This window comes from Phycisphaerae bacterium (assembly GCA_024102815.1).
In the GTDB taxonomy this organism is placed as follows: Bacteria; Planctomycetota; Phycisphaerae; order UBA1845; family UBA1845; genus JAGFJJ01.
The window spans coordinates 1-45,589 of the sequence record JAGFJJ010000047.1; the positions used below are offsets into that span (position 1 = coordinate 1).

The 45,589-nt window shown below is 60.7% G+C and carries 33 protein-coding genes; 16 read left to right on the forward strand and 17 right to left on the reverse strand.

Going from position 1 to position 45,589, the window contains the following annotated elements:
* Nucleotides 1–949 precede the first annotated feature (949 nt).
* From J5J06_10940 to J5J06_10975, 8 genes are all read right to left on the reverse strand, one after another.
* Nucleotides 950–1,657, reverse strand: coding sequence for a sulfite exporter TauE/SafE family protein (locus tag J5J06_10940; protein MCO6437594.1), 708 nt, complete (start codon nt 1,655–1,657; stop codon nt 950–952).
* 2 nt (nt 1,658–1,659) lie between these two features.
* A complete protein-coding gene (locus J5J06_10945; protein MCO6437595.1) occupies nt 1,660–2,223 on the reverse strand; it encodes a hypothetical protein in 564 nt (187 codons plus the stop codon).
* A 34-nt stretch (nt 2,224–2,257) separates the two neighbouring features.
* Nucleotides 2,258–2,491 (reverse strand): TM0996/MTH895 family glutaredoxin-like protein, encoded by a 234-nt coding sequence (locus J5J06_10950; protein ID MCO6437596.1) that lies wholly within the window; start codon nt 2,489–2,491, stop codon nt 2,258–2,260.
* 14 nt (nt 2,492–2,505) lie between these two features.
* The gene (locus J5J06_10955; protein ID MCO6437597.1) at nt 2,506–3,657 is read right to left on the reverse strand and encodes a permease; all 1,152 of its coding nucleotides are present in this window, start codon (nt 3,655–3,657) and stop codon (nt 2,506–2,508) included.
* Between the two features lie 95 nt (nt 3,658–3,752).
* Nucleotides 3,753–4,085, reverse strand: a complete 333-nt coding sequence (locus J5J06_10960; GenBank protein MCO6437598.1) for a winged helix-turn-helix transcriptional regulator — start codon at nt 4,083–4,085, stop codon at nt 3,753–3,755.
* 124 nt (nt 4,086–4,209) lie between these two features.
* Nucleotides 4,210–4,638 (reverse strand): hypothetical protein, encoded by a 429-nt coding sequence (locus tag J5J06_10965; GenBank protein ID MCO6437599.1) that lies wholly within the window; start codon nt 4,636–4,638, stop codon nt 4,210–4,212.
* A gap of 32 nt (nt 4,639–4,670) precedes the next feature.
* Entirely contained in the window at nt 4,671–7,814 is a 3,144-nt protein-coding gene (locus tag J5J06_10970; GenBank protein MCO6437600.1) for a hypothetical protein, read from the reverse strand.
* A 24-nt stretch (nt 7,815–7,838) separates the two neighbouring features.
* On the reverse strand, nt 7,839–9,989 hold the full coding sequence (locus J5J06_10975) for a hypothetical protein (GenBank protein MCO6437601.1): 2,151 nt from the start codon (nt 9,987–9,989) through the stop codon (nt 7,839–7,841).
* Nucleotides 9,990–10,239: 250 nt separating this feature from the next.
* Between J5J06_10975 and J5J06_10980 the strand changes: the two genes are divergently transcribed.
* Nucleotides 10,240–10,863, forward strand: coding sequence for a sigma-70 family RNA polymerase sigma factor (locus J5J06_10980; GenBank protein ID MCO6437602.1), 624 nt, complete (start codon nt 10,240–10,242; stop codon nt 10,861–10,863).
* A gap of 4 nt (nt 10,864–10,867) precedes the next feature.
* On the forward strand, nt 10,868–13,372 hold the full coding sequence (locus tag J5J06_10985; GenBank protein MCO6437603.1) for a serine/threonine protein kinase: 2,505 nt from the start codon (nt 10,868–10,870) through the stop codon (nt 13,370–13,372).
* Between the two features lie 505 nt (nt 13,373–13,877).
* Here the strand turns inward: J5J06_10985 and J5J06_10990 are convergent.
* The 3 genes from J5J06_10990 to J5J06_11000 all read right to left on the reverse strand — a co-directional run bounded on the left by J5J06_10990 (nt 13,878) and on the right by J5J06_11000 (nt 17,799).
* On the reverse strand, nt 13,878–14,927 hold the full coding sequence (locus tag J5J06_10990) for a hypothetical protein (protein MCO6437604.1): 1,050 nt from the start codon (nt 14,925–14,927) through the stop codon (nt 13,878–13,880).
* 27 nt (nt 14,928–14,954) lie between these two features.
* Complete coding sequence (locus J5J06_10995; GenBank protein MCO6437605.1) at nt 14,955–17,276, reverse strand: hypothetical protein; 2,322 nt, start codon at nt 17,274–17,276, stop codon at nt 14,955–14,957.
* Between the two features lie 106 nt (nt 17,277–17,382).
* The gene (locus tag J5J06_11000) at nt 17,383–17,799 is read right to left on the reverse strand and encodes a hypothetical protein (GenBank protein ID MCO6437606.1); all 417 of its coding nucleotides are present in this window, start codon (nt 17,797–17,799) and stop codon (nt 17,383–17,385) included.
* A 94-nt stretch (nt 17,800–17,893) separates the two neighbouring features.
* On the opposite strand from J5J06_11000, the gene J5J06_11005 reads away from it, so the two are divergent.
* The 4 genes from J5J06_11005 to J5J06_11020 all read left to right on the forward strand — a co-directional run bounded on the left by J5J06_11005 (nt 17,894) and on the right by J5J06_11020 (nt 24,814).
* Nucleotides 17,894–18,514, forward strand: a complete 621-nt coding sequence (locus tag J5J06_11005) for a sigma-70 family RNA polymerase sigma factor (protein ID MCO6437607.1) — start codon at nt 17,894–17,896, stop codon at nt 18,512–18,514.
* Nucleotides 18,515–18,517: 3 nt separating this feature from the next.
* The gene (locus tag J5J06_11010; GenBank protein MCO6437608.1) at nt 18,518–21,622 is read left to right on the forward strand and encodes a serine/threonine protein kinase; all 3,105 of its coding nucleotides are present in this window, start codon (nt 18,518–18,520) and stop codon (nt 21,620–21,622) included.
* 127 nt (nt 21,623–21,749) lie between these two features.
* A complete protein-coding gene (locus J5J06_11015; protein ID MCO6437609.1) occupies nt 21,750–22,025 on the forward strand; it encodes a transposase in 276 nt (91 codons plus the stop codon).
* 152 nt (nt 22,026–22,177) lie between these two features.
* On the forward strand, nt 22,178–24,814 hold the full coding sequence (locus tag J5J06_11020; protein MCO6437610.1) for a hypothetical protein: 2,637 nt from the start codon (nt 22,178–22,180) through the stop codon (nt 24,812–24,814).
* Between the two features lie 231 nt (nt 24,815–25,045).
* Here the strand turns inward: J5J06_11020 and J5J06_11025 are convergent, their stop codons facing one another.
* Nucleotides 25,046–26,317: a DUF2062 domain-containing protein gene (locus J5J06_11025; GenBank protein ID MCO6437611.1), complete on the reverse strand. Its 1,272-nt coding sequence runs from the start codon at nt 26,315–26,317 to the stop codon at nt 25,046–25,048.
* Nucleotides 26,318–26,335: 18 nt separating this feature from the next.
* Nucleotides 26,336–27,505, reverse strand: a complete 1,170-nt coding sequence (locus J5J06_11030; GenBank protein ID MCO6437612.1) for an ABC transporter permease — start codon at nt 27,503–27,505, stop codon at nt 26,336–26,338.
* Nucleotides 27,506–27,760: 255 nt separating this feature from the next.
* Here J5J06_11030 and J5J06_11035 point away from each other — a divergent pair, with 255 nt between their 5' ends.
* From J5J06_11035 to J5J06_11080, 10 genes are all read left to right on the forward strand, one after another.
* On the forward strand, nt 27,761–28,159 hold the full coding sequence (locus J5J06_11035; GenBank protein ID MCO6437613.1) for a hypothetical protein: 399 nt from the start codon (nt 27,761–27,763) through the stop codon (nt 28,157–28,159).
* Nucleotides 28,160–28,167: 8 nt separating this feature from the next.
* Complete coding sequence (locus J5J06_11040; protein MCO6437614.1) at nt 28,168–28,626, forward strand: beta-hydroxyacyl-ACP dehydratase; 459 nt, start codon at nt 28,168–28,170, stop codon at nt 28,624–28,626.
* Nucleotides 28,623–29,381: an outer membrane lipoprotein carrier protein LolA gene (locus J5J06_11045; protein MCO6437615.1), complete on the forward strand. Its 759-nt coding sequence runs from the start codon at nt 28,623–28,625 to the stop codon at nt 29,379–29,381. The genes J5J06_11040 and J5J06_11045 overlap by 4 nt, the downstream gene beginning before the upstream one ends.
* On the forward strand, nt 29,378–30,367 hold the full coding sequence (locus J5J06_11050) for a lysophospholipid acyltransferase family protein (GenBank protein ID MCO6437616.1): 990 nt from the start codon (nt 29,378–29,380) through the stop codon (nt 30,365–30,367). The genes J5J06_11045 and J5J06_11050 overlap by 4 nt, the downstream gene beginning before the upstream one ends.
* 9 nt (nt 30,368–30,376) lie before the next feature.
* Nucleotides 30,377–32,743: a beta-ketoacyl-[acyl-carrier-protein] synthase family protein gene (locus J5J06_11055; protein ID MCO6437617.1), complete on the forward strand. Its 2,367-nt coding sequence runs from the start codon at nt 30,377–30,379 to the stop codon at nt 32,741–32,743.
* Nucleotides 32,744–32,795: 52 nt separating this feature from the next.
* Nucleotides 32,796–33,788, forward strand: coding sequence for a hypothetical protein (locus tag J5J06_11060; GenBank protein ID MCO6437618.1), 993 nt, complete (start codon nt 32,796–32,798; stop codon nt 33,786–33,788).
* Between the two features lie 47 nt (nt 33,789–33,835).
* A complete protein-coding gene (locus tag J5J06_11065; GenBank protein MCO6437619.1) occupies nt 33,836–35,182 on the forward strand; it encodes a tryptophan 7-halogenase in 1,347 nt (448 codons plus the stop codon).
* A 61-nt stretch (nt 35,183–35,243) separates the two neighbouring features.
* Nucleotides 35,244–36,734 carry an acyl--CoA ligase gene (locus tag J5J06_11070; GenBank protein MCO6437620.1) on the forward strand — a complete coding sequence of 497 codons (1,491 nt, stop codon included), beginning with the start codon at nt 35,244–35,246 and terminating at the stop codon, nt 36,732–36,734.
* Nucleotides 36,731–37,483 (forward strand): hypothetical protein, encoded by a 753-nt coding sequence (locus J5J06_11075; GenBank protein MCO6437621.1) that lies wholly within the window; start codon nt 36,731–36,733, stop codon nt 37,481–37,483. The genes J5J06_11070 and J5J06_11075 overlap by 4 nt, the downstream gene beginning before the upstream one ends.
* Nucleotides 37,480–40,131 carry an MMPL family transporter gene (locus J5J06_11080; protein ID MCO6437622.1) on the forward strand — a complete coding sequence of 884 codons (2,652 nt, stop codon included), beginning with the start codon at nt 37,480–37,482 and terminating at the stop codon, nt 40,129–40,131. Before J5J06_11075 ends, J5J06_11080 begins: the two co-directional genes overlap by 4 nt.
* Nucleotides 40,132–40,597: 466 nt before the next feature.
* Here the strand turns inward: J5J06_11080 and cadA are convergent, their stop codons facing one another.
* From cadA to J5J06_11100, 4 genes are all read right to left on the reverse strand, one after another.
* Complete coding sequence (gene cadA / locus J5J06_11085) at nt 40,598–42,556, reverse strand: cadmium-translocating P-type ATPase (protein ID MCO6437623.1); 1,959 nt, start codon at nt 42,554–42,556, stop codon at nt 40,598–40,600.
* Between the two features lie 170 nt (nt 42,557–42,726).
* Entirely contained in the window at nt 42,727–43,116 is a 390-nt protein-coding gene (locus J5J06_11090; protein MCO6437624.1) for a DUF302 domain-containing protein, read from the reverse strand.
* Between the two features lie 105 nt (nt 43,117–43,221).
* Entirely contained in the window at nt 43,222–44,121 is a 900-nt protein-coding gene (locus J5J06_11095; protein MCO6437625.1) for a YHS domain-containing protein, read from the reverse strand.
* Between the two features lie 307 nt (nt 44,122–44,428).
* Nucleotides 44,429–45,121 carry a hypothetical protein gene (locus J5J06_11100; GenBank protein ID MCO6437626.1) on the reverse strand — a complete coding sequence of 231 codons (693 nt, stop codon included), beginning with the start codon at nt 45,119–45,121 and terminating at the stop codon, nt 44,429–44,431.
* Between the last annotated feature and the right edge of the window lie 468 nt (nt 45,122–45,589).

The following is a 45,589-nucleotide window of genomic DNA, read 5'->3' on the forward strand; positions in this document are numbered from 1 at the left end:
CATCCGTAACCGACAATCGAAATCAGCACGGGGGAAAGGGGGCGGTGTGTCCCCGGCCCGCTCGCACGCCCGACCACAACGAATCAGCCCGTCTCATTCGACAACTCATGAAATATGGCGGCTAGCGAGATCGAGGATCAGATCCACTACACGCGGTTTGGTCCTAACCTGCCCATTCTGGGCGACCGCAGGCGAGTCGTCCATCTTCTCGTAGGTTCTGACCATGCCTCACTCTATCCGTGCTGCGTGATGCATTCTGCGACACGGTGACGACACCGTGGATCGGGATCCCCTTCCAGTTGAGTGAGTCGTTTGTGCCGCCGCATTGGTTGCGCCGCCTCCGCACGTGAGCGGGATCGCCTAAGGACAGATACACGCGGCCGCGTTGGCGAGTCTACGCTGCATCGTGGAACCCGGAGATACGCCGGCGAGTGCAGGGAAATAGGCTCCCTTGTCAAGCCACGCTTGCGCAGGGGCGGTCGCGGGATGTACCGAGTACTACTCCGCCGATTGGCGGGGCAGTACGAAACAGGACAAACCTCCGGACTTCGTCATGTGTCGATCGCTCCGTTTGCCCAGTGCGCGAGAGCGCTTCGAAGAGGGTTACGTTCGGCGAGGTTTTCCCGCCATCGCCAAAAAACGGTGGCGGTTGTCTTTAAGGATCGGGTCGGCCGGAGCTCAACAGCCGTTGCACTCGGTTTGTTCATCGGTGCACATCGGATTTCGCGGCTCAGCTCCGGTCTTCGAAGTCGCATCAAGAAGACTGGGAATCACGGAATAGCCGTAACTCTTCCCCGACTGCCGTTGAACTACGAATTTGTCCGTGACCGATCAGAACTCGCCTCGGCAGACTTTGCGGCCCACCAGCCGCCGATCCTCGTAGGATCGGCCAGCGCCTTGTTGGGCACTTTGTCGAGGCGGCGGCCCGCTGCCCGTCGCCGGGTTGGCGTCATCCCAGGCTGGTCGGCACGACTTTGAAGATGAACGCGAGAGAAAAGTAGACACCCACGAGCAGGAAGATGACGCCCGTGAGTCGGCGGGCCCAGCGCTCGAACGCGCTGATGCGGTTGAAGGCCTTCGCCATCGCATTGGCACTGGTCACGATGAGGATAGCGAAAAGGAGGACCGGCAACGCCGTGCTGATCCCGAACACGGCCGGCAGCATCAGGCTCGACTCATATTTGACCGCCAAGGGAATCAGGCCGGCAAAGTAGAGCGTCGCCGAGGCCGGACAGAAAGAAAGCGCGAAGACAATTCCTAACAGCAGTCCCCCCCAAACACCCCAGTCCGCCACCCTCTGCCCGACCCGTTGGCCAAGATCGGAGCCGCGCGCCGGGAGCGCGATCAAGTCCAGCAGTACCATCCCGAGCAGGATCAGTATTGGACCAAGCAGCTTGTTCATGTATTTCTGGAGCGTGATCGAAACCGTAGGGGCCGACAGTAAGCTACCGACAAGGATCGTCGCGATCGCCACGTACACGAGGCTTCGGCCGAGCGTGTAAAGCATCCCTGTCAGGAACGCTGCTCGCGGGCTATCCACGCGTCGACTAATGAACGAAATCGCTGCGACATTCGTGGCGAGCGGGCAGGGGCTTATGGCCGTGAGAATACCCGTCCAAGCCGCCGCTACGATCGCCGCCCACAAATCAGCCGACACAGCTACGACTCCAGGTACTTGCGGGTCTGATCCGCGACATATTGCTTGAACTGGGCCTCATCGTCGTGCACGTATTGCCAGACTTTCTCCATGTTGGTCCAGGCGCGCTGTTGGCCGTCATGCAGGTCTACGAGAACCAGGGAGCTCGCGACGAGGTGAAAATCCTCCACGAAATGGGTGTTCGGAGGTTCCTCCATGTTGATGACGCGCCATTCGAGGTCACCATTATTCAACGCTGTTGCAAACTTCTCGCGCAGTGCTTCTTCCGACAGCCGCTCGATCTTGTTGCAGGTCATGCAACGCTGGGTGTTGTGGAAATAGTAGGCAATCACCTTGTGGCTTGATTCAATCCGGGGCGCGCTTTGCGCCATTTGATTTTCAGGGTTCGCTGGTGCCGGCTGACCGCCCCCGGGCGCCCGCTCTCGTGATTCGACACCCAATGCAGGCTTTTCTGCGACCACGGCCGCAGGAGTATCGTCGTTTCCGGTTTCATCGATTACCAGATACGCCACACTGACGGCGACGAAGGCCAGGAGGAACACGGTACCGATTGTCTTCACTTTCATCGTTCTTCTCCTGCCGCGGTACGGCCAGGTTCATTTATGCGGTGAGGAGCCTCTCAAGTTCCGATTCGCTGGGGACTTTACCGGTGACCCTGACTTGGCCGTTAATCGCGAGCGCCGGCGTCATCATCACGCCGTAGTCCGTGATCTTGCGGATGTCCTTTACATGCTCGAGCGTGTATTCGAGTCCGAGCCTATCGGCGACTCTCCTGGTAGTGCTTTCGAGCAGGTTGCATTTGGAACAACCCGTGCCGAGAACTTCGATCTTCATTGGCGATACTCCTTCTATGCGGCGATGGAACCATACGTCATGCCGGCGACGGTCGACAGAATGACGACGAGGGCCACGTAGACGAGCGTCTTCCGCGTCCCCATCACCGAACGAATCACAAGCATGCTGGGCAGTGAAAGTGCCGGCCCGGCCAGTAGGAGTGCCAAGGCCGGTCCCTTGCCCATGCCGGCGCCCAGTAGTCCCTGGAGAATCGGCACTTCGGTGAGCGTCGCAAAGTACATCAACGCACCTGCAAGCGAGGCAAACAGGTTGGACCACACGCTGTTGCCCCCGACGAGCCCTGCGATCCATCGTTCCGGAATCAACGCCGGGTGCCCCGGTCGCCCCAGCAAGAGGCCCGCCACCAGCACGCCGACGAATAGCAGCGGAAGAATCTGCTTGGCGAATGTCCATGTGCTCGCGACCCACGATTTCAGTTCGTCCTTTGCAAACCAGGCGCCAAGCATGAAAAGGAGCCCGAGCAACAGTGCGCCCGTGATGATCCACTTGGCCGATGCAATGGCCGCACCGATGCCGGTCGGATCGAGGGCCTTCCAGTTCGCGAACACGAGGATGCCGATCATCGCGACGAAGTACAGGATTGTCTGCCACATCGGCCGTTCGTGGTCATCATTGCCCACGAAGAAACCGCCCTCAGTATCGCGGGCCGCCTCTTCCCTCCGGTAGATCACGTGCATGGTCAGGCCGATGATGACGCTGAAGATGATCGCCCCAAGCGCACGGGCCACGCCAAGTTCCCAGCCAAGCACCCGCGCCGTGAGGATGATCGCGAGGACGTTAATTGCCGGACCAGAATAAAGGAACGCCGTTGCCGGACCGAGACCCGCGCCGCGTTTGTAGATGCCGGCGAACAGCGGGAGGATGGTGCAAGAGCATGCCGCCAAGATTGTCCCCGAAACCGCCGCCACGCTGTACGCGACAACTTTGTGGGCCCGCGCGCCGAAGTACTTCATTACGGCCGCCTGCGAGACGAAGCACGCAATCGCACCGGCAATGAACAGCGCAGGTACGAGACACAGCAGCACATGGTGCCGCGCATAGTCCTGCAACATGAGCAGTGCTTCACGCGCAGAGGCACCCGCCTTTCCGGCGACAGGAAGGACTTCAAACGGCAGCATGTAGGCCGATAGGAAGACCGCAACCATCACGGCCAGGATTACAGACGTCTGTACGCGTGCGCCCAAGCCGTTCATGGTCAAAAGGCCATGGACCCGCACAAAAAAGGGGCGGATCGTCTCGCCTACACGCCGATCGCCGCCTGTTGCGTCTTCAGGTTGTCCTTCAGCACCGATTCGATACACTCCCATAAGCCCTGCAAACAGCAGATCTTCAGTCGGAAAAACGTCTTGGTCCCTTCCTTGCGGTCTGTCACGATGCCCGCGTGCTTGAGAACGGACAGGTGCTTCGACACGGTTGACTGATCCAGCCGGGTCAAATCCGTAAGCTCGCAGACACACCACTCGCGATCGGCCAGCACGTCGAGCATCATCAGGCGTGCCGGATGGGCCAGGGCCTTGGCGATCCGAGCCCGGGCTTCGTAACGCTGAACGGGATGCTTGGGCGTCCTTTTCATGGCTATATGGCAATTATACCATCAAACTTGGCCAATGCAAGCGTCATTCTCTCGACGTTGATACCTGATTTGCGAGCTGCGGAAAGGACGCTCCCGTTTGCTTGAATGACCTGTGGCGGCGTGGTCAGTTTCCGGTGCCGAAAACCAGGGAAAATTCGGCGACATCGTACAGTGCAACAGTAGAATCACCGTCAAAGTCGAACACGCGACGACAGTCCCCTTCGCTTCCGGTTGGGCCGAGGATGACATCGGGACCGCTCAAACAGCCGAACAGGTCGGCGGCGTCCGTCAGATCGATGGCGCTATCGCCGTCGGAATCTCCCGGTATGGGAGGTTGTAGCAGCGGAACCAGTCGTGCCACCGGCCCGGCGTGAACGCCAGCCGCGCCATTCATGGAGTACCCGCTCCCGAATCCACCCAGCACCTGGATTGGGGTCGACCCATTCCCGGCGCTGACACCCCCACCCGAAACGGCGCCGTAGACCGAGAGCGAGACCGATCCGGCCAGGGCGAGTCCGGCCAACGCGATAAACCGACGCGCGAATCGTTTCATAGTAAGATCCCTTGGGCAATCGTCTGGCACTCTCAATCAATGCGGACCACGCCGCCGCGCGCCGTGATGCGCCCTCTCTTGTAAAAGACGGTTGTTCCGGCGCTGTAATCGCCTGCTCGAATGGAGATGGTCGTGCCGTGTCCGGCGGCGTTGATTCCCTCTTCTATGGTGTCGAAAGGCCGGGAAAGTGTGCCTTCTTCCGGTCCGCCGTAGGCCTGGTCGACGTAGACTGTGCTGAAGGGCTGCGTACGATACATGCCGCGCCCGTGGGTCGCGGCGATAAGGTGCGTCCCCCCCTGCCAAAACAGCTCCGACACCTCCATGTTCGCCGGCCCCTCGTGTCCGACGGTTCCGTATCGCGGCGTGCGGCTCCACGTCTGCCCCTTGTCTTCCGAGGCGAACACGCCCAGGTCGGTGCCCACGTACACCCAGGTCGGGTCGGCCGGATGGAATCGTACGGTGTTGACCTGAACCGGAGGCAAAGCCGTATCGCCGGTTCCGGATCGGTCCTCCCAACTGGTTCCATCGTTCTTGGTGTACCAGACACGACCTGTGGCATATCCACCGAGGGTCACGAAGACTTCGCTTGCGTTGTTGGGATTGATGGCAATGTCTGTCACGAAGGTGTTCGGCGGTGAAACCGACCCGTTGTTCCCCACGTTGGTCCAGTTCGTGACACTCGTTGTTGTACGGGAGATCGTTCCATCAGTGTACCCCGCCCAGATGCGGCCCGAATCCGTGGGGGCGACATCGATCGCACTGCACAGTGGCGTAGCGGCAGGCGGCGTTACAGAAACCGGGCCACGAATGGCGGACCAGTTGTTCGCCGTATCTGTCGTTCGCCAGATGCTTGCCCCCCCGGCGATGAGGATCTTGGAATTGCTCGGATCCATTACAAACGGAGCGATGAAGAGCGCGTTGGCACCGGCGTCGGTCAAACCGTTGATTGCCGGACCGTAATTGTTTCCGCCGTTCGTGCTCTTCTCAATGGCCAGACGGACGTATTCGCTGTAGATGACGTTGGGGTTGCTGAAGTCGACGGCGGCGAATCCCCCGTCGCCGGTCTCCGCCTGGAACCAGCTCCCCGTTCCTCCAGCCGGTGTGTAGCGGAGCGTGTCGTTGTCCTGGGCACCGCCGACGATCACGCTTCCGTCCGGGGCAGCTGCTCCGCCGTAGAACTGGGTGATGCCCAGGTTGTTGGCCAGGTTCGTCCAGCCCAGATCGCCCAGGAACGGGCTGAGAATGTCGTCGGTGCGTTGGATGCCGCCGTCGTTGCAGACGTACACCGTCTTGTTGGACGCGCCGTCATAACCGGGATGGCTCATGATGAAATGCTGGTCAGCGTGAGCGGACAGGCCGAGGTGGTAGGTCAGCCAGTTGCTAATCTTCTCCAGAAAGATACCGTTGCTGGTGTCGGGCTCACGCCAAAGATCGATCCCTCCCACGACGATCGTGTCATTGTCGTTCGGGGCAACCCAGATCGTGTTGTCGTATTCACCCTGGCAACTGTTCGGATCATCGATGCCCAGAATGTTCGAGCACAGGTAGTTGGGCATCGTGTCCGTACCAGCCAAGGAACTGAAGGATCTTCCGCAGTCCGTAGACTTATAGATCGCCCCGCCGCCGATGTTGGCTGACGCATACACCGTGCAGCCGGAGCCCCACGCCAGTTCCATCCGGCCGCTGCGGCGCGTCCGCACAAGCTCTCCGACATTGTGCGCGTTGGTCAGGTCGGTCACAGTCAAGGTTGTGGCGTCGACCACCGAAACGACGAATGCCGACTCCGTGGACAGTCCGTCGCCGACACGAATTGCGTCTCCGAGTTCGAACGCCGCCGTGCTGCCGACCGTGATGAGGTCGGGCGCATTGTCGCCATCGGTTGCCGTGGCCTGCGCCAGTGCGTCGCGGGTTATGTCGGCCGGGATGCGAACGAGGGCACCGGCGGCGTGGTTCATTTGGAGGTCCGAAACCGTGATCGTACCACCGTCGACGACACTTCTAACAATAGCGCGCTCCGCGGCCGACGGCATGCCCACATGAATGACGTCACCGACTGCGAATCCGGCCGTGGAACTTACCAGGAGCGTGTCATTGGCCGGGGGGCTGTCCGTATCCGCCTGGAAAGCGGTGCTTACGATCGTACTAAATAGCGCGCCGTTAAAGTCGGAGAAGTTCCACGTCTCACCCAGATCATCGGAAAACATCACCGTTCCGTCGGTCAATCCGGCAACGACATCCTTGGTGCTTGAGGATGGACGAAACTCCACGTCAGTCGTGCGCTCGACGGTGACTTGCTGCCAACCTACCCCGCCGTCGTCGCTACGCCAGATTCCGCTGTTGGTCGCCGCCAGGATGATGTCACCGTCCGAGGGACTGACCGCAACGCGATTGACGTATCCCCAGGGATCGGTCGTCGGATTGGTCGTCGGAGCGGTTGCGGAAAGCTGCTTCCAGCTCAGCCCACCGTCCGTCGATTTGAAGACCCCCGCTCCGGGGACGCCGTCGGACGAGAAGCTCTCTCCAGTCCCCGCGTAGATGATCTTGGAATTGCCGGGGTCCATCGCCAACGTCGTGACCGACAGACTCGGCAAGAAGTCGTTGATGGGACTCCAGCTTGCACCTCCGTTGACGGTACGCCAGATGCCTCCGGCAACACTGCCGATCAGCATGGTTCTGGGGTCCTGCGGGTCGATGACCATCGTGCGGATGCGCCCACCGATGTTGCCCGGCCCCAACCATTCCCAGCTCCAGATGCCGGCGTCGGCAAGAGGCCCCTCACGGACGGGCAGTTCCGGCATGCGTTCTGCGGCCCGTTTCGCCTTGACCAGGGCATTCGGCGGAATCTCCCCGTTCTCGTCGAGGCGGCGCATCAAGCGTTCCCGCGCGAGCCCATCGGGATTCTGCGCTTCCTTGTTGCGGCGTTCTTCCGTCTCGCGGTCGATCTCTTCCTCGATGACGTGTTCGGAGCGAATGAGCTTCGGCGCACCTTCAGTCAATGTCGATGTCACTCCCCCGTCCATATTCCCCAAGGCGTGCAGCGAAGGCTGGGCGGGTGACGCGATGGATCCGGGCGTGCGATCCACCGTCCGGCACCCCGGGCACAGCACCGCAATCATCACGCCCACCGCCGGGATCGCGGCGCTTCCCCGCAGGATGTCTCTGTGGCTTCGGTTCATGTTGTGATCGCTCCTTCGCGGCAATTACTGCAACGAAACCAGCACGAGCACCAGACCGCGGCCTTCGTCCAGCGCGGTCATTGCCTTGCCCAGAATCGCACCCTGGGCCCGCGTCGTGTCGTCCACCCGCATCGCATGTCCGGGAGTTTCCGAAGTTGTCAGCAGATCTCCGGGCCGAATGGGCTTCGACCTCGCATCGCACAGGCAATACACCCGGCCCGTCAGGGCGATGTGGTGGCTGCCATCCGCAATCGTGCCACTCTGAGCCATGACCATGCCAGGCCGTACGCCACCCGCACCGCTGATCACCCCCGCTACGGTGCGGTCGTAGGCCTTGTTTGAGAGCTTGAGCTTGCCGGGTCGATCGGCGTCGATGACGACCACCGATCCGGGTGCGGCCTCATCCCCGACCACATCAAAGGGCTCGGCGAGGTCGGCACCGCCCGTGATCTCCAACAAGTCCGTTTGAATAGCTCCTTCCGCCTTGATGGCGTATCCGTTGCCGTTGGTTACTTTGGCGTGGATGGCCGGGGCCGCGCTGAATGCATTATTGACCTCAAAGTATCCGGCCGGTCCGGTACCGAAGCTGAAACCCGCCACGCCCTTGCCGCTACCAAACGTCGTTCCCACGAGTGCATTCGAGTCATTGCTTGAGCTCGTAATCTGGAAGAAGCCGGGGCCACCCGAGGATCCCGTACACCGCGATGAAATGCCGCTTCCGGTTCCCGAATTGACGATGCTGAATAGCGTGCCGCTGTTGCTGACCGTCTGCGAGAAGGGCAAGGTAAACCCGCCGCCCGCGGACGTCTGGATCGTGCCGTCCGGAAACTTGAAACCGCCGGTGGTGGATTCCACGAGTCCCACGGCCTGTACGGCCGGGCCAGTGCCGCTCGTCGTCACCGACAATGCCGGCTCACTGTTCGCCGGATTATCGACGGTGACCTCCGCCGCCTTACCGGTGCCGTAGTTGTAGGCCAGAAATGCCTTGCCCGGACCTGCATGGAGCGCCAGCAGGGCGGTGTCGGTGTTGGAAGCGCCGGAACAACTGAAATTCCCGGCGTTTCCGGAGCTTCCCGTGTGATTCGCGGAAATGCCGACAGAGGCGGATCCAGACTGGTTGATGGACAAGGCGATTCCGGAATCCGACTCCACATCGAGCTTCGCGTTGGGCGCGAGCTTGCCGATGCCGACGTTTCCCTCAAAGTAGTTTCGACCTCCTTCGAAATAGCCGGCGTAGCCGCTCGAGCTGTTGGTCCGACCACGAACGCCGAAGTTCGTCCCACTCGTGGATATCGCGGTTCCGTAAACGCCAAGCCCGCTCGTGCTGCTGCTCTGCCCGTACACACCGTAATTGCTCCCCGTGGTGGCGGTCGCCCACCCCACCACGCCGCGACCGGACGTACTGGCCGCGAGGAACTCGGCCCCGAATCGCAGATTGGTCGGTGACGTGTTTCTTCCTTGGATAACGGCCCGATTGGTTTCGTCGGCCTGTCCCTCCACTTGCAGACGGTGAACCGGCGTTTCAGTGCCGATACCCACTCGGCCGAAGGCGTCGACGGTGAGCCCCGTCGTGTTATCCACTTCGAGCTTGAGCGTGGGCGCGCTCGGATCAATTTCCATGCCGGTGTTCGAGTCGTGTGCGATCTCCACCGTGCTGGAAGAACTTACGAATATGGAATCGCCAAACGTCCCCCGGCCGGAAACGTCCAAAGCCCCGACCATTTCGACGTCTCCGTTCGACTGCACCACCACTGCGGGTGCGAAGGTGTATGGGCGAACGAGCTGCTCGGCCGACTGCGCCTTGGCAGCGAACGGCACCATCCCGATCCGCACGCGGGGGGTAAGCTCCGCGCCACCATTCACCGCTAGCGACAACCAGACCTCTGTCGCGTCGAACGCGGTATCGGGCACGCCAAAGCCACTCTGGGATCCGATCTCGACGGTAAACACCCCGTTGACAAGCGGCACCGCGGTGTGCGTTTCCGAGTACAGCAAGTTGCCGGCTGTGGCGTCGTCGTAGAAACGAACGTCCAAATCGACGGGCCCGGCCATGGGGTTCCCGCCACCGTCGGTGAGGTACGCTTGGTAGGGAACAAGCCGAGGCACGGCTGCGTGCGCCGAAAGGCACAGTGCGGCAATCAGAATATTGGCGACTACAGCGATCCGCATGCGCATGAGAAGCACTCCCCGAATTTCTTGTACTGCCCGGAATCGGCCCGAATGCTGACGGTCCCGCTGAGGGCGGCCATCAGCGAAATTCCGTCTCCTTCCAGGTAGGTCGCTTCAAAGGGACGAGCGCAACGCGGCAAATTTGCGAAAAGGGCTCCCGATGATTTCCGTCCGTTGCGCGGCACAAGTAAAAACGACTATGGAAGGGCATCTGGTGGGACTACGGACGGCAGGGGTGCCGCTATAATGCGCCTCCATGCTGGGTAGCGCGCAGATTACGGACGAATTGGTCGCCGCCGCCGTCGCGGACACGGCAGCGAGCGCGCGGGAGCGGATCGCACAGGCATTGTTTCCGCAGGTACGAACAATGGTCACTGCTCGCTTGGCCGCCAATCCCGACCGGGTCAATGCCGTCGAAGACATTGCGCAGCAGGCCATGCTCGCCGTCCACGCGGGACTGGATCGGCTGGAGAATCGCACCGTCGTGGGCCTGAAGGCGTTTGTCTCGCGAATCGTTGCGAACAAGGTGGTCGACCACCTTCGGCGCAAGCCCGGAGTCGGAAAAGCACCACTGAATTCGCTGGATTCCGCCGCGACAGGGTTCTCAGAGGCGATGCCGCTCTGGCAACTGCTTTCGGCCAGCGGGACATCACCGCTCAGTGCCGTGGCGCGCTCGGACGACGTACAGCGGCTGTTCGCAGCCCTGGGGCGACTCAAGGAGGAGCATCGGGAGATCATCACCCTGGCATTCTTTGACCAACTGCCGACATCGGAGATTGCCGCCGAACTTGGCATCACGCGCCCGGCCGCGTCCATGCGGGTCATTCGCGCCGTGGAAGCACTTCGGCGGGACCTCACGGGCGCCAGCGGCCAACGCTGATACGATGGACACGCAACCTCCCGACAATATCCCAGACGACCTGCCGGACCGTGTCGATCGGGCGCTGGCCGCCCTTTGGCACAACGACTCCGGGGAGTTTGACGGACTGCTGGAAGAACTCAGTTCGGCGGGAACGTCCATCGGTGCCAAACTCCAAGCGGCGGTCTCGCAAGGCGGGCCCGGTTTGTTCGACCCGTCCGAGCTGGCTGTGCCGGGATATCGCGTCATTCGCGAGATCGGCCGGGGCGGCATGGGCGTTGTCTTCGAGGCGGAACAGATGCGTACGCAGCGCCTGGTTGCATTGAAGGTCATCCGTGAGGCCCACGCACTCGACGACTACCACCGCCGCCTCTTCGAGCGCGAAGTCCGCACGCTCGCCCGCTTACGGCATCCCCACATCGCCGCTGTTTACGACGCCGGCGCGACAGAGGCAGGACACCCGTTTTTCGCAATGGAGTTGGTTCGCGGACAGACATTGACCGGCTTTGCGTCCGCCCCGGCTGGCGACGGCGGCCCGCTCTCCCTTCGGGACCGACTCCGGCTCTTCCAGCGCGTATGCCAGGCGGTCAGCTACGCTCACCAGCGCGGCGTGATTCACCGTGATCTAAAACCTTCCAACGTTCTAGTCGTGGAGGACGCGCCGTCCGGATCGAGTTTCTCCGAGGGAATCAGCGCCGAGGTCAAGGTGCTCGATTTCGGCCTGGCGCGCATCGTGGACGATGACTCCGCCCCGCTCTCGATCTCGCTCGCCACGGGGCGCATCCGCGGCACCCTGGCGTATGCGAGCCCGGAGCAGGCCCGGGGAGAAGCCGATCATGTCGATACACGCAGTGACGTATACAGCCTCGGCGTCATGCTTTATCAGCTCGTCGCCGGCCGAATGCCCTACGATCTGCGCGGCATTCCCTTGCCGGCCGCCATTCAGCGCATCTGCGAGCAGGAACCTGCGACGCTGACGGTCGCGCCCGCGTCGGAAAGTGCCCTGCGGGAGAAGCCCCTCCCCGCGCCCGCGGAGCTGCGGACGATCGTCCAAAAAACCCTCGCCAAGGAGCCCGAACGCCGGTATGCCGGCGCCGCAGCGCTGGCCGAGGACATTGAGCGGTTTCTTCTCCGCCAGCCGATACTCGCTCAGCCACCGGGACTGGCGTACATCGTTCGCAAATTCCTCGCTCGTCATAGAGTTGCGTCGGTACTCGGGGGCGTGATCCTCTTCCTCCTGGTCAGTTTCACCGGATACGCCAGCATCCAGGCATCGAGGCTCGCCCGCCAGCGGGACAAAGCCGTCGCCGCCGAGCGTCTCGCCGAGCAGCGTCTCGCCGAAACGGAAACCGCACGCGACAAGGCAAAGTTAGCGGCCCAGCAGTCGGAAGCGGTCAGCCGGTTTCTCGAGCAAATGCTCGCTTCGCCGGACCCCACACGCGCGGGGCGCGATGTCAAGGTCGTCGAGCTTCTCGACCGAGCGGCCGAAGGACTGCGAGAACCCTCAAACGTCGGTCTGGAGATCACCGCCGTCCTTCACCTGACGCTGGGCAGAAGCTACCGTACGCTCGGCGTCTTTGATCGCGCGAAGGAACAGATCGATCAAGCCGTGACGCTCTTTCGACAGGAGCTGGGGGATGAGGCGTCGGCAACGCTGCAGGCGCTGAATGAGCGCGGCGTTCTTCTCCAGGATATGGGCGAACCTATTGCCGCGGAGAAGATCTTCCGCAACGTACTTGCAGCACTCGCACGCGTTGTGTCGCCGAATGACTCCTTGGTACTTGCCGCGCGGAATAACCTCGCTCTCGTGCTCCAAGAACGAGGGGACTTTGCAGAAGCGGAGCCGTTGTTCCGGAACGTGCTGAGTGTGCGGCGCGCCACGCTGGGCGAGGAGCATGAGGACACCCTGGAGTCCGCCAATAATCTCGCCGGCGTTCTTATCCAGCAGGGCCGATGGAAACAGGCCGAACCTCTCTGCAGACAAGTGTTGGAGCGCCAACGACGCACCCTTGGGAACGAGCACCCCGATACGCTGGTCTCGCTCAACGACTTGGCTCTGCTTCTCAAGCAACAGGGGCGCATCAACGAGGCCGAACCGCTTTATCGCGAGGCGCTTGCGGGACTGACCAAGCGGCTCGGTGAGGGGCAACTGGACACCCTGATCACGGCCTTCAACCTGGCGACGGTGCTGCGCGACCTCGGCAAGCTGGACGAAGCCGCAGCCCTCGGCCGCGATCTCCTGGACCGAGCCCGCGGGGCTCTGCCTCCCGACAGTTGGTACATTGCGACGTTCCGTGGCGGCTACGGGAAGACGCTGCTGGCCCGTGGCGAGTTCGATCAGGCCGACATCGAGTTGAAGGCGTGGTACGACGGAATTCTGAAGGTCTTCGACAAGGAGCACCCTTACATCCGGAATGCTCTCCTGGCCCTGATCGAGCTCAACGAAAGGCGGGATCAGCCGGACGAAGTCGAGCGCTACCGCAAGCTCCTGGATGACGACAAAGGGAAGGCAGACCGGGATTCACATTGAGTGTGCCTGGTGTCTATTGAGTTGAATGTTCACCGACGCTGATTCCACCGAGTGTTAGGCGACCCGATTCACACGTTGAACATTCGTCTGCGGCACGCTCCGCAGGGCCGGGCTCGCGCCGATCCTGGGCGATCATGGCGAAAACCCGCGTAGATTAGCGCAGATTGTCGAGGGGTGGAGCACGGCGGGACGTTCTGATTTGCGTCGACGATGCCAAGTTTATGACGCCGAAGCAATCGGCGCCTCGCCCAACCTGTCCCGTTACCCGAAACCTCTACGGGCAAGGCATGTAGAGACTGTTTGGGGACCGGATCCGACGCTGTTTTCTGGGCTGCTATTCGCCGGTTAGCACTACGAACCTGCCACGGAAACTCAACTCTCAGAACGAACTCAGGAAATCCCGGCCCAAGTCAAGCTCCGCAGAGATGAGCACACAACCCCACGTATCCAAGGACGGGTTGATGGTCTCGCTAGGCCCCACGTGCCGTGAATCCGAGGGCGGGTACTACGGAACGAGCGTCACGATGCCCTCGCCAGCGCCGATGGTCATGGGGCGATCAAGCAAGCTCGTTCCGATCACCCAATCGCCCGGTTCGAGAATCCAGATAGTGCTTCCCTCAGGCGCCCAGGCGGAATAGGCAAGGTGCAGATATGCCCAGGGATCCTCAAAGGTGCCAGCACCGAGCATGTAGCTGCTACTGCCGACGAAGTACCAGTCACCCTCAGGGTAGAGGAACGACATGACCTTGCCATCCCAGAAGCTCATGTAGCTCCGGTTGCCGATGTCGTCCTGGAGATATGCGTTGGGGGGAAGTACCGTGATCGTCCTGCAGTTGTCGAGGTCCGAACTGCAACCGGTCGTCGTACAACGAACCTCAGGATCGGCACCGCAGCAGGAGAACGAGCACTGGCCGTAGTGCATGATGGACTTGAAGTCGTAGGGACCATACGTTCCTGCAAGCGGGTGTTTATCGAAGTTGTTCTCCTTCCCTGCGATGATTCGGTCCCATTCAATCTGTACGTACGTATCCCGATCCGCACGGGACTGTTCATGCCAGTAACCCAGCGCGTGCCCAAATTCATGCGCGATGATGAACTTCGAGCCCCAGCTCGTGATGTTGATGATCTGTTCGCCGCCGTTCATTCCCACGAAGGAGCTGTTGCTCGGTTCAGCATCGTTGGATGAGTCGCGCACATGAATGTGGTTGAATCCGTGTATTGCCGGATCGTACGGCTCAAAGGAGATTGCTGCGACCGCGGACCACTCCGCAACGGCGTCGATCGTTCGCTGCCTGTTCTCCGAGTTCACATTGGCGTCAAATTCGTAGGGTACGATTCCGCCCGGCCAGAGATTCGCGGCATAGGCAGCTCGGTTGGCTATTTCGTTGCAGAAGATGATGTCGCCCTCGATCAAATCGCACCCGACGGGCACACCGCGACTGTCCAGTGCGAGGCCCCCGTCCACCTCCTGTCCCGAAACCACGCTGGATACCAGCAGCAAGATACCACAGCAGTTAGTCACGGCGCCGAAAATAAGCTGAAACGCGGTTTCCATTGGATTCCTCCGTCACGAGCACCGTTGCTACTGCAGGCTGACCAGAACGAGAACCAGACCTTCTCCGGATTCCAAGGATGTCATTGCCTTGCCCAGCGTGGCCCCATGCGCCCGATCGAAATCGGTGACCTTCATGGCATGACCCGATACGTGGGAGGTAGTCAACGGATCGCCGGGCTCGATGGAACCATTCGACACGTCCGCCAGGACGTACACACGACCGGTGAGCGCCACGGGGTAGGCACCGTCAGCCATGCTCGCCTTCTGCCCCATGAGCATGCCAGGGTTGACACCACCCGCGCCACTGACGATACCGGCCACAGTGCGGTCGTAGGCACGACCGCAGACAACGAGCTTGCCCGAGCTACCGGGATCCACGCAAAGAACCACTCCGGGCTCGACTTTGCGCTTGCTTTCAATTACGTCGAATCGCTCGGAGAGGTCGGCCCCACCGTCAATTTGCAGCACGTCGACCGTCGTGACGCCGGTGGAATCGTTCACACGGAAGACCTGGGTGGTCGTCCCGTACTTGTAAACACGGATGTCGCCGTAGAACTTCGCGGCGTTGAGCCCACCCTTGGCAATCAGGCCATTCCAGGGGGCCTCGGCCCAAACACCGGTGCCCTCACCACCCTCGGCAACAGCGTGCACGGCCGTGCCGTAGTCACCGGTAGCATTGGCGTAGACAGCTTTGCCATTGGAGCCCACGGACTCAAACCAGCCACCCCAGTTGTCGCCCGACGATCCCGTGCTCGACGCCCGCCCTCGGATGCCGTAGCCACCGTCCATGCTCGAGCGGAAGTAGCCGCCGCCCGTACCACCGGAGGTTGCGTAGACAGCCGTTCCGTCACCGGACGCGTAGATTGCGTACCCCCCATCGGATACCGCGGAAATGGCGACGCCGGAGCCGGACGCCCGGAAAGATCCAGCTGTCGCATCACTGGACGTCGCGTTGTTGATCACCGCGCTGATGGCCGACGTCCCCGCAGGGCCGCCGGTGTTCGTAATCTTGAACGCTGCGGCCCCGTCGACGTCCACGGTTTCGTCCACAGGCAGGGTGAAATCGCCCCCACCGCCGACCGGAGCCTGCCAGGTTGCGTTTCCCAGGCTGTCAGCGGTCAGCACGTGCCCGGCGGTTGCAGAGTTGCCTACCTGGAGCTGGGTCGTATGCGTCTTCCCATTGACGTGCAGTCTCGAATCCGGGTTGGCGACACCGAGACCGACGTAGCCGGAATCGAAATTGACGCGCCCAACGGTGTGAATCAGCAGCGCGTTGTCCTGATCTTCCTGAATGTAGCAATAGTTGGCGTCGCCAAAGTTGATTTTGGATCCATAACCATTCGTACTGGTGGATTTGTAGAGTTTCAGCTTGTCCTGCCCCGGCCCGTCGATCGTCAGTTGATGCGACGGAGTGGATGTTCCGATTCCTACATTTCCGTCGTTGTAGTACACATTCGAATCGCTCGACTGCCAGGGTGATGCTGTCGTCGCCGGAAGCGCTTGCCACGTGCCCACACCGCTGGCGTCAGCGGTGAGCACATGACCGGCTGTGGCGGACGATCCGAGTTGAAATCCGTCAACCCGGCTCGTGCCGTCAACGCGTGCCGTTCCTACAACGTGCAGCGCGGCGCTCGGACTCGCCGTACCAATGCCCACGTCTCCCCCGGCGTAGTAAATGTCACCCCGGCTCCCCGGAAGCCAGAAACCGGTGTTGTTGCTGCAATCGGCGACAGTGCAAATCCGGTCGCCGTCAACGTCCTCCGTATCGACGTCGCAGCGACCGTTTTGATTGGCATCCCAGCAGGAGAGACCGTCATCACCGTCGGCACCTGGTGTGCCCTGCGGACCTTCAGGACCCCGGCAGTCGAACGCGTCGCATACACCGTCGCCATTGGCGTCCTCCACTCCTGCGTCGCAGATACCGTCACCGTCGTGATCCCAGCAGGACAGGCCGGCGCCTCCGGGAGCGTCGAACGCATAGACGGCGTAGGGCGCTGCGGTAATCTGTTGACGAGGCTGCAACGTGGCTCGCCCCACGCTTGCGTCAACGGTTATTTCCAACCAGCGAGCGCTTCCATCAAACAGATCGGATCCCGAGAAATCCAGTTCAAGGGTAAACAGCCCGTTCATGACGGTGATACCGGTGAGCGACACGGAGTCCAGCAAACGTCCGTTGGTGCCGTCGTCCCATAGACCGACTGTGAAATCTGCTGCGCCGTTATACGGCGCGCCATCAAACTTGAGTTGTCCTTGATAGGTAAGGGGCATCGCCGCAACCGGCGTTGCTGACAACACGGCTGCCAATAACGCAGGCCATGCCCAACCGTTCTTTCGTGATCCGGAATCCATCAGCCGGCTTCTCCTTTCGTGTTTGCTGGCCTTTATTGTCCGTGGCCGTGAGCCGTGTTCTGTTCAATACAAGGCTACCCACGGGACGCTAGCCGCAAGCTGGATCTCACTCTTGAAAAGCACCTTGCATCGCCGCGAAGTCTCTCAAGTCCACGTCCCGGTCGTTGTCCAAATCAAGACATACGCAATTCGAGCTCATTGATTGCGCGGGGCCGGTGACACAGTCGGAGAGCGTTCGACAATCCCCGAGGTTCAGCACGCCGTCGGCATTGCAGTCGCCCGGACCAGGGACGAACCAGAAACCGCCGGTTAGCTCGAATCGATCCCGGCACAGCGGCCCCCCGGCGTCGAATTGCCCGATGGTTCCGGAGACCGTGAGCCCACCGCCCGACGCCGTGGCGACGCCTCCCCCGTCCAGCGTGGACCACGCCAGTTGAAACTGCCGGGCATGTCCGTCGTGAACAGCGCCCCATCCCGCGAAGAGGGCTCCCGTTACGCACAGAAGAAGTTTGTTTTGCCTCATAAGTGGTTCTCCGTTGCCCGCAGACAACCTCCCCGTTTCATGTAGAACCTGGAATGCCCGAAAATGCTTGTTTCAGGCACTGAATTACGCGACAATGCGCGGAGGAACGGGCAGAATATTTGGCGAGATACCCTTGGATCCCGCGCGTTCGTCAAGTCCAACTGAAATCACGAGGCTGCTGCAACAGGCAAGCGCGGGCGACGACGACGCTGTCGGTCGGCTCATGCCGCTGGTCTACGACGAGCTCCGGCGACTCGCCGCATACCACCTCCGCCGGGAACGCAAAGATCACACCTTGCAGGCCACTGCGCTGGTTCATGAGGCTTACCTTCGGCTGATCAAACAGGATCAGGTGAACTGGGAGAATCGGACCCACTTTTTCGGGGTCGCGGCGCAGTCCATTCGTCGGATCCTCGTTGATCACGCGCGCGGCCACAATCGCCTAAAGCGCGGCGGTGACCGCCAGCGCGCTGAATTGAACGAGCACCTGGCTCATGCAGAGCGATCAAACATCGACCTCGTGGCGCTGGATGAGGCACTCACGGAGTTGGGTCTCCGCAATGAACGCGCTGCGAAGGTCGTTGAGCTGCGCTTCTTCGGCGGTCTTACCCGCGAGGAAGTAGCCGAATACATGGGTGTAGCCGTGCGTACCGTCGCCGACGACTGGCGCTATGCCCGCGCGTGGCTGGCTCAAGCACTTTCCGGGGAGGCTTGAGGCATGGCGTCTGATAAGTCAGACAGGACGCGCGAACTTTTCCTTGCCGCATGCCAAATAACTGCCGACGAGCGCGCGGAGTTTCTTCGCCGCGCATGCGAGAATGACAGCGACTTGCTCCGAGAGGTCGAGTCACTTCTTGCGTTCGACAAGACCGACGAGAGCTTCCTGCGGACGCCGATCATTGCGGCTGCGGCTGGGGTAAGTCTTCGCGAGAAACTGGAGCCCGCCGAACCCGACAGGACGAATCCGGAAACAGATTCCGCTGCCCTCAATCAGTCGAATACCTCTCGGGCCACGCCACAACACATCGGCCGTTATCGAATCGTCGGTGTGTTGGGTGAGGGAGGGATGGGAATCGTGTACCGAGCCGAGCAAGATCGTCCGCGTCGGACGGTCGCCCTCAAGATCATCAAGCCGGGTGCCGAATCGCAGGAGTTGTTAAAGCGGTTTTCGCAAGAAAGTCATGTCTTGGGATGGTTGCAGCATCCGGGAATCGCACAGATCTACGAGGCCGGCACGGCGGACACCGGCCACGGCATACAGCCGTACTTTGCGATGGAATTGATCGACGGTGAACCGTTGCTGTCGCATGTCCGAGCCGGGGCGATGGAAACCTCCGAGCGCCTGGCCATTCACGCCATGATCTGTGATGCGGTGCATCACGCGCACCAGAAGGGCGTGATTCACAGAGACTTAAAGCCCGCGAATATTCTGGTGGACCGCGCCGGCCAGCCGAAGATCCTCGATTTCGGTGTGGCGCGCGCCACCGACGCGGACGTCCGTACGACGACGTTGCAGACCGATCCGGGGAAACTGATCGGAACCATTGCCTACATGAGCCCGGAGCAGATCGCGGGGGACGCACGGTTCCTCGACACACGGTCCGACATCTATGCCCTGGGCGTCATCTTATACGAAATGCTCGCCGGACGGCTGCCGCACGACGTGTCCGCTGTCTCTGTACCCCAGGCGGCGAGGATTATCACCGATGAGGAGCCCACCTCGCTTACTGCCCTTGATCGGCGCTATCGTGGCGATCTCACTACGATCGTCTCCAAAGCACTGGAAAAGGACAAGGAGCGGCGGTACCAGTCGGCTCATGATCTTGCCAGCGACATCCGTCGTTTCCTCGCCGACGAACCCATTGCAGCGCGCCGTCCCACGGCCGCCTATCAGTTGCGTAAGTTTGCGTGTCGCAACAAGGTTCTCGTCATCGGCGTGGGCGCGACCTTTGTAGCGTTGCTCTCAGGGGTCGTCAGCGTCTCGTTCCTGGCAACGAGGCTCGCTGGCGAGCGCGATCGAGCCAGAGCGGCAGAGCGCATCGCCGACCGACAGCGTGAACAGGCTACTCGGCAGATGGAGTTGACACAGTCCATCAACCGTTTTCTCAATGAGGATCTCTTGGCCGCCGTCTCTCCCGAGCGCCTGGGAAAGGACGTGCGTATGCGGGACGTGCTCGATGCCGCCGCCAAGAACATGGAGGGCAAGTTTGTAAACGATCCTGCAATCGAAGGTGAATTGCGCACGACGCTGGGTAACACGTATAAGAAACTCGGTCTGTACGAAGAGGCAGAGATCCAACTCCGGCGCGCCTTGGAGGTGGCCCGCAGCCGACTCGGAGAAACGCATACGAGAACACTTATCGCCATGAATAACCTGGCCATACTCTACAGGCTGCAAGGGCGAATCAGTGACGCTGGCCCGTTGCTCGAAACCGTCTGGCGCATTCGTGTGGACCATCTCGGCGAGGACCACACGGACACGCTGGTATCGATGAACAATCTGGCAAATCAGTACGCGGATCAAAGGCGTTTCGGAGAGGCGGAGTCGCTTTACATCAGGACGATGGACATTCGCCGCAAACTTCTCGGAGATGACCACCCGGACACGCTCCTGGTCACGAACAATCTTGCGGCCATGTACGAGAATTGGGGCAAGTACGAGAGGGCCGAGCCCTTGTATGAAGCAGCCCTGGCGGCCCGTCGCCGCCTTTACGGCGACGAGCACCCGGACACGCTGGTGTCCATGAACAACCTCGCGGTGCTGTACTTCAATCTGCAGCGCTACGACGAAGCAGAAGCCCTCTACGCAACGGCTGTTGAACTGCGCCGACGTATTTTGGGCGAAGAGCATCCGCGCACGCTGGCCTCTCAAGCGAATCTGGCCATCCTCTGGCGCCAGACGGGTCGCACGGAAGAAGCCCGCGTACTTATGCGGCAGACACTCGACTTGCAGCTTGACGTGCTGGGCGACGAACACCCCGATACGCTCAACACGATGAACTCTTTGGCCGTCATTCATCAATCGCTTGGCCAATTCGATGAAGCGGAGCGACTATACACGCATGTCCTCGACAGGCGGCGGATGCAGCTCGGTGACAATGATCCGCTCACCCAGCTTTCCATGACTAACCTCGCCGTGCTCCTCTACAACTACACAGGTCGACCGAGCGAGGCAGAGCCGCTGCTCGTCAGACTCCTGGATATCTGCCGACGGCAGTGGGGAGAAGATCATCCGCGGACCAAGCGTGCGAAACAGCTGCTGCTCGGCGTCTACAAGGGACTGGGCGATTGGGACAAGGCCAGACCGCTTGTCGCCGAAGTGATGGCCGACTTGCGCAGCCAAGCCACGTTGCCAGATGCCTCACCCTTCGCAGCCAACGCATACGCCTGGGAACTTCTTACAAGCCCTGTTGAGGATCTGCGCGATCCTGAGACGGCGCTATATTACGCGCAACTCGCGGTCGAAGGTTCGCAGGCCGGCAATGCCGGCATCCTCGATACGCTGGCCCTCGCCCAGCACATGACCGGTGATTCCACCACAGCGATCGAGACAATCAAGCGTGCAATCGCGATTCTGCCTCCGGGACCGTCCGCTGATCGTTCGGATTTCGAAGCGAGTCTGGTCAGGTACCTCATCGCGGGAAAGCGATTCGAGGAAGCGGAGTCCCTCCTGCTCGCGCGATACGCAGACTCGGGGAGCGGGATCGAGAAAACAGACTCCGGTGATCAAGCCTCCAAGCATCAACTGATAGACCTATACGACGCCTGGCACGTCTCCGATCCATCCGGTGGGTTCGACAAGAAGGCGAACGCCCTTCGATGAATTGACCTGCTTCGTACAAAAAAACGTCGCCGGCATCGAAAGATGACGGAATGCAGGCTGACCCTTCGCCCTCAATCTAGTCCACCCGCCGCGTTACACTTCGGCGGGGGAGGAAGGAGAAATGGTCATGAGTCAGAGACGGCTCAAGCCGGAAGAGATCGTCAGCAAGCTTCGTGAGGCCGACGTGCTGATTGCCGAGGGTTGGACGGTGGCCCAGGCGTGCAAGCACATCGGCGTGACGGGGTTCACGTACTACCGGTGGCGGAAGGAGTACGGAGGGATGAAGACCGACCAGGCCAAGCGGCTGCTGGCCGAGGCCGGGATCGACAAGGCCATCCTTCGTGAGGGCGCCGGCCGCGGAGACCCTGGCGCCGCGCCACGTTGTCGCTGTAGCTCCCGATAAAACTCGGACCAACGCCGCTGGAACGACGATTCACTCATGAACTTTCGATTGCGCTTGTGGTCGGAAGCGGTCACCCGATATTCTAATTCTGCTTGAAGTCTGGGCAGGCTGCCTTGCGGTCTGTCGGAGCGAGTGCGAAAGGAGCAACTCTCGTGTCGACCGTCATTTCGCGGGGAAAATGCTGTGCCTGCACCGTCGTTCTGATCATGCTGGTTTCGGGATCAGATCATGAGGCGCTTTGTCAAGTGAACGAATCAGGGGCCGAAGCGAAGACGGCGGTCGCGCCAATGGAATGGGATGATGCGTTCATTCCAACAGACGTTGCCGATGGTCCAAGCCACGGCCTTGTCGACGTGCGCGATACGGCCACTGATGAAGAGCCCGCTGACACACGGGTTGCGCTGTGGGAGCAGTTGGCGAACCTGAGCCACGAGCAGCGAGACAATGCGGCAATCGAACTGGAGTTGGCCGGCACGGCAACCAGGGCAGACCACGAAGCGGCCGCGAGTATCGCTGCCCGTTGGAACGGCGGAGACCAAGAACTTGCGATCCTTCAATTGCGAATCTTGGAGAGATCCGGAGCATCGCTTGGGTTGGGAATCGCGTGGAAAGTGCCGCTGGCTACATCGGACAAGCTTCTGGACAACCGTATCGGCGGGACGCGCACGGAAGCTCAAACGATGAGTCTCGACTTCGACGCCCAGAACGGCCATCTTTTTGCCGTGATTCGCTGGGGATCCACTACGGGCACGAGCGCCTGGACCGTGAATTTGTCCGACGACTCGGGCGTCACCTGGTCCGAGACGTACACTTTCTCAAGCTCCACCGGAATCATTGACGTAGATTGCGCTGTGGCGGACGACTACGTGTATGTCGCCTATGTCGCCGGTAACGCCACCGACGAAGCGCGCATCCGGCGATGTCTGGTGAGCACCGGTGGCATCGACGGCGCATTCGGTTTCCACGTTGTATTCGATGCGGGCGCGAACACGATTGAGGAGGTGGCGCTCGCCTCTAATGCGGACGATTTCGACAACCGGGTCTTCTATGCAGCCATTCAGAGCAACGACGTGCTCCGCTACGCCTACGACGTCGCAAGCGACGGCACCACCTTCGAAGAGCAATCACCCCCCGCCAGTAACCCTGAATTCGGGCTCGACATGACTTGGGACAACCATCGCGGCGGCTGCGGCCAATACCTCTTCCTCTCCTACGCGGGCAACGACGGAAACATTCATGTATTGGGACGCAGCGATTCCAATTGGACCGATTGGACGGTCGAAACCGGGTCCGGCAGCTCCCGGCGCACGGCTGTTTCAGCATACGAAAACGCGACCATCTGCGCCTTCGAATATCCATATACCTACGGCACCGGTATTCGGTACCGGATCAGCTACAACTGCGGCTTGACATGGAGTTCCGGTTCAATTGCGGTTCCGGATGGCTCCAGCGTGTTCGGCTACTTTGAACCCGATATTGACGCCCGTAACGGCGATGGCCTGGCAATCATCTACCAGGCCGAGGCCGGCGAATTCGATCCGATGTACTATCGTACACGTCCCGGATTCGCTCCCGGCGCCTGGAGCGACCCGGTGATTCTCAGCGACTATGATGTGTACACGGGGAGTGAGACGACGATATCGTACCTCCCACCTTTGTCCGGCGAACTGTTCAGCCACGGCGCAATATACCTCAGCCTCGATCCGGACTTTCGGACACCCTATTTTGATCGCCCCGCTGCTTCGGGCCCGGCCTGCGGGGACACTACTCCGCCGACGGTGAGTATCGATTCGCCCGACACGCTCGCGTGTTCGTGCGATTCGGTTGAGATTACGGGCTCTGTCGACGACCCCGACGGGACGTATGGGCGCGACCGGCTTCAGATTCGCCGTCAAGGAACAACGGATTGGATTGAAGTGGACACCGGGATCGGGGCGCGCTCGGGATTGTTGTACACCTGGAACGCAACCGGCATGCCGCAGGACTATTACTACATCCGCGTCGTTGCGGAGAACGAGTGTGGTCTGACGAACAGCGACTCGACGTTTGTTTACAAGCCCACTGCCTTCGACACCCTGCAATTGGACGCTCCCGAACACGCCGGCGTGTACGGCGGTACGGTTTGTCTTGACGGTACGGCTTGGGCACAATCATGCTTCGCTCAGTACACGGTCAGTTACCGCCTCTCTGGCGATGTGGCCTGGCAGCAGGTCGATCCACTTGTCTCGGTCTACTCTTCTCCCGTAGTCAACGGTCGATTGGCCTCCTGGGACACGATCGCGCTGAATCTTGTCGACGAGGCCTATGAACTACGTGTTATCGGAGAGACTGAATGCGGCAATACGGCCGACGCTGTCATCAAGGTCATCGTCGATAACGCGCCTCCCGTCGCCCGTCTCGACGCACCGGAGAATTGCGGCGTCTTCGCACCTAGTACGGAGATAGCGATCTACGGAGAAGCCTCAGACACGAACCTCGATTCCTGGACGTTGGCCGTTATTGGTGGGCCGTATGATGACTGGCACACGTGCGCGGGCCCGACGACAACAAACGCCAACGGCCTCTTGTTCACATGGGATACTACCGGATTACCGGATTGTGTGTACACGTTCCGACTTCGAGCCTCGGATGAGTCTTGGCTGGACTGCGGTACCGCGGGTCACGTTGCGGAAGACTACAAGACGGTAGTACTCGGCGGGTTGGCAAGCCCGGATCTGGACGAAGACGGAGACGTTGATATCTTTGACTACTTGCTGTTCCAGCTGGCGTTCACGGGACCATTACCATAAAGGTCGTCGAGCTGCTGCTCCCAGACGAAACAAAGGCTGCAGAACGACCGGTTTCGCCTGAATTACGAGCTTCGCAACATTCACCCCGTAGGCCGAAAACCGGGAGAAAGAACACGCTCGGCGACTGCTTGCGGGGGTGGCAATTGGGCCCGATCGCCTCTTGTGGCCTGCCCGTCGCTGGGACGGCAATGTCTCTGGCGATCTGGGCCATATCACGAGGACAAACGTCTTCTATCGACGCTCTACCTGGAATCGCCGGAACAGAAGCAAGAGAACGAGGATCGTCAACCAATGCAGGAGTGTACCTGCAACCAAGCTTCCCAAAGGCCAAGTAAGATAATAACTGCGCAAGACCACATGAATGGGCTGCTCACCAGGGGAAATCAAGGTAAAGTCGGGCCATGCGAATCCCAATAGAATATGTCCGAACGCAATCGATAGCTTGGCGATTGCAGGTCCGACGGGGGGTAGACAAAGTGTCGCTCCGAGCAAGGCGGCCCATAAGTTGTGTCGCAAACGCCACGATCCATAGGCAGCGGCCGGGAAGGCCCCGATCCCCAGCGGAAGGCAGGCGAAGAACACGCCGTGGGAAAAGGATGCGGTTGCAATCAATTGCTCGAGCCGGCTGGATCTCACCTGGCGAGGAATCGTCAACGGGCTAAGCCAGTGCCGTAGCGCACGGAGTCCGGTTGGTGCACACCGGGAAGTTGTACAGGAGACGCCAGGTCGATCGCCTGTTCGGCAGCTTCCAACGGCAGGTGTGGGCCACGGCACAAGCCGGCGAATCGCAAGCCCCCAGTGCATGAAAAATCCCTTGAATCCCTCACGCCACGGCTTCAAGTGAGACACGTGACCGCCGTCCGAGGCGTAATGACATGCTGCGGGTACCTCGGCAATCGGAAATCCCGCCCACACGGCACGCGCGATGAGTTCCGTTTCCCAACCGAACTGGCGCGTCCAACACCGCACCGTTGCAGTCAGGCGGAGCGGATAAACACGAAGGCCGCACTGACTGTCACGAATGGCCAAACCTGTTTCCAGCCAGAGTCCCAACCCGGATGTGTACCAGCCAACCAGATTCGCCTTCGGTAGACCCGGTGTATGTACACTCCTGCTGCCGAGCACGAGTGCATCCGGCGTTGCGGCGGCGGCCTGCAGGAGTCGCGGCAAGTCCTCGGGCTGGAGCTGGCCGTCGGTGTCGATAGTAGCCGCATGCGTATAGCCGAGCCGCGCCGCTGTGGAAAAACCGGTCAACAGCGCAGATGCTTTTCCGCGATTCCGATCATGTGTCAGTACGGTGACTTCCACAGTTCGCGGGAGTCTGCGCCAGGCCGCCAGGACGTCAGCCGTTTCGTCAGTCGAACCGTCATCAACCACGAGGATGGGCAAACCAAGCGTCTCGATGCGACCGAGAATGCCCACCAGCGAACCAACGTGGTTGTATGTGGGTGCAACTACGATCGGCCGGAATTCTGAGCCGTCGCTACCAGGGTGGCCGTGCAAGCATTGATCCATTCGCCGCTAACCCTCATTCGACACCGCAAAGCACCGAGCGCCGATCGCAAAAAAGAGCAGACCAATCCCGCCCAGAACACTCCATGGCAGCAGCATGTCAGCCGTCGTGTAGCCCCGCCAAATCGCGCCCTCAAGCGCCAGAATCGACCACTTGACCGGGCTAATCACGCTGAGCTGCTGCATCCATGTCGGCATCAAGAAGTACGGCACCATGCCGCCTCCCAGCATCGCCATCGCTAATAGAACACCCCAACTGATGCCGGAGGTTGACCGCACGCTCCGTCCCAACACGGAAAGAAACATCATAATGCCCACAAACGCAGCGGCGATCAGTATGAGCGACACCGCAACGTGCCAGAAACACTCCGGTGTTACGCCGAAGGCCAGATATCCTATCGCAAGTGCGGCCACGGCAACCGTCATTGTACTCGCAAGACACGCCAGCGCCTTGCCTCCAAGAATATGCACGCGACCGATCGGCGCCATGCGCAAGCGAGCCACAAGCCCACTGTGTCGCTCAATAACAAGCGAGGTGACAAAGGTTGCACAGCATCCCATCACGCCCCAAACGATGCCCTGCGGAAATGACACTGCAAATCCGTTCTCCGGCGCGCTCCTGCTGTTCGAATCACCCGCAACGTCGATGACGACACCGACCGAGGCCTCCCCCGGTGACTCGCACGGGCCTTGACGCGGCTCACCCGCGGCAGACCGCGTGGCGATGATCTCCAATACGTGCCGTGCGAGCTCGCCCCTTACGTAGGCCGCTTCCAGTTGCTGCGTGCCGTTCACGTCTACCTCAAGACGCGGCGCTTGTCCGGCAGGATAACGCGCGCAAGCTTCCGCGAATCCTACAGGAATGAGGACATTAAGGACCACTTTGCCAGTCCGTACCAGAGTCCGCGCCTCCGAAATCTCTGCTCGGATGACGTCGAGTGTTCGCGTCCGTTGCAGGTGATGCACGAAAGTAGTCGACCACTCAGTGTTGTCCTCATCAACTACAGCAATCGGGATGGAACCGCTGATGGTCGTGCGATTGGCAAGGATGATGCCGAAAAAAATGCAATAGGCGAACGGAAAAACGAATGTGACAAACAGGCCGGTTCTGTCGCGCAGGAGCAAACGCAGGTCTTTGCCTGCCAACAGAAATACAGCGCGCCAATTTGTCACTTTCATCACCTTCAACCGGGCGACTAAACAAGAGCCCTGGTGCCTCTGCGATAGCACCGAAAGGGCACCTGCGTTAACCGAACGCGAGACGCCAATGAAGTGCTGCGGGCGAAGGAGCGCTTTCCGGTCCCTCAGAGGCAATGCGCTTCAACACGCGCGCTGCCATGGAGCCGCGGTCGTTCGGCGATCGCCAGGCTCGCCCTCGGCAGGCACCCGCACGCATTGTACTTTCCGATTCCCGCCGGTCGAAGCTTAAGATGCATGCAGGACTTGTCGCCTCCCGGCCGCACCTTCTTGACATCCATGGCGGACGTGAGGACACTCTTTTCGCCAACGCTCGGAGGTTGGTCTATCTGTGTGGTGAAGGGAAAAAAGTTGCAAGCCGGGACGCCTTCAAACAACGAGTTGACTCGGCGACTCGTCGGCATCATCCGGCGGGATCTACGAGTTGGAGCAGAATTTGAACTCGCACCTGATACGAAGCTCTTCGGAGGGGATTTGGACCTCGATTCTCTGGACGCTCTCTTGCTCCTGCAGAGCATCGAGCGCGAGCTTGGCGTAAAGGTCCACGACAACGCGGTTGACCCTGCGGTATTCACATCCGTTGAGACGCTCAGTGATTTTGTCATGGAACAATCCAGGCAGCAACCGAACGCATGAAAGGCGCAATGAGCAATTCTGCACCGGAAATCCTCGACCTTCTCCCACATCGCCCCCCCTTCTGTTTTATTACCGGCCAGCTCGACCTGGATGACGCAAGTTTTGGGAGGGCAGAATGGCGCGTCGACGGCAGTGAGCCCTTTCTCGCCGGGCACTTCCCGGGAATGCCGACCGTCCCCGGTGTCCTCATCGGCGAGGCGCTAGCACAACTCGCCGGGCTCGTGGTTGTGAAACGAGTGCACCAAACCGCGGACCGCATGAGCAACCAGCTGCACGGAAAGCTCGCCCACATCGATCTTCGATTCGACCAGTCCGTCGAACCTCCGGCCAGCATCGTTCTTTCCGTCCGGCTAAATCGGGAATTGGGCACATTGTGGCAGTTTGCCGTGACCGCCAAAGTTGGAGACGCCGTCGCGGCTCGGGGCTCCCTTGCGCTGTCGGTTCCAAACCGGAGTTCGACAGGTTGAGCCATGATTTGCATGCATTTCGGATTACGCCGGCGTGGCAAGCCCTGCAATTTGCTATTGGAATCGTCCTGTTTTGCTCACCTGCGCACGCCGATTCTCTCGCCGACTCGCTAGATGAGTCGCTGTCCCGACTCAATGAACGCGCCCTCGCCTACAACGACTTGGTCGCCGACTTCGTCGAGCAGAAATACACAGCCATGCTCCGGAAACCCATGGTTTCCAGCGGGGTGATCCGTGTTCGTGGTACCCGCAGCCGGTGGGACACTCGATCGCCGCACGAGAGCACACTCTTTACGGATGATGAGTCCATCGCCATTTATTTCCCGCAGCGTAAGACGATGGAGGTCTACGCTGTCGATCAGAGACTCCGCCCCCTCGTCATGTCGCCGATTCCGCGACTGGAAGTGATCCGTCGGTTTTTCGATCTAGAATCAGCCGCCGGCTCCAAAACCGATCCCACCGAACTCTTGCTGCGCATGAGACCCAAAGACGAATCGCTGGCGGAGTACGTGAGCGAAATTCTCGTAGCACTTGACCGAGAACTCGCCTTGGTTCGTCGAGTGGAAATCACCGATCCGGACGGCGATCGCACCGTGATCAAATTTGTAAATGTCCGCACGAACGTCGGCATCGGGCCGGGAGAGGTCGCCCGAGGCGCACCGCCGGGAACGAAGATTGTTCACCCGTTCGCGCAATCCTCGGAAGCTGACCCCGGCGGCTCCAAAAAAACGCCCCCCGGATCGAATCCCCCGTGACGGATGATTCCAACCAAACCATGCCGCTCGCTATGGGCGGCACAAGCCCTCTTCGCGGCGGTTGGATTCGCACGCGCTCCGCGAATTTCTGGCGGGAATTCATGTACTGGTGGACCGGGCGCTTCCCTCCGGCCGTCCTCCTGACGCGCCCGTTCTTCCTCTTCTTCGCCTTTCGATTCTCCAAGGCGTTGCAGGACGGTCCCGCGGCCAATGCTCGCCGGCTGCTCGGGCCCAACGCATCCGAACGCGAAGTCGAATCGCTTCGCCGCAACATCATCCGAAGCGCCTACACCAGCATCTACGAGCTCGGCTGCGCTGTGCGTTCCAACAGGGAAGCGTTGCGGTCTTGGGTCGAGGAAGTAGAGGGAAAGGAACACTACTTGGCTGCCCGTTCAGCCAGACGAGGTGCCATCGTAGTTACCGCCCACTTGGGACCATTCGAAGTGGGTGCAGCGGCGTTGATGTCGAGAAACGAGCGTATCCACGTCGTGTTCCAACGCGACGAGCGAGCAAGTTTCGAGCAACTCCGATCGCGGCTCCGAGCTCTGCTCGGCATTTCGGAATCGCCCATTGACCGCGGTTGGGCGATTTGGGGCGCGCTTCGCGATGCTCTGCTGGCCAACGAAGTCGTACTCATCCAGGGTGACCGGGTCATGCCGCAGCAGCGCGGTGTACCCGTGGCCTTTCATTCAGGACACATGCTGATGCCCACGGGCCCGCTAAAACTCGCGATGCTCACGGGCGCTCCGCTCGTCCCCGTCTTTTGCATTCGCACCAATATCAAGCGTTGCCGCGTGATCATTGACGAGCCCATTTACGTTAATCCCGATCGCCGGGCCGTGGACGGCCGGCACCCTGCCATGCAGCGCCTCGCAAATTCGATCGAGCGCCAAGTCCTGGCACATCCGGAACAATGGGCTATCTTTGAGAAGGCGTGGTGCGAAGACCGTCGAGACGAAGCGGGTACGTCTCTGAAACCTCCGTGATCCCATCTCATGCCAGACAACGTGAACTACCCGAAGATAGTCATCACTGGAACCGGACTGGTCACAAGCCTGGGTCTTGATTGTGAATCCACATGGCGAAACGTGCTGCTTGGGCGATGCGGCATTGGCGCCCTGACTGCCGTCGAATCCCGCCTCACTCCTGATAAGGGTGGCGGGCAAGTCCCGGATGAAGACGGCGATGAGACCCAGTCTCCCTCGCCACGAGAAGTCCGATGCCTTCGACGAGCTGCTCAGGAAGCACTGGGGCAGGCAGGATTGGCCACCTCGTGTCCGGTGGCTGCCCATCGCTGCGCCGTCATCCTGGGTACGACGCTCCATGGGATGCGTAACGGCGGTGCTTATCTCAGGACGGGCGATATTCGTCTCCTGCAGAGATTCTTGGCCGGCTCAACGCTGTCCCAGTCTCTCAGCCCATGGCAGCCTGGCGGCCCCATGCTGACGAACTGCTCAGCCTGTTCATCCGGCTTAGCGAGCATTCTCCTGGGTCGCACTTTATTGGCGGCGGGCGAGGCCGATATCGTCATTGCCGGCGGTTACGATCCCATCAGCGAATACGCCTATGCCGGGTTCAACGCCATGCGTCTGGTGAGTCCCACGACCCTGCGTCCCTTCGCGACGACGCGCGACGGCATGAAGGTCGGAGAGGGCTACGCTGTGATCGTGCTTGAACGGGCCGAGCGGGCCGCCTCGCGCGGCGCAACGTCCTTGGCTGAGATCAGCGGTTTCGGCGAATCATGCGATGCACATCATCTTTCAAAGCCTCATCCCGAGGGGGCAGGAGCGGTAAGCGCCCTCCGCACCGCCCTCCACAATGCCTGCCTTCGACCTCGTGAAATTGATCTGTTCATCGCCCACGCAACAGCCACGCCGGACAACGACCGATCCGAGCACGCTGCCCTTCGGGAGGTTTTCGGTGAACATCTTGGCGGGATGCCCGTGGTCGGCTTGAAAAGCCACTTGGGTCATACACTGGGCGCGTCCGGGGCTGTTGACGTCATTATCGCTACCCTGGCCATGCGCGACGGGCTCATCCCCCCCGCCGCAGCCGGAACGGCGGAAGGCAAACTCCTTCAAGGATTGCATGTCGTCGGCGGAAAGCCACTTCGCCGAACGCTGCGCCGCGTACAAACATTGTCACTAGGGTTCGGAGGCGCCAATGCCAGCGTGGTGCTTAGCTTGCCCGCGGACTCTCCAGCCGCCGCGCCCAAGCCGGTCGGCAGCGGAATCGATGGAAATTTCGACGCGGTCATCACCGGCATCGGCGCCGTGCTTCCGGGCGCCGTCGGCAACGACGAGCTGATCGAGTTGGCCAACCGGAGATCACACGAACTCGGGATCTCACGGACCATCCCACAGTCGTTTGAGCAACTCATCGAAGCGCGTCGGACACGGCGAATGAGTAAATATGCCAAGCTCTGCCTTGCGGCGACGGCAGAAGGGCTGCGGGACGCAGGCATCGAGCAGGCCGATTCTTGGTGTGAGGAGTGCGCCGCCGTTGTGGGCACGACGCACGGCCCAGCTGAGTTTTGCAAATCGTACTATCAGCAACTCATCGCCGACGGAGTTGACGCCGCAAACCCTACGCTGTTTGCGGAAGGCGTCCCCAACGTGGCCAGCGCTCATCTCAGCACCGCCTTAGGTCTGAAGGGATTCTGCCAGACGATCATCGGTTCTCGCACGGCCGGTCTCAACGCGCTGGCCATGGCCGTGCACCGCATCCGAACCAGACAGTGGGGTCGTGCGATCGTAGTGGCCGCGGAGGAGTCAACACCCATTGTCGAGAAGGCTTACCGCCCGTGGTTTGAACCGACTTTGCCCAACAACCGTCCGGCTCGTTCCCAATCTGGTGTCCCCGCAATGTCCGGCGGCGCCGTGGCTTTTGTCGTCGAATGCCGTGCAAGTGCCGTCGCCAGAGATGCCACGATCCGCGGCACCGTCCGGAAAGCCGCCAGCGCCAGCTGGCCCGGCTGCTCGGTATTCGAGGGAGTCTCCCGACTGCAAGCACTTATCGAGCGTCTCCTTCCAGTTGATTTTCTTGCCACCTCCGCAAACACCACCCAGATCGATCGCCTGGAGCGCGCGGCCATCGATCGCGCAAACTTGCGGACCTTGCCGCGACAGCCGCGCCTGGCAGGACTGTATGGCCTTATGCCCGAGATGTTTAGCGTGGGTCCGCTCGCGGCCCTGGCGGTGGCCATGCTTGCCCGGCGATTGCCCTCACTCTCCTGGTCCGCTGTCGGCCGTCCGACAGAGCCGCTATTGATTACCCCAAACGCCGTCGTGGGCGCCATTTGCACGGGCTACGAGGCGGGCGCCTCCGGCGTTACCATCTCGCTGGGCGCAGGCTCTGCCTAGCGAACAACGGACACTTACGAATCTGCCGCCAATCGACTACGATTCCAAGCGAATGTCTGCGGTTTCCCGAGCCAACCTCATACGATCCGACGTCCACCGTGCGGATGTCGAAGCCTTACCCACGTGGGTTCTGGACCGATTCGGACCGCTGTCCAATTCGGCCTCCATGGGCCGCGGCGTAGTTGCCGAAATCGACTTGAGACTGGAAGTGAGCATGCAGACGGACGGTCAATCGCTCCTTGCCAAGGCTCGCGTGCTCAACTCCCGGTCCCTTCCCGCGTTGGCATTCCAGCGTGCGGCAGTTGAAGCCTACAAAGCGATGCACGACGTTCTACGTCATGGTCGGCGCATGTGGTACCCCATAAGGTTCTGGAACGCCCTGCCTGGAATTCACGATGCTCTATCAGAGGAAATGGATCGCTATCTCGTTTTTAACGCAGGCCGGCATGCAGTCTACAGCAATTGGTACAACGGTGGTTCGAGCTTTGCGTCTTCGATCGCCACCGCCACGGCTGTTGGCTCTGCGGGCACCGATCTCGTTGTACACGTTCTCGCCACATCGGTCCCCGGTCGTCCCGTGGAGAATCCGCGCCAGATCCCGTCTTACAAGTACTCTTCCCGATATGGCCCCTTTCCTCCGTGCTTTGCGCGCGCCATGGTCGCGCCCAGAGGCTTCGGCGAAACACCAACGCTCCTTGTCGGCGGCACTTCCAGCGTGCGCGGCGAGTCGTCGCTGCACGAGTTCGACGCGCGCCGGCAGACACTCGAGACAATTGAAAATCTCGCGGCGGTTCTGGGCGAAGCCCTTCGCATGCAGGGCAGATCCGACACAGTTGGGAGAGTAGTCGACGTCTCGTCGGCATTGCGCCGGTTCGATTCCGTGCGAATCTACCACAGCCGCCCGTCGGATCTGGACGTCATCCTGGACACGATCTCGCCTCATCTTGATCATCTGGATCCGGAGCAAATTGAGGTGGTTCGCGCGGACATCTGCCGTGCAGAGCTCGTGGTGGAAATAGAAGGCACGGCGTCATTGGCGCCGTGACTCACTCGGCACGCGCTTTTGCGAAGCGGAAACCGGTATGGGGCACAATGAGTAGCGCGGAACCATTCGACGCCATCATCATCGGAGGCGGACCCGCCGGTGCAACCGCCGGGATTGCGCTCGCGCGTATGGGTCGGCGCGCACTTATCCTCGAGAAAGCTGCCTTTCCCCGCTTCCATGTGGGCGAATCGTTCTTGCCGCGCAGCTTGGTCCTTCTGAAGCAGCTGGGCCTGCTCAAACGTCTCGAGAAGCTGCCACGGGTGCGCAAATTCGGCGCCGAATTCGGCTTTGGCCACGGACGTGAAACAAGCTGCTTTACTTTCGATCACGCTCTCTTCGACGACGGCCACGAGAGCTTCAACATCGAGCGTGCCGCCTTTGACAACATGCTGCTGGAGTCCGCACGCGACGCTGGCGCCATCGTCCGGTCGTCAACGGCCGTCAAACGCATTCATCGCCTCTCTGAAAACGACGTCGTTATCGAAGCCGGAGGCGAAACAATAACCGGCCGATGTCTCATCGACGCAAGCGGCCAAGCGACATTCCTGGCCCGACACCTTGGCCTGCGCCGCCGCATCCCCAATCACAACAAGATCGCGTACTTCGGTCACTTCGAGAACGCCGAGCGCCTTCCGGGAAACGCCGAAGGCCACCCCACCGTCGCCATGTGCAGTGAAGGTTGGTTCTGGATGATCAATATCGACGAACGACGCACCAGCGTCGGAATGGTCCTCGATGCCAACGTCGCTCGGAGCCTTGACATTCCCGCCTGCGATATGCTGTTCTGGGGAATTGATCGATGCCCCCTCGTGGGCGGTCGCCTGAAGCGAGCCACTTTCCCACACTCGACGCACACCATCTCCGACTTCAGCTATTATTGCCGCCCGTTCGCCGGTCCGGGGTACTTCCTGATTGGAGACGCCGCCTTTTTTCTCGATCCCGTGTTCTCCAGCGGACTCTGCTTCGGCATGGACGCCGCACTCCATGTGGCCGACTCCGTCGACGAGCTCCTGGCCGGCGCCGAAAACCAAACCACCCGAAACCGCACAACGCCCCGCTCGCCGGAAGCCATACGGCGGGCGTACCTCCGCTTCATGAACGACACCACGACCCCGTTCCTACGCCTCGTCAACCTGTTCTACGACCACTCGTTTCGAGAGCTGTTCCAACATGGACAAGGGCCAATGCAAGTCCAGCGGGCGGCGATTTCCATCCTGGCAGGCCACGTTTTCCCAAAACCTCGATGGTCCCTCCGATGGCGCATCCGGCTCCTGGCCCAAATGGTGAGAATTCAGCGCGTTTTTCCCCTTGTAGCTCGCCGAGAGCCGTTCTCACTCCTGGCGGATGCTGCAGTTGGATCGGAACCGGTTGAGCGCTCCTGTGTCGGGGCATAGGATCCCGCTACGAATCCGCCTTGGCCGGCAGGGGAACGAACTGCGGACGAAACCTACACTTATGCCGACGACGCTCCTTCACTGCTTGTACGATCACGCCCGCAACTTTGGAGATACCATCGCGTTCCGCGAAGTTGGCGAAGGCGGGCGAACCATCCCCTACGCGGCGCTCTTTTCCGCCGTCCAGCACGCCGCCGCCCGAATTCAGGCCCAGGCGCAACCCGGCGACGTCGTCCTGGTCTGTCTGCCTAACCGCATTGAGTGCGCAGTCGCGATCCTTGCAGCGCTCCAAGCCGAAGCCATTGCGTTTCCGGTAAGCCCAACCATCTCGCCGGACGAGCTCCGGCGATCGGCGCAGGTATCCGGTGCGCGAATCATCGTGGGTACGGATTCCTCATTCGCGGCACTGCAAGCCAGTGGCTTGAAACGCATACAATGCGAAACGCCCGCCACCGAGAACGACTTGGCTGGCCCCGGGCCGAACGCAGCCGCCCCTCCACCTGACGAGCACAGCGGCCTGATGCTGCTCAGCAGCGGAACCGTGAGCGATCCCAAGATCGTCTGGCGCACCGGGCCCTCCCTCCTTTCTGTTGCGGAAAATACCGCAATTGCGGTCGGAATTCGTCGCGGTGACCACATCCTGGGTATGGTGCCAATTTGTCATTCCTACGGAGTTGAACACTGTCTCTTCGCTCCTCTTTTGGCGGCGGCCACGGTTCATCTGTGCCAGGGGTTTGACCCCCATGTCGCCATTGATCAGCTCCGCGCCGTTCCCATCACCGTTTTCCCGGCAGTACCTTCGCTGTTCGAGTTGCTTGCCGCGCGATGCGACGGTTCGATCGCTTTTCCGAGACTGCGCTGCGCGTACTCGGCGGGGGCGCCCCTGCCATCGAGTGTTTTCGACGCATGCCGGCGCAACCTCGGAATTCGGGTCGGGCAACTCTACGGATCCTCGGAAGTCGGCTCAGTCACCTTCAATGATCCACATAAACCGGGACATGACCCCACAAGCGTAGGGATACCAATGCGGGGTGTTACACTTCGCATCGTCGACACAACGAGCCAGGCCGTGGAATCGCCGCTGCCGCCAAACTCCGAAGGCGAGCTGGCAATCAATGCTCCCTCTATGCTTTGCAGCTACGTGGGAGAATCGCAGCCTCCCTTTCGCAACGGGTTTTTCCTTACCGGCGATCTGGGCAAAATCGACCAGAAGGGTGCGCTAACAATCACGGGCCGGACGAACCTCATGATCAACGTCGGTTCGCTCAAGGTAAATCCACTTGAGATCGAGCATGTACTCTCGGAATGCAGGGGCGTCGCCGCATGTGTGGTCGTCGCCGTCCCCGTGAGCGAGACAATCTCCCGTGTACGCGCCCTCATTCTTCCGCTGGACCGCCGGGATCCGCCCAAGATCGAATCGATCCGATCGTTCTTGCGAAGCCGGCTCAGCCCTCACAAAGTCCCACGGATCATCGAAATCGTGGACACGCTGCCGCGCACACCTTCCGGAAAAATCATGCGTCGGCAAGTCGTATCAGGAGCGGAATCGTGAAAACGCGTGCCAGATCAACCCGCACCCACTACGAGCGCTATCTCTGGGCGGTCGTCACAGCCGTCTCCTGCGCCGGATGCCAGTCTTCGCTCCCCCGCTACGCCTTCGACAACCCCGCCGAAGTCCTGATGGCAATGGAAGCGCGGTCTTCTCAGATAGCGTCTTTCTCTGCACGATGCAGAGTCCTGCTGGCGTCAGGCGACGGCGATGTGCAGTTGACCGGCCTGGTTATTGCAGAGCCGCCTGGCAGATTGCGATTACGGACTTGGAAGCTTTCGCGGACTGTATTTGATCTCACACTGAACGAAGACGGCGCGTACCTCTTCAGCAGTGGAGGCGAGCGACACGGGCCCGACGAATCCGAACTAACCCGGAAGCAAATCCTCGGCGCTTTGCGGTTTCTTCCCGGGTTCATGCAGCAGGGCGCTTGGCGAGCCCGCCGCGGATTGACGCCCGATACGTATGCGCTGATCAGCCAACTGCCCGATGCAAATGCGCTCGTCCAATGCGCCGTCGACGGCGCCACGCTCACCGAACAGCGCTGCGACTATCTCGACGACCGGAATCAGGCGGAGATGTCCCTGGCATTCTACGACTACCGCCTTGTTGACGGCATCGCATGGCCCGGAAGGATCACCGGCCACGGAGCGCGCGGAAGCTTTGAGATCCGATTCGATAGCGTGGAGGTCAACGTGGAGCATCCCGACGGTGCATTTGTGCCGTCTCGGAGGGCAAAGAAGTTGCCATGAGCGTCAAGTGCCCGCCCTCCCGGTTGCCGATCGAATTGCTTTGCCGGTTGGCAACCCGCAGACCCTGGATTGTCCTCATCGTGGCGACCGTCGTCGTCACCACCGCCATATCCCTTGCAACAAGGCTGAAAACGAGCGCCGCGCTGGACATCATGGTGGGTGACCGCGACCCCGCCGCCCGCGCGCTGACGCGCATTGCCGGAGCTTTCGACGGTGCTGAGCAACTCATCCTTCTCGTTTCCCTGCCCGAAGATACCCCATCACCCCAGACCGGCGTCCCGGCGGCCGGCGACGTTCGACTTCTCGAATTCGCCTCGAGGTTGAAGGCTGCGGTAGCAACTTCGGATCGGCTCTCGCAGATGTGCCGGGAGGTGGAATACAAGCCGCCTCAGGCCGCCCGCACTTACGTCGAGCGCGCCATCATCCCGGCAGGCGTCTACTACCTCCGTGACGACGAGTTCCACGCATTGCTGCAACGATTGCGGCCGCAATCGATGCGCGAGCAGCTCGACAAGCTCGAGCAAATGTTGGCCGTGCCCGGAGCCGGGGGCGCACTAATTCGATCGCTTGCGGAAGATCCCCTCGGCCTCCGGGATTTCCTGTTCAGCGCACTCCCGGCATTCATTCAGCCAGGATCCCGGTCGATCGCCGCCGACGACGGCTATTTCAGCGCGGATCGACGTCATCTGATGATCCGCCTGCGCGGTGCTCGTCCCCCGTCCGATCTCGATTTCGCGGGCTCCTTTACTGACGCCGTGTATGACGCTGCGCAGCACGCGAATGAAGACCGGCTCGACCTTGCTTGCACGGGTGCCTATGCCATCGCGGCCCGATCAAGCCGCGCCATTCGCTCCGACATGAAACGTAGCATCCTGCTGTCAGTCGTATTCCTGATGACCCTGTTCACGGTGGTTTATCGTAACCTGTGGATGTTGCCGCTGGCCCTGGCTCCTGTCGCAGCTGGCATCGCCGTAGGCTTTGCCGTGTTCACAGCGCTTGGCATGACGGCGTCACCGCTCACGGCGGTTATCGGTGCCATCCTGGCCGGGTTGGGTATCGACTACTGCATCCACATCCTCTCAATGTATCGAGGCTTTCGTGCAGGCGAAGCATCGCACGAGCAGGCGATCCGAGGGGCGCTTCGACATATGGTCCCTGCCATCGTTGTCGCCTATGGTACAACCGCAATTGCCTTCTTCGCATTCAGCCAGTCTGGCGTGCGTGCCCTCCGTGAATTTGGCTGGTTAGGCATGCTCGGATTGACCGGTGCGGTCATCGCGACCATGCTCCTGCTGCCGGCACTGATCACCCTGGCACTGGGCGCGAAGACCAACTGGCGCGCCAAACCGACATCGCGGGGCCCGCTCGTAAGCAGATGGCTGGATGTGTCCACCAATGCCAAGTCGTGCCTCCTGGGGGCGGCCGGACTCCTCGTCGTCATCTCACTGGCGGTGGCCGCCTTCGCGGACCGGAGCGATTCATTCTTCGAGGACGATCTGTCGACCATGCATCCGCAGCCCAACGAGCCGATCGAGACGCAGGCGCGCCTCGGCGAGCTTTTTGGATACTCCGAGGACACATTCACCATCTACTTTACGGCACCTTCGGCCGAATCGCTCGTTGAGATGGCGCACGACATCAGTCATCGGGTCGGACAACCGAGTGTACGGAGCGCGGGTATCACCGGCGTCTATGGGTTGGCGTCGCTGCTGCCTGATCCAGAAACCGTAGCGGCACGGCACGCCGCGCTCCAGCAGGTTAATGTCGAGCGGATCGTCGCGGACTTCGATGCGGCGCTGGCCGCAACTGATCTCAATGGGCCGGCTTTCGACGGATACCGGGCGTTCCTGCGAAATCTGCTCCGGCCCAAACGCGTTCCCCAAATAGAGGACCTGCTGCAAGTGCCGGCGCTGGCCGACACGGTTCTGCCGACAGCCACGGTGCAAGGAGAAAGTCCTGCGCGCTGGGAGTCCATCGCCGTACTCTTGACTGATGCCCCACTGGCGGAACGCTCCAGGCGCGACATCGCCATCTCCGAGATTCGCCGAGCCACTGCGGATCTTGTCGGTGCTGAGCTGACCGGCATTACCGTCCTCGGACATAACGCCGAGCGCGCCATTCGCCACGACCTGTTTGCTTTACTCACCATGGCAGCAGCGGCGGTGATCGCCTGGCTGCTCGTATATTTTCGCAGCGTCACTGCGATGCTCTTAACCCTCTTGCCGGTGGCCGTCGGCATGAGCTTCATGCTGGCATGCATGAGACTCGAGGGCATAAAGCTCAACATGGTCAACCTGATTGCGCTGCCGTTGCTCGTCGGGACCGGCGTCGATGATGGCATCTTTCTCGTTTCCATCGCCCGGCATTCGCGTCGACAACGCGAGTTACACTCGGCAAGTGTGCGAAACCTCGCGTCCGGGTGCCGAGCAGTGATCATGACGAGCCTGACAACCGTTCTCACCTTCGGCACGCTTGTGTTCACGAGCACGCCGGCCATTAGATCGCTGGGCACGATGATGGCCCTGGGGGTGACGATTGCCGTTCTTGGCGCCGTCGGCGTGTTGGCGCCGCTGCTGACAGTCCACGGGGATTCTGCAACGCAGCGCACGGGCAGACTTGCGAATAGCAACGATCTCATTAGCGAATGAAGAAATGTCAATTATGGAGTTCTGAATCCAGCTTTCGTAGTTCTTCTGGATGAGCTCTGTGCTGGTGCGGTGCTCTTCGCCACGACATTCTGCGCTTCTGCGCGTCAGTACGCGCCATTGTTTCCCGCGATCGACCAAGGCTCGAGCTTAGCCGTGTTTGACTTCCCCTTCGCTGGCTCTGCTGGAGTTACCGCAATGGCCACGGATACCATGACGCCGCGATGAATCCCACGACCCGAATGCTGTGCTAATATGACCATCGACTCCGCGATCTCGTCCGATCGACAAGTGACATCGGGCACGCAACTCGTCGAGGCCTCCCTTCCTCCGCCGCCCGCGGCCGGCTCACTTCCAATCGCGCCGGAGTGGTCAGAACTCGCGCACGAAATTCCAGAATAAAGGCGTGATCCGCACCGCGGAACTCCGCTCTGCCGCAAGGTCGGGTTGCGAGGTGACGGCGATGAGGCTACGCAATTCCCCGGTTTGGCAACCGCAGAAGACGCGCATTGATCGCAACGATGACCGTGGACAACGACATGACGACCGCCCCGACTGCCGGCGGCAGAATGATGCCGATCGGCGCAAGAACACCGGCCGCAAGTGGTATCGTGACCGCGTTGTAGCCCGTTGCCCACCAGAGGTTCTGGACCATCTTGGCGTAGGTCTTCTTCGCCAGCCGTACAATCGAGGCTACGTCACGCGGGTCTGAGCGGACGAGCACGATATCGGCCGACTCGATCGCCACGTCCGTCCCAGCGCCGATCGCAATGCCCACATCGGCCTGGGTCAGCGCGGGAGCGTCGTTCACGCCGTCACCGACCATGGCGACGGTAAGGCCGCGGCTCTGGACCTCCTTCACCTTTTCTGACTTTTGCTCCGGCAGCACTTCGGCGAAGTAGTCGTCCAGACCGAGTTCACCCGCAACCCACCTGGCAACCGGCTCCGCATCGCCGGTGAGCATCATGATCTGAACGCCCATTTCCTCCTTGAGGTTGCGCAGTGCCTCACGCGACTCCTCACGAATAATGTCTGCCAGAGCAATTGCACCGATGGGCTGACCATCAGCCAGGACGTAGACAACGGTCTTACCCTCGTCGGACAGCTCGCGTAAGCGCCCGTTGTCGACGTCGATGCCGTTCTCCTGGAGGTAGCCGGGGCTGACGGCCTTGACGTTGGAACCGGAGACGCTGGCTTGGGCACCCTTTCCCGGAATCGCTTTGAACTCCTTGGGGACCTCGAACCTGACCTCGCGTTTCTTCGCTGCCTCGACGATCCCCTGTGCGATCGGATGTTCCGATTGGCTCTCCACGCTGGCCGCGAGCTTCAGCACTTCGTTTTCATTCCTGTTGCCCAGCGCGATGACGTCACTCACGCCGAAGCGGCCCTCGGTAAGCGTCCCGGTCTTGTCAAAGATGATCGCATCGAGGTTTCGCGCTCGCTCGAACGCGGATCGATTTCGGACCAGCAGGCCGTTCTTGGCCGAGATTGCGGTCGAGACGGCTACGACCAGGGGGATCGCCAGTCCCAGCGCGTGCGGGCAGGTGATCACCATCACCGTTACGGTCCGCTCGAGCGAAAAGTCAAATTGCCGGCCGATGACAAGCCACCATACCAAGAGTGTGACAGTACCCGCCGAAATCGCGACGATCGTGAGCCAGAGGGCGGCCCGGTCGGCCAGGTTCTGCGTCTTCGACCGCGATTTCTGGGCCCTGCGGACCATGTCGATGACCTGGGAGAGATACGTCTCACCGCCGGTCTTCTGAACCTCCACGGTAATCGCGGAGTCACCGTTGATCGAGCCGCCAACGACGTCATCGCCTTCGCCCTTTTCCACCGGCTTGCTCTCACCAGTGATCATGGCCTCGTTGACCATCGTACGGCCCTCGACGATCTGGCCGTCGATGGGAATCTTCTCGCCGGGCTTGACCAGCACGCGGTCGCCGGCGCTCAACTCGTCGACCGATACATCCTCGGTGCTGCCGTCGTTCTCGACGCGGTGGGCATCGGCCGGCATCAGTTCAACGAGCTTCTGGAGCGCGTTCGACGCGCCCATGACCGAACGCATCTCGATCCAGTGACCGAGCAGCATGATGTCGATAAGCGTCGCCAGCTCCCAGAAGAATACGCGCCCCGCCAGTCCGAACACGACCACGCTGCTGTAGCCGTAGGCAACCGCAATCGCCAGCGCAATCAGCGTCATCATGCCGGGCTGCTTCTGTCGCAGCTCCTCAACGAGCCCCTTCAGGAACGGCCATCCGCCATAGAAGAATATGATTGAAGCGAAAAGCCACTGGACCCAGCTGTCGAAGGGAAAATCCCAGGATTCCGCAACTCGCAGGAAACCCTGGATCATCGGCGAAAGCAGCAACACAGGAAGCGTTAGGATCAACGAGATCCAGAATCGCCGCTTGAAGTCCGCGACCATGTGGGCGTGATGCGAGCGGTGTTCCCCGCCGCCATGGTGCTTGCCTTGCGTGCCGCCATTCTTATGGGCACCTTTGGTGTGCTCCGCATGCTCGGCATGACAATCTTGCGGCTCCCAGGAATTTCTATTGCCTGTCATGTTTCTGTGCGCTCCGTCTCGCCCAGTATCCGTCACGCCTCGCAGGCAGCATTTATGATCGCCAGGAGCGTGCGTTCAACGTCTTCGGCCACAGGTTTAAGATCTTCGGCCGCATCGTACATCTCCAACAGCTTCGTTGGCTTGACGGTCGCGACGGTCACGCTTCCGGCCTTCCGGTACACGGAGATGCGACACGGCAGTGACGTCGAAACGGCGAGATCCCTTTCGAGAAGCTGCTTGGCTTGTTGCGGGTTGCAGACCTCCAGAATCACACACTCGTGCTCAAATGGCACGCCCTTGTCCGCCATCTTCGCCTTCATGTCGATCTGACCGAGCACACCGAAGCGGTGTTCCTCGACGGACTGCTGGAGACGTGCAACTGTGTCTTGAACCGACCGCGCTGATTCTCGAATATACAGCATGATCTCTCGCCTTTCTGGATCCGACCGAGGCAGTGTGCTTTCTGCCGCTTCCATTGTCTTGATCACTGAAAATCGCACAGACAACCGTGCCCTGCATGGACCTCGTTACCAGGCATAGTGATTGATGCCGTAGATCATCGCGCCGCCGAAAAAGCCCGCGGTGAGTACCGCCGCCGCACCGACGAAGAGCATTATGCGATAGGCCTTGCGTCTTGCGGCTGTGGCGTCGCGATACGCCCGCTCGCCGACAATCAGTGTGCTCAGGGCCCAGAGAGCGGTACCCGTTCCGAGCCAGCGGTGGGTAGTCATGATCCAACTTTCGTCCGCAAGGTGGAAACCGCCGAAAAACCAGCCGAGTGTGCCTGCCAAGATCGCCGTCAGCCCACCAAACCAAAGGCAAAAGCGCCCGGCGCTGACGAACAGCTGACGCTTCGTGGCCATCCATAGCCCCTCGGCTACGGCTGCTCCCACAAGCATCGCGATTGGAAAGTTGACCGCCGGCGGGTGGAACCTGCCAAGCCAGGCCAAGGCCGCCATCACACCCGTGGCACGGTCGTCGTGGTCGTGTTCATGATCCGCATCGAATCCGTTCAATTGAGACTCGTCGGCATCACCGTCAGACTGCTCTGTTCGGGCGCCAGGCGCACCCTGTACGGCGCGCTCTCCATGCGCATGCGTCTCATGCGCGCCTTCGTCCACGCGGCTGTTGTTCTCTTCGTGCTCAGCTCCATCAGAAGCGGGTGTACCCGTCGACGATGCGGATTCTGCATTCGCATCAACTCGTTCCTCCTCATGATCCCGAGCCGGCGAGGCGTCCTCACGCCGGTAACTCCCGGGATCCGAGCTTGACTGCCGACCGTTGTCATTCTGAGCGAAAACCGCCAACCGCGCCGCATAACGCTCCGGATTCGCGTTGAATTTCTGCAAGCAACGTTCGCAGCAGAACGCAATGGTCTGCCCCCGGTAGGTTGTTGTTATGCTCGGATCGACCTTCTCGTCCATCATTACGGGGCAGAACTGGTTGACCGGCGCTTGGACCACTGCAGGCGCAGGAGATTTCGACCCCCCTTGCTCCTGCCCGGTCGCGTTTGCTGCAGCCGCACACACCAAGAGTACGAATAGAAACACACGGCGCTCGTAGTCCCCTGCCATCGAAGCCTCCCAAGAGATAGCCGCGCGAAAGACACGACGTCGCGAGTGCTAAGGTAACTGGCTTACGCCGGCTTGAACGGCTGCTAACTGCGGCTTCAGGCCAGCCTGGCTCGAACCAGACAGCCTCATGCGAAGCCCACCTCGACCGACGCGAGGCGACCTATTCATTCTTCAGTGCATTCATGAGCTTTTCCATATTGAGGTGAATGCCCTGTTTTTCGAGGTTCTGCGCATATTTTGCAGGGTCGGCCAGGAACTTCTTGTCGCAACCGGAGCAGCAGAAATAGATACGCTCTCCAGTGGGCAGATCAGTGAAGGCAGTGGGATCGATCTTACCCCCCATCACCGGACAATGCGTCTGGTACGTGTAGCTTGCTTCGAGCTTCGCCGCGTACTTCTTCGGGTCCGCCTCATACTTCGGCTTGCAGCCCGCGCAGCAGAAGTAGATCTTTTCGTCGCCCCGACTGATGAGAACATTCTTGTCGACGGGTTCGCCGCTGACCGGGCATGTAACCTGGATGCGCTCGCGCTCGTGAAGCTGCTTGCGCTGCCTTGCGACCTTCTCTGCATATTTCTCAGGATTCTCGTTGAACTTCTTGATGCACATCGGACAGCAGAAATACACGGGGCCCTCATCGGTCATGGTCTTGATATTGAAGTCAACCGGATCGCCCATCACGGGGCAGAGTGGCAGGCTCGATTGGGCGTCTTGTGTGCCAGCCATGCCCCGGCTGTGAGTCTCCGCTTGCAAGTGCATTCCGCGGTCATCCCCCTCGTGCTGGGCCATCGCCATCGGCTCTCCGACCCATATCGTGGTCAAAACGAACATTGTACCCAAACTGATAATCTTCATCGCCAAGTCCTCCAGCATTTGTAATCGCCTGTATTTCCCATCCGCGTTCCCGGAATGCCCGAGCGAGAAAGTCGTCGCGTGCCTCGCCAGAACCCGCTCCATTGTTCAATATGCGTTGGATGCGAGAAGCTCGCTGGAGCTTCCCCTGTCGACGCTAATTCCTGACACCATGCGCCGCCACTCGATGACCCTCAACACGCGCGGCGACGCCCGGTCGTGGCTAACCTCCTGAGATGCGTTGCGTTATCGCTGGGACGATCATGCCCTCGGAAGCCCATACCCCGGCCTCCGAGACTTCGTGCTTGAGGGGAAGATTCTTGACCCAGGACGCATCGAAGCCTAGAAGCGTATTTGTTGCCCGGGCCATCTACAGGAGATTATGCATGCAGGCGCGAATCATCACGCTGACGCTCGTGATTATTACAACGGCAACAATGGCGGGATGTGTACCTGGACCGGGCGCAACTG

What these genes read in the sequence shown, in the direction of transcription:
- J5J06_11060 (MCO6437618.1), top strand. Translation starts at nt 32,796, where the DNA reads ATGTCTGCGGTTTCCCGAGCCAACCTCATACGATCCGACGTCCACCGT.
- J5J06_11095 (MCO6437625.1), bottom strand. Translation starts at nt 44,121, where the DNA reads ATGATGGACGAGAAGGTCGATCCGAGCATAACAACAACCTACCGGGGG.
- J5J06_10950 (MCO6437596.1), bottom strand. Translation starts at nt 2,491, where the DNA reads ATGAAGATCGAAGTTCTCGGCACGGGTTGTTCCAAATGCAACCTGCTC.
- J5J06_10990 (MCO6437604.1), bottom strand. Translation starts at nt 14,927, where the DNA reads ATGGAAACCGCGTTTCAGCTTATTTTCGGCGCCGTGACTAACTGCTGT.
- J5J06_11035 (MCO6437613.1), top strand. Translation starts at nt 27,761, where the DNA reads ATGCAGGACTTGTCGCCTCCCGGCCGCACCTTCTTGACATCCATGGCG.
- J5J06_11040 (MCO6437614.1), top strand. Translation starts at nt 28,168, where the DNA reads ATGAGCAATTCTGCACCGGAAATCCTCGACCTTCTCCCACATCGCCCC.
- J5J06_10945 (MCO6437595.1), bottom strand. Translation starts at nt 2,223, where the DNA reads ATGAAAGTGAAGACAATCGGTACCGTGTTCCTCCTGGCCTTCGTCGCC.
- J5J06_10985 (MCO6437603.1), top strand. Translation starts at nt 10,868, where the DNA reads ATGGACACGCAACCTCCCGACAATATCCCAGACGACCTGCCGGACCGT.
- J5J06_11090 (MCO6437624.1), bottom strand. Translation starts at nt 43,116, where the DNA reads ATGCTGTATATTCGAGAATCAGCGCGGTCGGTTCAAGACACAGTTGCA.
- J5J06_11000 (MCO6437606.1), bottom strand. Translation starts at nt 17,799, where the DNA reads ATGAGGCAAAACAAACTTCTTCTGTGCGTAACGGGAGCCCTCTTCGCG.
- J5J06_10955 (MCO6437597.1), bottom strand. Translation starts at nt 3,657, where the DNA reads ATGGTTGCGGTCTTCCTATCGGCCTACATGCTGCCGTTTGAAGTCCTT.
- J5J06_11010 (MCO6437608.1), top strand. Translation starts at nt 18,518, where the DNA reads ATGGCGTCTGATAAGTCAGACAGGACGCGCGAACTTTTCCTTGCCGCA.
- J5J06_10975 (MCO6437601.1), bottom strand. Translation starts at nt 9,989, where the DNA reads ATGCGCATGCGGATCGCTGTAGTCGCCAATATTCTGATTGCCGCACTG.
- J5J06_11005 (MCO6437607.1), top strand. Translation starts at nt 17,894, where the DNA reads ATGCGCGGAGGAACGGGCAGAATATTTGGCGAGATACCCTTGGATCCC.
- J5J06_11070 (MCO6437620.1), top strand. Translation starts at nt 35,244, where the DNA reads ATGCCGACGACGCTCCTTCACTGCTTGTACGATCACGCCCGCAACTTT.
- J5J06_11015 (MCO6437609.1), top strand. Translation starts at nt 21,750, where the DNA reads ATGAGTCAGAGACGGCTCAAGCCGGAAGAGATCGTCAGCAAGCTTCGT.
- J5J06_10980 (MCO6437602.1), top strand. Translation starts at nt 10,240, where the DNA reads ATGCTGGGTAGCGCGCAGATTACGGACGAATTGGTCGCCGCCGCCGTC.
- J5J06_11065 (MCO6437619.1), top strand. Translation starts at nt 33,836, where the DNA reads ATGAGTAGCGCGGAACCATTCGACGCCATCATCATCGGAGGCGGACCC.
- J5J06_11080 (MCO6437622.1), top strand. Translation starts at nt 37,480, where the DNA reads ATGAGCGTCAAGTGCCCGCCCTCCCGGTTGCCGATCGAATTGCTTTGC.
- J5J06_11030 (MCO6437612.1), bottom strand. Translation starts at nt 27,505, where the DNA reads ATGAAAGTGACAAATTGGCGCGCTGTATTTCTGTTGGCAGGCAAAGAC.
- J5J06_10960 (MCO6437598.1), bottom strand. Translation starts at nt 4,085, where the DNA reads ATGAAAAGGACGCCCAAGCATCCCGTTCAGCGTTACGAAGCCCGGGCT.
- J5J06_11055 (MCO6437617.1), top strand. Translation starts at nt 30,377, where the DNA reads ATGCCAGACAACGTGAACTACCCGAAGATAGTCATCACTGGAACCGGA.
- J5J06_10965 (MCO6437599.1), bottom strand. Translation starts at nt 4,638, where the DNA reads ATGAAACGATTCGCGCGTCGGTTTATCGCGTTGGCCGGACTCGCCCTG.
- cadA (MCO6437623.1), bottom strand. Translation starts at nt 42,556, where the DNA reads ATGGTCGCGGACTTCAAGCGGCGATTCTGGATCTCGTTGATCCTAACG.
- J5J06_10995 (MCO6437605.1), bottom strand. Translation starts at nt 17,276, where the DNA reads ATGGATTCCGGATCACGAAAGAACGGTTGGGCATGGCCTGCGTTATTG.
- J5J06_10970 (MCO6437600.1), bottom strand. Translation starts at nt 7,814, where the DNA reads ATGAACCGAAGCCACAGAGACATCCTGCGGGGAAGCGCCGCGATCCCG.
- J5J06_11100 (MCO6437626.1), bottom strand. Translation starts at nt 45,121, where the DNA reads ATGAAGATTATCAGTTTGGGTACAATGTTCGTTTTGACCACGATATGG.